The following is a 57,362-nucleotide window of genomic DNA, read 5'->3' on the forward strand; positions in this document are numbered from 1 at the left end:
ACCAATGGAGAATTTCTTTGGGCTAATGAAACAGGAAATGTATTACGGTAAAGTTTATAAATCATTTGAAGAGCTTAAGCAAGCAGTAACTGATTATATTTTTTACTATAACAATGAACGGATAAAAGCAAAATTGACTGGCATGAGCCGGGTGGAATACCGTCTGCATACCAGTCAACTAGCTGCTTAAATATTTTGGTCTAACTTTTAGGGTTCAGCACAAAAAGTTAGTCTTTTTTTATGCTTTTTGCATGGAATCATCCGGTTCTGAGAAAAATAGAGAAATGTATTATTTAATTGGTAAAACAAAGGTAGTGATTTTAACGTGAATTTTGTCAGTTTAACCATTGATTCCATTGTCGGCTTTTTTGCTTTATTTATCCTTACAAAAATTTTAGGCAAATCGCAAATCACCCAAATAACAGCTTTTGATTTTATTGCTGCCTTAGTCCTGGGAGAATTAGTCGGAAATGCCCTGTTTGATAACAAGGCAGGTGTCTTTGCTATTTTGTATGCTGTATTACTTTGGGGATTCCTTATTTACGGTACTGAATATATAACGCAAAAAATAACCAAATCACGTGAGCTCCTGGAGGGAAAGCCTTCAATTGTGATTCGGAATGGAAAATTGCAAAAAGATGCAATGAAAGAAGCTAAGCTTGATTTAAACCAATTACAGCATTTATTACGCTCAAAAGATACCTTTTCGATCAGGGACGTTGAATTTGCCGTCTTTGAAACAGATGGTACCATTTCTGTTCTCAAGAAATCACTATTGCAACAGGCTACTCGTTCGGACGTGAATGCAAAACCTGAAAGAGTCGTTTTACCTTATAGTGTCATTTTGGATGGAGAGGTTGTGGCGGATAATTTAAAAGAGGTACAGCTTACAGAACAACAGTTAAAGGAGGAACTTTCCAAGCAGGAAATTCAGGATTATAAAGAAGTTTTTTATGCAGAATGGAAAGAAGGAGAAGGCTTGTATGTGGAGCCGTATTAGTTCTCCTTCTTCCACTAAGCATTTCTAGACCTTTTTGTCGATTATTTTTCCTTTTCCCGTAAACTCAAACAGTTCTTGAGCAGTTATTTTTTGACTATGATTAGGTTTTGAATGATGAGAGACGGGATTTTTAGTATAACCAATGAAACGATATTCCTGGTTGGATAAGTTATGATGACGTATCTTTTGAAGCTTTTCCACTAAAAACGGTCCTTGTTCCTTTTTGCTTATTCGTTGATGGTAAGTGTCATATTGGAGAGGTCTCATTGGCAGAATGTACCCCATAACAACACTCCCTTTTTTTATCTTCCATACCCTTTTTAATCAAAAGATATACTTGACTTTCACCATTGTAATCGATTTCTTGAAAAAAGTTTGCTGAAATTTGTCACTCCATTCTTTTTTCCAATTCTTTTATCATTTTTTCCACATCGCTCATCTGTTTTACAAAATCCTGATTCCACTGAGTCATATTTTTTTCAAAGGCTTTGATTTTCTCCTCTGGCTTTTGAAACCAATGCTCATTTCGCCCTAAAAAACGTTCGAATGAATCCAGAAATCGAATGAAATCTTTTTCTTTCATAAGAATTTCCCTTCCATAAACAACATTCTATACCTCATAAAATAAGACAGTCCCATGTGCTAGGACTGTCTTAACCTCTATATCCATGAGAACGGAGGACGTCTTCTTTCTTTTTCATGATCTTGTGATTCGTCGTCTTCCTTTACATTTACATCTACGTCTACATCTACCTCTGTATTAGATTCACCTTCACTTTCCTCAGGTCGACGAGCTGGACCAAAAAATGGGTCAACCGGACGCCTTCTGGATGGCTCAAATACAACATTATCTGCCTTAATAACTAAGTCTTTAACATGGATTTCCTTTTTACGATCAGACATATGGACTTCCACTCCTTTACAAATAGTCATTTCACGATACAGTCTATGCGTTTGTACTCCCTTGCGTTTGGTTATATGTCCTATATTGGTAAATTTGTTTAAGAAATCAGTGTACAAATAATAGGTTCCAGGGAGGTTTTTAGGAGCTTTTAAAAGCCCATTAGCCTGACATCTTCAATCTCAGAAAGACTTAATTCAACCCGGTAAGGCTTTTGGATGGTTCTCATTTTAACCACTTCATCTGCAAAATCCAGAATAAGGCCACGATAGCGTTTATCCGGGGTGATAACTTCACATTTCATCTTTGGCATTTGTGATGGTAGTTCTGTTAAGTAGTTGATTTTCTCTTCAATTGTCATTTCACGAAATCCTTTTTTGTCATCTTGGTCTGAAAAGAACTCTTCCCCATCTTGTTTTCCTTCTGTTTGCTGAACGCTTGCATTTTGCTCTTTCTTTTTCTTATAAACAGAATATTTCTGCATACTTGCCTGTACATGGACATCCCTAGGCTGCGTAATATATAGTAAAGGACTTTGAACCGACTTTTCTTTGTTGGTCATAATTTCTCCCCTTCTTTTTTAATGGATTTCTACCCTCTACTATATGTGAAAACAGCCATGTATGTGCTACTACCCAGTCCGGGATTTAGGAAATAAGCAGATCCATAAAAATGGTAGCCATACCAAAATAGATTAAAATGGAAATAATATCATTAATACTCGTAATAAAAGGACCACTTGCAACAGCAGGATCTACATGCAGTTTATGCATTAAGATTGGAATAAAGGAGCCTGCAATCGTAGCTACTACTAATGACCCTAATATTGATAAGCCAACTAACATGCCTAAGTAGAATTCACCTTGCCATAAATAAATAACAATTGTAATGACTACACCACACGAAATACCTGTAATCAATCCGGTTAAAGCCTCGCGCATTAAGATTCTGACTTGACCATCATTTTTCGACTCCCCTGTTGCAATCCCACGAACTGCAACCGCTAAAGCCTGTGTACCAGTATTTCCTGCCATACCGGCTATGAGTGGAATAAAGACAGCCAGAAGCGGAACCTGTTCAAGAGCCTTTTCAAACCGGCCAATTAAACTTGCCGTTAGCATACCAAGAAATAATAAAATAATCAGCCATGGAAGTCTTTTTTTGGCAGCTATCCATGCACTCGTATCGGGCTTTTCCATACCTGAAACGGCTGCAAGTTTAGAATAATCTTCACTTGCCTCTTCATCTATAACATCCATAATGTCATCAACGGTAATAATTCCTAATAGATGCTGCTGAAAATCTACAACTGGAAGAGCCAGTAAATCATAGTCCCGCATCATTTTTGCTGCACCCTCTTGATCCTCGCCGACTGAAACGGAAACAATTCGATCACTCATTACATCTGCTACTGTCCAATCCTCTTCTGAAATAATTAAATCGCGTAATGAGATAACCCCTACCAGTTTTTTATCTTCATTCACCACATAAACATAGTAAATAGTTTCGGCATCTGGAGCTTCCTTCCTTAAATGCAGCATGGATTCGCGTATCGACATTGTAGCCTCTATGGCTATAAATTCTGTTGTCATAATACTTCCTGCTGTTTTTTCCTCGTAATGGAGAAGCCCCTTAATATCTTCTGCGTCTTCTTTTTCCATAATGGTTAAAAAACTCGCTACTTCGTTTTGATCTAATGTATTCAAAACATCAACAGCATCGTCCGTTGACATTTCACCTAAAACCTGTGAAGCATAGCGCGCATCCATTTCCGTTAAAATAGGATCCAGTTCATCTAAATCAATGTTTTCCAGGATTTCCGCCATCTCTTCCGGTGACAAATATGTATAAATTAACATTCTTTCATTTTTATTCTGAGCCAGAAATATTTGCGTTTGATCATACGGGTGAAGCTCTAAAAACTCCGCACGAAAGGTATCCATTTGTTCATTTATCAACGCTTTCTGTACATCTTTCCACCATGCTGGGAGAGTTTGTTCATCTAAATTTTCCATTGTTGAAAGCCCCCCTTAATCACGCTGCTTTTCCCGAATTTTCTTTACTTGAACCGTTATATCGTAAATCGATATGTAGGGTTTGTCAACTAAAGAAACGTCTATATTTATAATTGACGAATCATGAATTTTCATGAACAATATATAATAGAATAAGAATGTGAATTTTAGCGAATCATGTCCAATTTTATGCTTTTTATATAAATAGAAAGGGAATATAAATGGAAAAGGATAACAAACGGTTTAATATAGATTACATTTTAATATTTATTATTCTTGCACTCGGAGCCATCAGCGTCATTTCTTTATATACTGTCCAGGATATACTGTTAACGGACTCATCGAACGTCTTTTATAAAGACCAGATTATGTGGTATGTTTTAGGGTTTATTGTGATTGGCATTATGATGTTCTTTGATTACGATAATTATAGAAAAATAGCCTGGATTTTATATGGTATTGGTCTCTTTTCATTGGCAGGCGTTTATTTTCTTCCATTTGCGCTTGAATTAAATAATGCCCGAGGCTGGTACAATGTTGGATTTGGAACAGTACAGCCTGCAGAGTTTATGAAGATTATATTACTGATTACTGTTGCACATGTTATCACATCTCACCATGAAAAGCGACTAACCTCCGGCTTCAGGGATGATGTTTGGCTGCTTGTGAAGGTTGCACTTGTTACCCTTCCACCTGTGCTATTAGTGTTTGCTATGCCCGATGTAGGATCCGCTGTGGTATTAACCTGCATTGTTGCATTCATGATTTTAGTATCTGGTATACGATGGCGAATATTGCTCATTATTGCCGCAATGGGTGGATTGATTATAGGAGCCTTTATTGGTCTTTATTTTCTCTTCCCTGACTTCGTTCAAGACTATTTAAGTGATACCATTTTCAGACACGTTTTTGAGCGATTGGAGGCCTGGTTCAATCCTCAGCAAAACGTTCAAGGATCTGGATACCAAATTAACAACACCTTACTTGCTATCGGATCTGGACAGCTATTTGGGAAAGGACTAATGAATTTCGATGTAACCAATATCCCGGTTCGGGAATCAGATATGGTTTTTTCTGTCATTGGGGAGCAATTTGGTTTTGTCGGCTCAAGTATTTTGATTGCTCTATTCTTCTTTTTAATATACCGAATTATCCAAACCGCTCTCGCCTGCAAGGATCCATTTGCCAGCTATATCTGTACTGGTGTTGTTGGTATGATTACGTATCAGGTTATCCAGAATATAGGTATGTCTCTAAAAATCCTGCCTATATCAGGACTTCCCCTCCCATTCATAAGTGCAGGAGGAAGCTCTTTAATTGCCTATATGATGGCTATAGGTCTCGTATTAAACATTTACTCACATATTCGGACGTATATGTTTGATGACTAATTTTGCCTACGCTTATTTAGGACTAAAGGGATAAATAGATAACATCAAGAGTGGAAAGATAAAACCGTCTTCCACTCTTTTTATATTCCAGGAGGTACAAAACGATGAAAATTGATGTAATTGGTGATATTCATGGGTGTTATGAAGAACTAATAGAACTTTTTTCTAAGCTTGAGTACCAGTGGAATAATGGTATCCCAGTACATCCGTATAATCGAATTCCTGTTTTCTTAGGTGACCTAATGGACAGAGGCCCAAATTCACTGGGCGTTATTGAATTGGTATACCAGCTTGTCATTGTTAACCACAAAGGGAAATATATACCCGGAAACCATTGCAACAAGCTGTATCGTTTTTTTTCTTGGAAACCCTGTTAAGAAGCAGCATGGACTTGAGACAACTGTAGCAGAATATGAAGTGCTTCCCCCGCAAGAACAAGAAGCTATCAGATCGAAATTCATGGAGTTATATGAAAAGGCTCCTTTATACTTGATGCTTCCTAAAGTGAACGCAGTCGTTGCTCATGCAGGGATAAAAGAAGAAATGATTGGTCAGCATGGTAAGAAAGTAAAGACATTTGTCTTATACGGAGATATTACAGGAAAAACCGATGCACAGGGTAGACCTGAAAGACGTGACTGGTCTAAAAATTATAAAGGAGAAAAGTGGATTGTTTACGGCCATACACCTGTTCTTCAACCACGCTTTCAGCAAAAAACGGTAAATATTGATACAGGTTGCGTTTTTGGAGGGAAATTGACGGCTTTCCGTTTACCCGAAGAAGAAACCGTTTCAGTTCCTTCCCAACAACCATTTCTTGAAGAAAAGTTTCGTACATTTCCTGATTAATTTTCACAAGTTAAAATTCGTCTCATATCATCGGGGAAAACCGAGCTGAAATGTAACCACTTTTGTCTGAAAGGATGATAAAAGGACAGCTTGTGACAATGGAGGGCTTGACGTTTTATTCGATCCATAGGTCCACCATATAAATCGTCTCCTAATAATGGAGAGCCAAGCCAGGTAAAATGAACACGAATTTGATGGGTTCTTCCCGTTTGAAGCAAAATTTTAACACTTGAAAACCCATCGTATTCCTGATTAACTTCATAAAACGTAACGGCTTTTTGTCCATCCTCCCGTACTTCACGTTCAATAATAGAGCCTGGTTTTCGTCCAATAGGTGCATCAATTTCTCCCTTCTTCTCCTTCAAATAACCATCAACAAAGGCTGTATACGCTCTTTTCACTAAACCTTTCTGCTGGAAGGAAGACAACTGAGAATGACTGTAGCGGTGCTTGGCAACAAGCATTAAACCAGATGTATTACGATCAAGACGGGTGACAATATGAGCCGTGTAATTCTCGTCCTGCTTTAGATAGTAAGCTAAAAGACCATTGGCAATGGATGCCTGATTTGAATGTGGAGAAGGCATTACAGGTATATTTGTCTGTTTCTCTAAAACAAGCACATCGCCATCTTCATAAACGATATGTAACGGAACCTCTTTAGGCTGAAGCCGGCTCTCCTTTTGTTCTTCAGGAAATATGATTTCCAAAAGGTCTCCTTTGTGAAGAATATATCTGACAGTGGCAGAGTTCCCATTTATTCTTATGCCATCAGAAAATTTTACAGTCTTTATCATACGGCGTGAAAATGCCCGTACCGATACTAAGTAATCGCGTACGAGCATACCATCATGTTTATCTTCAATCGTCCATTTCATATTTCTTTCACCTGCTTCATTTCCGTTCATCAGCAACAAATGAATCATGTACTCTCTTCCAAAATGGAAACGGCCGAAACCGCGCAAATTTTACTTTCTCTTTTGCTACACGGCATTCAATAGCCTTTACATCTTTGTAAGAGTAAGTATGATGATCAATGGTAATTAAAAAGCTGCGATCATTTAGAGGCTTCAGCATGCATGTATGATGCTTTGGCAAAATAAGTGGTGAACCCACTGTACGGAAAACCCGATTATTTATGGAGGCCATTTCAGTGATTTGGATAGCTTCTAATGAAGGGTGAATAATGGCTCCACCCAGCGCTTTATTATAGGCTGTGCTTCCTGAAGGTGTCGAAATACACAATCCATCACCACGGAAGGTTTCAAAATGCTCTCCCTTTATTTCCACGTCAAGAACTACTGAACCTTCCGAAGTTTTTACAGAACCTTCATTTAAGGCTAAATAATGATCCTCACTCTCCCCATTCTTGGGATGGATTTTTATATCTAAAATTGGATATTCCACCACCTGAAAAGGTGTACGTGCAATTTCAATAATCAGCTTTTCTAATTCTTTAGGCAACCAATCCGCATAAAACCCCAGATGTCCAGTGTGGATTCCAATAAAAGCTGTTTCTTTCAAACGATGTATGTAGGAATGAAAGGCTTCTAACAGCGTCCCATCTCCTCCTACTGAGATAACCAAATCTGGTTCTTTTTCGTTGTATTCCAAATTAAATTCAAGTAAATAATTTTTTATTTTTAATTTAATTTCCTTGGAGGTTTGATCACCTTTACATTGTATGGCAAATTTCATTTCTCATTGTCACCCCTTTTTACAGTCCCGCTTTTTTACGTTTCGCGGCTATCCCGATCCTGTTTTTTGCGAAAAATTTTTTGTGCCTCCTGTACCTCATGACGAATAGCGGACATTTCTTCATCGAGACGAAAAGCTGCCTCTGCAGCACGCTTAAGTCGGCTTTGTACTTCCACCGGAATTTGACCGGAATACTTGTAGTTAAGAGAGTGCTCATTTGTTGCCCAAAAATTCATAGCTAAAGTACGGATTTGTATTTCAGCTAAAAGCATTTTCTCTCCTTTTATTGTTTCCACCGGGTAATGAATAATCATATGATAAGAACGGTAGCCGCTGTCCTTTTTATCCGATATATAATCCTTTTCCTCTAAAATCTTAAAGTCCTTACGATTTTTTAACATATCAACAACAGTATAAATGTCATCTACGAATTGACAAACAACACGTAATCCGGCAATATCCTGGATTTTACTTTCCATATGATCAATAGAAAGACCTTTTCTTTGCGCCTTTTCTAAAATACTCGAAATCGGCTTTACTCTTCCAGTCACAAATTCAATTGGTGAATGACTCGACTCATTTTCATACTGTTTCCGCATACCCCGAAGTTTAACCTTAAGTTCGTCTACTGCCTGTACATATGGCGCGAGCAGTACTTCCCAATTCACATCACATCCCACCTTCATCTTGCAATCAGTCGATCATGGCTTTTCATCGAACTTATTGTATCATAATCCATTCATTCTATCAGTCTTCAGTAAAGCACCCGGTTTATCTGCTTTACAAGATTCCTCTATATGTCCATAATAATGCATATACTTTAATACGGAGGCTGGATTTTATGCATGAGGAACTTGAAATCGAATTTAAAAATATGCTGACAAAAAAAGAGTATGATAGCCTTATGGACGCCTTTCAATTGGATGAACAAATGGCTGTTAAACAGGTGAACCATTATTTTGAGACGGACGGCTTTCAGCTAAAAGACCAGGGAGCTGCATTACGTATTCGCGAAAAAAAACAAAAATGTGTTTTCACCCTTAAAGAGCCTCATGAAGATGGATTATTAGAAACACATGCCACAGTATCAAAAGCGGTTTTACAAAACTGTCAGAATGGACATATCCATCTTCCTGAGGCTATCAAGCAAAAGCTGTTAAATCTTCATATCCCTATAGAACAATTAAAGTACCGTGGTGAACTGGTAACCTTCAGGCTTGAAATGGAATGGTACAACTGCCTTTTAGTATTAGATCATAGTTTGTACGGCCAAACGGAGGATTTTGAATTGGAGCTTGAAGCACCAGAGCATGTACACGGAAAAAAAGTCTTTCATCAGCTATTAACGAATTACAACATTTCAAAGCGACCAACCAAAAATAAAATTCAACGTTTCTTTGAAGAAATATAAATGACTATAAGTTCCCACCTCTGATTAAACCAGACTTTCCAAAGGAAGGTTATACAGATATTGAAAAAAGATTCGGGCCCTGATTTATCCATATTTAAATCAGATGAGTTGCCAGAATCAAAATAACGTTGCTACAATAGATAAAAAGCATATTAAATTGTTATAGAACAGCATATTTAGAATGAATAAAGTAAAATCGTAAAATGAATTAGTTCCTATCCCTATAAATAAAAATAGCAGGAAGAAGGGTAAGTGTAATCATGCGTGATATACAAGGTAGTGTTTATGAAGCAATTGGTGGATACGAAACCATTGAAAAACTCGTTGAAGCTTTTTATACCAGAGTAGGAAAACATCCCAAACTCACCCCCATATTTCCAGATGATTTAACGGAAACAGCCAGAAAACAAAAAATGTTTCTTACCCAATTTTTTGGTGGACCTCCGTTATTTTCTCAGGAACGAGGGCATCCTAGATTAAGAGCACGTCATTTACCATTCGAAATCACACCTTCGCGCAGAAACGCTTGGATTGAATGTATGACAGAGGCTTTAGAAGAAGCTCAAATTGAGGAACCTTTCTACTCCGTTATTTTAGAAAGACTTTCTATGACTGCAACCCACATGATAAACACACCTGAGACTGAGAAAGGAGAATCCAAGTGATTCGTAAAAATACTGGGCCAACAACCAGCAGCACAACCCGAAACAATCACTCCCAGTATGGCTTTTCTAATTTACTAAATAAACCGATTGAAATATATACATTTATTGATCCACTGTGCCCTGAATGCTGGTCACTGGAGCCCTTTCTAAAAAAACTTAATCTGGAATATGGACGCTTTTTTAAACTTAAACCAATCATAAGCGGAAAGCTTACAACAATGAACCTTAGTAAAATGAAGAAGCCTAAAGACTTAGCAAAAGCATGGGATCGAACAGCAAGCCGCACTGGAATGAGCTGTGACGGGGATTTATGGTTAGAAAACCCTGTCTCCCTTCCTTGGCTGCCCTCCATTGCGATAAAAGCAGCAGAGCTTCAAGGTGGGAAATCCGGAGCGTCATTTTTACGTAAGCTTCAGGAGCATTTGTTTGTCAGCAAGGAAAATATTTCTAATGAAAACATTTTGCTGCAATGCGCTAAAGAAGTTAATCTGGACATCGAAGAATTTCAAAAGGATTTATTTGGAGATACAGCCAAAAAAGCTCTACAGTGTGATTTGAAGCTTACAAGAGAAATGGACGTTGATGAAATTCCGGCTATTGTTTTGTTTAATCAGTCTGACGAACAGGAAGGTATTAAGATTTCAGGTCTCTACCCATATGAGGTGTATGTAAAGGTTTTATGTGAAATGCTGGGATCTGCACCACAACCAGCCATTAAACCACCTCTTTTGGATTTCTTAAAATATTATCATTTTGTAGCTTCAAAAGAAATATCTGTTGTTTTTGATTGGAACAGTGAACAAACACAAAGAGAAATGAAAAAACTTTTAATCAAACGCCAAGTAGAAAAAATGCCGGCTAAATATGATACATTTTGGCGTTATATTGGTGATGAAAAGGAATTTTAACATTATAAATTTTATAGGTTTCGGATTGTTAAATAAAAAAGGAAGGATGATTATGGAATCATCCTTCCTTTTTTATTTCATCAAGACAAAGGGGGTTGGGAGAAAGTTCACTACAAACAAAAGGGGTTTTGTTTTATTTGTGATATCTTTCACGTATATATCATATCAAGTATGTACAAAGTACGCAACAGATAGGTGAACTATTTCACATAAATGTCACATTTTCAAAATTTAAGGGTATTTATGCATTTGTACTAGCATATATTTTAATAAAAACAAAAGAGGTGATCAGCATGAAAGTACAACTAATTATTTTATCTATTCTCTTCCTTTTTATCTTTGGGTTAAATATCCTTGGTTTGATGAATCTTATTCCTCGTTTTATTACTTTGCCTCTATTGTTTATTTCTACCTATATGCTTATTTATTCATTGGTTTTTAGGAGGGCATTTAGAGGAATAAGAAGAAAACCTCTTGTAAAAGTTTAATGATTAGATTCTGTTAAACATAGGTATTAATTTCCGCTCCAGCCAACTTGGTAAAAAATCAACAATAAGCTTTAACACAGCCAATGATTAAAAGGTCCTTTTCGAGTATGATTATTCTCGTAAAAGGACCTTTTAAACGAATGGGTTACTTCAACAATTCTTCAAATTCATTAAGCTTTTCTTCAAAAACATCTAATGCAGATAAAATCGGAGTCTTAGAAGTCATGTCAACCCCTGCCTGTTTAAGCACTTCAATAGGATAATCACTGCTTCCTGCCTTTAAATAATCCAAATAGCGACTAACTGCTTCATCTCCCCCATTCAATATCTGTGAGGCCAGTGTGGTTGCCGCTGAATACCCGGTGGCATATTGATATACGTAATAATTGTAATAGAAATGTGGAATACGAGCCCACTCTAAGCCAATTTTATCATCTATAACAATATTGTCACCGAAATATTTCTTATTAAGATCATAGTAGAGCTGCGTCAATTTACCTGCTGTGAGAGCTTCTCCGTTTTGCGCACGAACATGAATATCATGCTCAAATTCCGCAAACATCGTCTGACGGAAAACTGTGCCACGGAAACCTTCTAAGAAATGATTTAATAAATAGAGTTTTTGTTTTTTATCATTAGATTCCTTTAGCAAGTAATCATTGAGCAATGCTTCATTACAAGTTGAAGCTACTTCCGCAACAAAGATAGAGTAATTTCCATATCGGAATGGCTGATGCTTATGCGTATAATAGCTGTGTAATGAATGTCCTAATTCGTGGGCAAGGGTAAACAAATTATTAATGTTATCCTGCCAATTTAATAAAATGTACGGATTCGTTCCGTATACACCTGATGAATAAGCACCACTTCTTTTTCCTTTGTTTTCTTCAACATCAATCCAGCGACTCTCAAATCCTGTTTTAAGTATATCCTGATACTCCTTACCTAATGGGGCCAATCCGTTAAGCACATATTCCTGTGCCTCGTCATATTTTACTTCCATATCAACATCATCAATAAGCGGTACATATAAATCATACATATGTAACTCATCGACATTCAGGACTCGTTTACGTAAATTTACATAACGATGCAGCAAGGATAATTTTTCATTTACAGCTTCCACTAAATTATCATAAACACTTTCAGGGATTTTGTTTGAGTCAAGTGCAGACTGTCTTGCGGAATCATAATGACGAACCTTAGCATTAAAATTATCTCGCTTTACAGCGCCGCTTAACGTTGAAGCAAATGTATTTTTATACTTTCCAAACGTATCATACATCGCATCAAAAGCATTTTTTCGAACATTACGATCTCTGGACTCCATGAACTGTATAAATCGCCCATGTGTCAGGTCAATTTCATTTCCATCTGCATCTTCTACAGCAGGAAAGTCGATATCTGCATTATTTAGCATGCCAAAGGTTTGCTCAGGATTGCTTGTAACCTCTGATACTTCTGCTAAAAGCTCCTCCTCTTTTTCACTAAGAATGTGAGGACGCTGTCTTAAAACATCATCAAGATAATGCTTATAAAGGTTTAATTCCTCATTTTCTGCTAGAAACGTTTTGACCTGATTGTCATCTAAAGTGAGCAGCTCTGGAACAATAAAACTCATTGCACTTGATGCTTGAGTAATTAAAGTTTCCGCTCGTGTATTTAATTCCTGATAGAAGGAATTGGTTGTATCCTGATCATAACGCATGTGTGCATACGTAAATAGCTTCCCTAAACGATTGGATATTTCATCCTGTAGCTTTAACATATCTAATAACTGATCTGCAGATTCTGTAATTTTCCCTTGGAATTCCGTTATTTTTGGATAATGCTTTTGGAGTTCCTTAAATTCTTTTTCCCATGCTTCATCCGTTTCAAAAATATCTTCAAGTTTCCATGTTCGTTCTGCAGGAATTTCTTCCCGCTTTGGTAATTCCTTAGCGTTTTTAGCCACGATTGTTTTCCTCCTTCTCGTACATCTCCATACAACTAATTCTTGATGCTAAAATTATAATCCTTCCTGACCACTTCTTTATTGTACAAGAACTTAGGTATTTTTTTCTAATTTTATTAATTTATCTAACACATTTTGATCGGCATTTATAGCTTTCTCTATTGTTTCAGGAAATACAACATCTCTCTTTTTTCGATAGGTATTCCTTTTTATTTGTGAAATGACATTTAGTTTTTCTAATACCCCTAAATACTCCCTTATAGGTACATCCTCTTCAAGAAAAATCGAAGCAAGTGGTTTTCGTTTTTGTATGGAGTGTAAGGATTGTTTCACCTGATTATACGTAAAAGTCTTCCCATTAGACAAAGGATTAATAATCTCTAAGAAAACTTTACTTTGCCAAATATACGTTGGGGTTTCAATCAAAAAATGATGAGGAAGAGGCAGATGAATCTCAGCAGGTAAATACTGCGGATGTAATCCCCTTTTGTACAGCCACAGAATAAATGATTGGTCTTTTGAACTCGGATATTGTGCACGCAGATTGCGAAATATTCTCTTCTCTTTTAACCAATATTCATATAACTGGTGGTCTAGAACCTTAGAATCGGAAAAGATTTGTTCAAAGGTTAGATCTTTTAACAAAGATGATTGTAAAAGACCGTACACTCTTGATTTTATCGAATAGGGATTTGAGAAACTCGATAAGAGATTGGTTATCGGATTATAAAAAAGGATTTTAGGCTCAAGGGCAGGTGTTAGCTTTTGAATAAATAACGCTTCAAAGTGGGTTGTTTTGATTTGATGAATCCCTCTTTTTTTGAGATGATTTTCACCAAGAATCCATAATGGGATAATACCAGCATTGACATATCCCATGGATCTTTCTCGTATTATTTGAGGAGGAATAACCGCACACTGAAATTCGATGGCGAAATATCGATTTTTCCATTTTGCTAAAAGATCTGGTCGCTGGTGGATTTTCGGCAAATAATATTCCATTTCTACTTCTATGTCTTGAGAAATAAGCCACTGGTATAAGGCAATTTTACCTTTTGTATGATACTCCCCTTCTCCTTTATTTTTAAAGGAGCATTGACTCTTTTGAAAGTGAGCATAATGAGGACTCACTTTGTCTCCGGCACGAATAAAAACCTGTTCTTTACAGTGAGGACAGTAAAAAGTATCCTTTCTAAGCTCCTTTAATTCCGTCTTCGTTTTATTTAAAAGTATGACAGGTGTACCACTCTTCCTTAACGCCTTTAACATTGTAAACACCTTCATTCTTTCCACTCTGCTCTTTTTACATCATATCCTTATTTAAAAGGGCTGTAAAAACAGCATTTTTTCATTTCAATTAAATAATGAAGGCTAAATAATTAAAAAATATGCAGAAAACAAAGAAACATGCAAATCTCTGTTCGAGAAATGCATGTTTGAAGAAACTATAATAATGGTGATAATAGACGACAGGTTGATTCGTATAACTTCATAAAAATAGAACGCTTCGCAAATCTATACCGTTCGAGCTGTGTAGAATGTTTAATATCAGCTTTAAAATCCCTCACAAGCTGCTCAGTACTTTCCGTTTTATAGAGAAAGGCATTTACTTCAAAGTTTAAGTGAAAACTTCTCATATCCATGTTGGACGTTCCTATGGACGCCAGTTCCTGATCGACTATCATCACCTTACTATGCAGAAATCCTTCGTTATAACGATAAATCTTCACTCCCGCTTCTAATAGCTCAGGATAATAGGATTGAGAAGCATAAAAGACAATTTTTTTGTCCGGTCGATTGGGAACAAGCAGTTTAACGTCAATCCCACTTAAAGCAGCAGTCTTTATAGCCGATAAAATATCTGTATCCGGAATAAAATAAGGAGAGGCAATCCATATTGATTTTCTTGCCGAAGTCATGAGAGAGAAAAAGAGCATTTTTATCGTCTCCCACTCTATATCCGGCCCTCCGGCAATCAGTTGTACTCCACCTTTATTTTCAATAATATATTCAGGTGATAAATAAACAGGTTTTAAAAGAGCCTTACCAGTCATGTAATACCAGTCCTGAAGAAAAATCGTTTGTAAACTCCGAACTGCTTCACCTCGAACATATAAATGCGTATCACGCCAATTTCCATAATATTCATTTCTTCCTATGTATTCATCCCCGATATTAAGCCCACCTACAAACCCTATCCTGCCATCAATCACAACAATTTTACGGTGATTACGAAAATTAATCTTATTATTTAAAAATGGTAATTTAACAGGAGAAAACGGAATCATTTCTACACCTGCACGTTTTAATTCTTCTTTAAATCCCTTCGAAAGCTCCCAGCTTCCCACTGCGTCATATAAAAAACGCACTTCAACACCTGTTTCCGCTTTTTCCATTAAAATCTGTTTAAAATCATTTCCCAGCTGGTCATCACGAACAATATAAAATTCCAAATGGATATGATGCTCAGCCTTTTTTAACTCTTCCAACATGGCAGGAAAAGCCTTGGAACCATTTGTTAAAACCTTTGTATCTGTATGGAAAGAAATAGGGGAATGTCCAAGTCTTTGAGCTAATCGAAAGGATTGGCGTTGATACTCCCCCATATAATCAAGCTCTTTTTCGTTTAAAAATCGACTCCCTTCAACTTGTCTGAAGGCCCTTAAGTCTAATTCGGCTTTTTGCTTAAACATTTTACGCTTTCTAAAATTTTGGCCAAAAAACAGGTAAAAGAAGAAACCAATACCAGGAAAGGCCGCCAAAACAAGAAGCCAATTTAATGTTTGACTGGGATTACGGTTCTCAATAAAAATTAAAAATGATATAAAAGCGACGGAAACCGTAATAAAAATGGAATAAGCTGTAACAATCCAACTTCCCCAAAATTCGTTTATAACATAGAGTAGACCAACTACCATTATAATAAAAATGAAAAGTTGAATACGTTTAAACATTTAACAACCTTCCTTAACTTTTGGAAATAAAACTAAGAATAATGCTTATGATTCCAATATATTGACATACTTATAATCTAATGTAAATTTTAAAGAAATACAAGCAGGAACTATGGATAAGAAACAGTCAGAATAGGCAAAAAAAGAGACATTCCATCCATTTGGAATGCCCTTAACTCTCTATAAATTAGGAAAATGCTGCTTAATTTGTGCCAAAGCACTTTCCTGATATATTTGGTTCCCATATTCACTTAATCGATGGACAGTCATATTGCTTTCTTCACTGAATTCAAGCATGTGACTAATAACGTCTTCCTGTTCATCATCGTCTAACCAATCATCTCTAAATTGGATGAATAAGTAATATGCCTGATCGTAGTGATAGAGTTCGTCGTGAAATGCAAACGTATCACGGATGGAATGACCTAAGTGTATGACATTTTCAATATCGATGAATTTTAGAACAATGGAGAACTCTTCATCCTCGTCATCTTCATTGTCTTCAATTTGCTCTTCCTCATCAGTCTTCCCACTATTTAAAAAGTGCCCTTTATCTAACAAGGATTCCATTTTATCATCAATCGGTAAATCTAAAAGTTTTCCTTCATCTGTAGGAAGCTCCAGTTTATGGCCATCTTTGGACAATTGGGCTTTTGTTACAATAATTTCAAGTCCCTTATCCATCGCTTGTACTTGTATCCATAATGGTCCATCTACTATAAACTCTTCCTGTTCATTTACTTCATCCATCATTTCCCAGAAGAGCTGTTCACTTTTTTCCCGATTATACCAAACATCTTCCCGATCAAAACCGCGATCTTCAATATCCATATATGAGATATAAAACTTAACTGTATTCTCATTAATACGTTCGATTTCCATTTTAAACTCTCCCTTCTGGTTTTCATTTATCACTTGAAGGGAAATGTTACCCCTTAATAAACTACTTTTTATATTTTATGATAAAACCAAATAAATTGAAAATTAAATTGCTTATTATTAAAAAAACAAACAGATGTCTATCTTTTATCTTGACTTTCCTTTTTTGTTCATCTATATTTGAAAAGGTTAGAATCATTCTCCAAATTGATTTGGATTAGTTTATAATTGTAACTTATTTTACTCTATTTGTCACCTGTTTGGGGAGGTATTATTCGTGGAATTTTTCGATCCTGAAATGATTATGTCGATTTTAGCCATTATTGGTATTGATTTAGTACTTGGTGGCGATAATGCCATTGTAATCGCTCTTGCCAGTCGAAATCTCCCCAGAAGTCAACGCAATAAAGCCATCATTTGGGGAACAGGATTAGCTATATGTATTCGTGTATTATTAACTGCTGTAGCGCTATATTTATTACAAATTCCATTCCTTAAATTAGTAGGTGGTCTTCTTCTCATTTATATCGCTATTCATTTATTGACTGATGATGAAGATGAACCTGATATTAAAGGTAGCGACAACTTATTATCAGCTATTAAAACCATTGTTTTTGCTGATGTAGTTATGGGATTTGACAATGTCATTGCGCTTGCTGGTGCATCAGGTGGTAATATTATTCTTGTTATCATTGGTTTATTAATCTCTGTACCTATTATTATTTGGGGGAGTAAAATTATACTTCTTTTTATGGAGAAATTTCCAATTTTAGTATATATCGGAGCTAGTATCCTTGCCTACACAGCTGGTGAAATGATACTTGGTGAAGAACGATTACAGTCACTCTTTGAACAATATTATGCACTTCAATATATTCTTCCAATTGCAACAATACTTTTTGTTGTCATAGTTGGCCAATATATCAATCAGCGAAAAATCAAAACAGTTAACTAAAAAACATGCTTTAATATGAAAAAAGGTCTGATTCTATTCATATACTTAAGTGTATATGAATGTAAGGAATCGGACCTTTTTTCTATAAAACTAAACCATAGGATTAATTAACAAGTCGTTGTGCTTCTTTTAACTGGAAAGTACGCACCTTTCTTGGTAAGAAACGGCGAATTTCATCTTCGTTATACCCAACTTGAAGTCTCTTTTCATCAAGAATAATTGGACGACGAAGAAGTCCTGGATTTTTTTGTATTAAGTCAATTAAATCTTTTAGTGGAAGTTGATCTAAATCTGAATTTAATTCCTGAAATACCTTGGAACGTGTAGAAATGATTTCATCAGTACCATTTTCAGTCATTCTCAATATCTCTTTAACTTCATCAGCCGTTAAAGAATCAGAGAAAATGTTACGTTCCTTAAATGGGATGTCATGTTCCTCCAGCCATGTTCTTGCTTTCCGACAAGATGTACAGCTTGGTGATGTGAATAAGGTTACCATATGTTTCACTCCTTTAAAAGGATAACTTTTAGAAACAATATAAAATTTCTCAGATTATAATCAATATAATCTGGAACTTTACAAATTAAGTATACTACAAAATGAGAAATAAGGATAGGGTTTATTGGAATTGTTTAAATATTGTTCACGATTTCGTCACTGTCATAAAGTATTATTCCCTATTATTTGTTTAACTAAACCATTTTTTAGGGGATAATTAAAAAAATCCTTGTTATCAATCAGAACAAGGATTTTTTCAATAAGTAAAGGTTTTATTCATCCAGTTCATCAAAAATATTGTCGTTCCTGTCTTCATTGAATGTTAACACTTTATCTACTGGCTCATAGGATTTGCCATATAGCTCTTTATCCTTATAGGTGTGAATATTTTTATACATTTTTTTCATTTTCTCAAAAATTTCTTCTTCCGTTTCATAATCAGGAGACCAATAAAGGATTTCCATTTCGTTTAATTCATTTGTAGCTAATGAACGTCTGGTATAGCCGATCGATCTTGCATGCTTAAATCCTTCTTTTTGATAAAAATGAAGACGTTTTTCGGTATCGGTATCTTCATAATCAATAGGCTCTACTTCCAGTATAATGGGTTTACCTTTAGCTTTTAGCTTATCCATCAATTGATGTCCAATTCCCTGTCCTCTCGATTGGTTGGAAACATATACATAGTCAATAAAAATAAAAGTATCAAATTCAGCAAACATCATCACATGATGTTTGGCTTCATCTTTGTGATAGACGTCTCCTTTTTCTTCAAGAAGCATTTCCATATGCTCCTTTGATTTCATTTCCTCTACCGGGAAATACTTACTAAGCTTTTCATACCAATTCATAAATCTACTCCTTCTCCAATTGTCCTTTTTATTATAACGAATCCTTATGCAAAAGTGAAATTTTGTAGAAGGGTGATTTTTTATTTTCAGACTTTTCAAACCGTCTATCCTGACATACAATAAATATAAGAGAATCTTGAAGGGTGAGATGGTATGGGTTCCTTTCTTTTAGAATTATCTTTATTAGGAATTTTAATCATTGGATTAACAGCCTTCTCGGCAGTCATTGTACAATTTTTGGGTGAAAAGATTTTTGGCAGAAAAACGAAAAGTCTATATTCTTCAAAGTCTCGGTCGATTCAATCTAATTGGAAACAAGTTGGAGGTAATCACAGGTATCGACAATGATAGCTACCACGCAAAAGAAACACTTCCTGTTTGGAAGTGTTTCTTTTCGTTAATCTAGCGGTGTATAATCCACATTTTTTGTATATTTATTGGATGGGTTCCAAATGAGAAATTCATTGACTCCACCCTCATTTAGCGCTCGAATTTGCGCTTCAACTTCAGCTTTACCATATTCCGTAACCGGTTCACCTGAATATAACCATGGAGCTTCAAAATCCTGAATCCAAGGTCTTGAAACAGGAGCATTCTTAAGCTCTCCCAGACGCTCATTTTCAACCTTTACATATTCTTTAACCAATTTATACGGTTCTTTATCAGGGAATGGAATATCAAAGTAACTAGTCCAATGACTTGGATAAATCATGGAAGAAATCACATCTACATTACTCGAAATTTTAGAGAAATTTTGTCCAATTCCAGGTGCTTCTGGAATGGTTGCGGAATAACCGAAAATGTCAACCGATAAATCGACATTATAATAAGCCAATTCCTCTTTCGCGTGGGCAACAAAATCAGTAACTGCCTTTACCCTTTTCTGAACATTATTCATGTCAAGGTCCGCATAGTCTCCCTCACTGTACTGAAGGCTCTTATCACGTTTTTCAAAACCTTCCGGAAATCTTACATAGTCAAATTGAATATCTTTAAAACCTGCTTCAGCGGCCAGCTTTGCAATTTCAATATTGTAATCCCATACTTCCTTCATAAACGGGTTAACAAAGGCCTCGTCACGACCATTTTTCCAAATAGACCCGTTTTCTTTAAAGGATAAGTCCGGTCTCTTTTCCGCAAGCTCTGTATCTTTAAAGACAACAATACGGGCAATCGGATAAATTCCATCTTTCTCCAACGTTTCAAGTTTTGCTCTTAAATCATCAATGTAGTTTTCTCCAATATCGGCATAAGGTGAATCATCGCCAGGGTCAAAGGTTAAGTTCCCATGATCTTCTTTAATGTCAACTACCATAGAATTAAGCTCTGTGTCTTTTACAAGCTTACGAAGCTCTTCAAAACGGCTTCCACCTGCTGATGGACCTGTTACATAGATCCCCCGAACTGCTTCTGGATACTCAAATTGGAGCCCTGAATCATATAGGAAACGTGCAATTGGATTTTCAGGCAAATTCCGCTGCTCTAATTGTACCTGAAATGGACTGTGTGATTTCACAGTTAAAGATTTCGTTTCTTCTTCCCCGTTTACAATAAACTGTGGCAAAAAGGATAGAATTAATGCCATAAAAAGAGTAAAAACCATCTTTCCTGGTCGCATATGATGTTCGGTTCCGGCTCCAACTTCCTCACTGACATAAGCCAAATCCATGTCACTGACGTTCTTGTCATTGCATAATTTTAACTTATACAGTCGGTTGTTTGCCTTCACTCGTCTTGGTTTATTCAATTTGATCAAACTCCCATTTTGTATTGTATATCTCTATTATATTAGAAGTTTGTATGATTTTGTTGACTTTCTTTAATTTTCTCTGAGAAAAATATTTTATTCGACTATTGACTGTAAAAAAGATTCCCTTCACAAAAAAATCCTTGCTACTTTTAAAAAGTAACAAGGATTCAGTTATTCCTAAACTGTGGTCATTTAAAAGAAAAAGCCATTTTATGATTTGCTTTCCAATTCTCTTTTATACTTTTGAAATTCTGTTGGAGTACATCTTACCCAGTGTCCTGGTTTTATTTCTCTAAATTCAGATTCCTCATCTTGATTATGAACAGAAGGGTCATACTCCACTCTTGTACGCCCTCGTTCATAATCAGGGTCTGGTAGAGGAATGGCTGATAATAATGATTTTGTATATGGATGAAGCGGGTTTTCGTATAATTCATCACTATCTGCAAGTTCAACCATATTTCCAAAATACATAACGCCAATTCGGTCACTTATATATTTTACCATGGAGAGGTCATGTGCTATAAACAAATACGTTAAATCGTGTTCTTGCTGCAGCTGTTTCATAAGGTTAACTACCTGAGCCTGAATCGATACATCAAGAGCGGAAATAGGTTCATCCGCAATAATAAATTCGGGTTTTACAGCAAGAGCACGGGCAATTCCGATTCTTTGCCGTTGTCCCCCACTAAATTCATGAGGAAAACGACTAGCATGCTCTTTATTTAAGCCAACGGTTTCTAATAATTCCTCAACTCTTTCTTTACGTTCTTTATCATTTTTCGCAAGTCCATGCACATCAATACCCTCAGCAATAATGTCCTGCACATTCATTCTGGAGTTTAAAGATGCATATGGATCCTGGAAAATCATCTGCATTTTACGATTAAATTTCTTTAGTTCTTGTGTTGATTTTTTCCCATGCACATCTTCACCATTAAATTTTACTTGGCCACCTGTTGCATCGTATAAACGGATTATCGTTCTTCCTGTTGTAGACTTTCCACAACCAGATTCTCCTACCAATCCAAAGGTTTCACCTTTATAAATATCAAATGAAATTCCATCAACAGCTTTTACAACACCTTTACGTCCCACGCGAAAATGCTGCTTTAAATCTTTTACTTCAAGTAATTTTTCATTTGATGCCATTATTTTTCACCATCCTTCGCCACACCTGGTGCTGTACCAGTATTTGCAATTCCCTGCATCCGCCGTTTCACCGATTCAGGTGGTTCAATTTTTGGTGCATCTTCATGAAGTAACCAAGTCGCAGCGTAATGGGTATCTGACACCTTAAACAATGGCGGCTCCAACTCTTCATCAATTTTTAATGCATATTCATTACGGGGAGCAAAGGCATCGCCTTTAGGTGGATCTGTCATGTCAGGTGGTGAACCCGGTATTGCAATCAAATCATACCCATCATTATCTAATGTAGGCATAGATCCTAATAGTCCCCATGTGTAAGGATGTTTTGGATTATAGAAAATCTCATCAGCTGTACCAATTTCTACAATTTTTCCAGCATACATAACGGCCACACGATCAGCAACATTAGCCACAACACCTAAATCATGGGTGATGAATATAATGGAACTTTCTGTTTTTCGTTGAATATCCTTCATAAGCTCCAGGATTTGAGCTTGTATAGTAACATCAAGTGCTGTTGTAGGTTCATCAGCAATGAGTAATTTTGGATCACATGCTAAAGCAATCGCAATAACGACACGCTGACGCATACCTCCAGAGAATTGGTGAGGATACTGAGTTATTCTCGTACTGGCATCTGGAATCCCAACTAATTCCAATAACTCTATCGCTCTTTCCTTCGCTTTAGCCCGGCTCATTTTCTGGTGCTTAATAAGGGGCTCCATAATTTGCGTTCCAACCTTCATCGTCGGATTTAATGAAGTCATCGGATCTTGGAAAATCATGGATATATCTTGACCACGAAGCTTTTGCATCTCTTTTTCTGATTTTTGAACGATATCTTCTCCTTCAAGAAGAATTTGTCCGTCTTTAATAAATCCCTGTGGTTTAGGCAGAAGCTGCATGAGTGCTTTCGTAGTAACCGATTTACCTGAACCGGATTCGCCAACAATAGCAAGGGTTTCTCCTTTATTTACATCAAAACTAACCCCGCGAACAGCTTGTACTTCACCACTGAAGGTATTAAAGGAAACTTTTAAGTCTTTCACATCAAGTAACTTATCCATAATTAAACACCTACCTTTCTATTTATGCATTTTAGGATCGAATGCGTCTCTAAATCCGTCACCTAAGATATTAAAGGCAATCATAATAACAGAAATGAGTATCGCTGGGAATATTAATAAATAAGGATATAATCTTAAGGATTCAAACCCTGTATTAATTAATGTACCTAATGAAGCCTCTGGCGGAACTAAACCAAGTCCTATAAAGCTTAAAAAGGCTTCAAAGAAAATAGCATTCGGAATCGTAAACATCGTATTAATAATAATAATCCCGCTTATATTCGGCATTAAGTGTTTCATAATAATTCTTCTGTCAGGTGTACCGAGTGTTCGGGCAGCTAATACAAATTCCTGGTTTTTCAGCTTCAGCACCTCACCCCGGACAATACGGGCCATACCTGTCCAACCAGTAATGGTCAGGGCGATGGTAATCGATATTATACCCGGCTGCAATACAACGGTCATTAATAGAATGACAACGAGGTTTGGAATACCTGCTAATATTTCAATAATCCGTTGCATGACATCGTCGATACGACCGCCAAAGTACCCTGAAATACCGCCATAGCCTACACCAATAAGCAGGTCAAGTCCCGCAGCTAAAAAGGCGATAATTAATGAAACACGAGTACCCTTCCAAATTCGAGTCCATTGGTCACGGCCTAATTCATCCGTACCTAACCAAAAATAGGTATCCTCCATTTCTTTCGCTTCATAAGGGTGATAGATGGCTTTTACCTCTGCGGAGTTATTGGTTCCATCCCCTTCGCTTATCACTTCAATATCAATAAATTCTTCATCATTGTTAAAGCGTTGAATCGCTTTGTTTGTAGCACCTTCCACATCGTTACCTTCAAATGACCTTTCAAAAGTTCCATCAAGACCTAACCAGCTTATGTTTTCGAGTCCTGGTGCTCGCGCTGGCATTTTTGAACGTATTAAGTCCTGATCATTATAGCCATATTGGTTCATACCTGGACCAAATATACTCATAATGATAATCACAATTAAAAGAATAAGAGAAAGCATTGCAGGAATGTTTTTAAATAATGTTCTTCTTGCATCCTGCCAGAAAGTTCGACTTTCCCGTGCGATTTTTTCACTGGTATCCTCATTCTTTTCTAAGGGTTCAAATAATTCCTTGGGTAAATTATTTTCATTATATTGATTGTTTTGGTCTTGTGCCATTATTTCTCCCCTCCTGACAGTCGAATTCTTGGGTCGATAATTCCATATAGGAGGTCAATAATTAAGATAATCACAACAAATAATACAGAATAAAATAATGTTGTTCCCATAATTGTCGGATAATCATTTACCATAACTGAGTTTACAAATTGTTCACCAATACCTGGAATAGCGAAGATTTGTTCAATAACTAATGTTCCAGTGATTAAACTAACAGCCATTGGTCCAATAACTGTAATTAATGGAATTAAAGCATTTCGTAAACCATGTTTAAATACAATGCCTGCTTGTGTAACTCCTTTTGCTCTAGCTGTCGTTATATAATCTGACCCCAGTACTTCAAGCATCTCGGTACGTGTAAAACGGGCAGAAATGGCCATTGGAAAGATCATTAGTGCTATAACTGGAAGGACATGATATTCTAATCCACCCTTCCATAAAGCTACTGGGAACCAGCCTAACTGAACTGCAAATACATATTGCAATAAACCGGCAAAAACGAAGGAAGGAATAGATGTTCCTAGCACGGCGATAATGGTTGAAGTGAAGTCAAGAACTCCATTATGGAAAATAGCGGCAATTAACCCTAGTAATACTCCTAAAATCACTCCTACTATTAATGACTCAGCCCCTAATATAGCAGATGGCCCAACACGGTTGGCCAAAATATCTGTTACGGGTGTGGAGTCAAAATGGAAGGAAAGTCCCAAATCCCCTTGTACAAGTCCGGCTAAGTAATTCACATACTGTATAGGGACCGGATCATTCAGACCATATTTTTCTAAGACAATTTCCTGCTGTTCTTCTGATAATTTATTTTCAGCACTAAGCGGACTGCCTGGCAAAATCTTCATCAGAAAGAACGTAATGGATGCAATGATAAATAAAGTTATAACCATGTAAACAACCCGCTTAAGTATAAACCGTCCCATTTGCAACACCTCCTGATATAATGTCGATTCTTTTCGAAAATTGACTGAAAGTTCATTATTAACAAAAAATTCTCCAATAATGGAAAAGAGAGTATATGCCAACTTAATGGTCCATATACTCTCTTCCCATATCATAAGCCAGCCTATTCGATTAAGATTAAAGGATTAATCTTATTCAGTAGCTACAGCTTCAGCCCATTTGTACTCATAAGTAGGTCCAAAGGAATTAACATAAATGTCTTTCAATTTAGGGCTAACCAGTTGAGCTCTTGCACGCTGATAAATTGGTGCAATCGCTGCATCTTCAAATAAAATTTGTTCAGCTTTTAAGAAAGCATCCATACGCTCTACTGGCTGTTGTGCTAATTCAGTTCCAGTTGACTGTACAAGATTATCATATTCTTCATTGGAGTAACCCATCTTGTTATTTCCACCGTCAGTTAACCAAAGACTTAACCATGTATAAGGATCCATGTAGTCTGGTCCCCAACCAGCATTTTGGATATCATAGTCCATATTTGTATCAAGATCTAGACGTTGTTCGAATGGAACTTGTTTTAGAGTAAGGTCTAAACCTGGCAAGTTTTCCTCAAGTTGGGAAACAATATATTCATCCATTTTCTTAGCAGTTTCAGTATCTCCACCCAGGTATTCAAGTTCAATACTATCTGTACCTAGTTCTTCTAACCCTTTATCCCAGTATTCCTTAGCCTGTTCAGTGTCGTATTGTACAAGATCTCCATTGATGCTGCGGAAGTCTTCTCCTGTTTCAGGATGTTGATAGAAGTCTTTTGGTACTAAACCATTTGCTACGATTGAACCATTATTAAGGATTGTATCTACAATTCCTTGCTTATTGAATGCTCTTGAGATTGCACGACGAATATTTGGGTTTGCAAGTGCTTCATTTCGAGTTTGGTTCATCTTCAAGTAGAAAACAGTCATTTCTGGTGTTACTCTATAATCTTCATGAGTAGAATATTGGTCAACTAAATCCGCGGTAAGACTTGCACGATCAATTGTACCAGCTTCATATAAGTCTACTCCTACCTGAGGGTCTTTTACAACCTCATAAGTCATTTTTTCAAGTTTAACAGTTTCAGCATCCCAGTAATCCGGGTTCTTATTTAATTCCCAGGAACTAGCAGTGCTTTCCCAATTATCTAAAGTAAATGGACCGTTAAATAGTAATGTATCAGTGCTAGTTGCGTATTCGTCACCTTGTTCTTTAACAAAGTCTTCATTTAATGGTAAGAATGTACCGAAAGTTGCTAATGATTCAAAATAAGGGGTTGGATTTTCAAGTTCCACAACAAGTGTATAGTCCCCATCAGCAGTTACACCTAAATCTTCAACTGGTGCGTCACCTGAGTTAACTGCTGTCGCATTTTTAATTACGTCACCCATCATATATGGTCCATATTCAGATCCAGTGTCAGGATTGACTGCACGTTGCCATGCATATACGAAGTCATGAGCAGTAACTGGGTCACCGTTTGACCATTTAGCATCTTCTCGTAATGTGAAGGTCCAGGTTAAGCCATCTTCACTAACCTCGTGATCAGTCGCAATACCTTCTACAATTTCTCCGTCTTTCAAACGATATAAACCTTCCATAGTTGCACCTAAGAATTGGAATCCAAATTCATCAGTAGCCATAGAAGAGTCCATGGATGGAATTGTGTCACGATTAATTAGGTTAAATACTTGTTCAACATCTTGTGACTCGGAAGAACCTTCTTCTGAGTTTTGGCTATCGTCACCAGTGTCTTCTGAAGTGTCACCTTCATCTCCACCAGAACAAGCAGCCAAGAATAGACTTAGTACCAGACCAAGTACTAAGAGTAGTGACCATTTTGACTTTTTCATGGTATTAAATGACCTCCCCTTAAGATTTAATTTTCTAAATTTTTAGTAGATAAATCATCTACGTTTAAAATTATACAAGTTTTCTAAACATTTTGCATCAACTTTTTTATTTAAAATTAAAAAATCATTGATATTATTACGTTCCGATAACAAAAATAGGTCTAAATACCCACATTTTATTTCGATACAATTCGATATAAATAACAGAATTTTTTGGTAAATGCATAAAAATTTATGAAACAGAAGTAAATGAACAAATTATTCTTATTTATACAGTCTCTATTCGTCTTTTAGTAAAGAATGAATTTTCTGTATTTTACTGTTTACCCTTTTTATTGGTTTATTTCTAATAAAGGCATGATATAATAATTAGCAGTTTTAACGAAAAAGGTGTTTGTTTATGTACATATTTAAAAATAAATGGAGCTTATTATTACTAAATCTCATCATTACTGCTAGCTCCTATCTTTATTATACACCAGGGAATCAATTGAAAGAATTTATAAATACTTTGTTTTTTGTCAGCTTTCCATACATTATACTGGCTCTTATCCTTTTCCTTACGAGAGAGCGTTTTTTTGATGGTATCACATTCGGCTTTCGCAGATTTTGGGCTGAAATGTCAAAAAAAAAGGACTATCTGGAGGATTGGAAGGATAGACCTCTTCCATCTGAAAGAATCAGCCAAAGATTCCTTAGGTCCATTTCTTTCCAGGCTATTTCTCTGCTTATAATCATGATGGTATTACTCATTATTTATTACCTTTAGAGTCAAAGTTGCATTTTGAACATACATTATATATACTTTAAGAAAATTTAACATCACATTTAAACGATGATGAAGTTGTAGTAGATGATTACCACTGTTTTTAGAGAGCTTGGATGGTGGAAACAAGCATCATGTAATCATGGAAATTGGGGCTTCGGAGTTTGAACACGCTTAACGGGCGTTATCAGTTTAAGGCGATTTCCAAGTTAATCATGGGAAATAACAAGGGTGGTACCGCGGTTCATTCGTCCCTTAAGGGATGTAATAGAATCGCTTTTTTAATGAAATAAAAAATTGAGGTGATAAAATGGATACAATATTTTCCGGCATTCAGCCAAGTGGATCCTTAACCATTGGAAACTATCTTGGAGCTCTACGGAATTTTGTTGATCTTCAAAAGAATTATGACTGTTATTTTTGCATCGTTGACGAACACGCTATAACTGTTCCTCAGGATCGCCTGAAATTAAGAAACAATATTCGTTCTTTAGCGGCATTATATCTCGCAGCAGGAATCAATCCGGAAAAATCAACATTATTTATACAATCAGAGGTGTCTGCCCATGCTGAACTTGGCTGGATGCTGCAATGTGTCGCTTACACAGGGGAACTTGAGAGAATGACTCAATTTAAAGATAAATCAGCTGGGAAAGATGCGGTAACTGCAGGATTATTAACTTATCCACCATTAATGGCAGCGGATATCCTTTTATATAGTACAAATCTTGTTCCTGTTGGTGACGACCAAAAACAGCATATCGAATTAACCCGCGATATAGCGGAGCGATTTAATCGTAAATATAATGACATTTTCACGCTACCTGAAGCACATATTCCAAAAGTTGGAGCCAGAGTCATGTCGCTTCAAAATCCAACGAAAAAAATGAGTAAATCTGATAAAAATCAAAAAGCAACGATTTTTTTGCTTGATGATGAAAACAAAATCGAAAAGAAAATTAAAAGTGCCGTAACAGATTCTCAAGGTACGATTGAGTTTGATAAAGAAAACCGCCCAGGTATCTCAAATCTACTCACCATTTATTCCAGTTTTAGCGGAGAAACAATTGATGCTATCGTAGAAAAATACGTTGGACGAGGCTATGGAGACTTTAAACAGGATTTAGCAGAAGTGGTCATCAACGCCCTTTCTCCTCTACAGAAACGTTATTATGATTTAATTGAGTCTGACAGACTTGATGAGGTATTGGATCTTGGAGCAGACAAAGCTGAAGTGAAAGCCAATAAGATGCTGAAAAAAGCAAAAAAAGCTATGGGACTAGGCAGAGTTCACAAAAAATAAATCCTATAAAAAACCGGCGGTAAGCCGGTTTTTTATAGGATTTATAATATGTTGTGTAACGGGAAGTTCTCTATTATTCCCTTTTACAAGCAGTTTAATTACAAAGGAATCGTCTCATCTATACTTTCTTTTTCAGTAGGTATCTCTCCTGAAGCATTCCTTGTCCTGCAGGAAGCTTCCCTGTAATGTAAAAACGCTTTCCTATTTTAACAATTCGACTTTCACTAATAGTAGGCTTGATTAGATGATGAATTCATGGTACCTGTTTCGAGTTCCCAAAGCTTTTCGAAAAAAGGCTGTCCCTTGGTCATTTTGCGGCAAATTTCCTCATGGGTTTTCGTCCAGCCATTTTTCAATCCTTCATAGAGCTCTTCCCAGGCTTCATTAAAGTCCATCTGTTGTATACTTTCATATTGACCGGGTGCCCATTCTGTAAGCCAATAACGTAACTCTGCAACATGAGAAGTTTGTCTCATTTGATCCAGCATCATCATAAGTAATTGTTTTAATTGTCTTTCCTTCCTTGTTAGTCCAATCATTTCATAAGGGGGAAGTGAAAGCGTATGGTATTCTTTAACGTATTGTTCAGGTGAAAAAGAAAAGGATGCAGGCTCCAGTTTTTCAATCATGTCATACACTAATCGTTCTTGCCTAGGAATGAGTCGACTTTTGCGTATAGGCAGTGAGTATCCCATTGTATCAATGGTTACAATTGATTTTCCATCTGTTGCAACAAATGCATATTCAAGAGGGATACGTTCTTGATTCTTTCGTAAATATGCCCGTTGATAAACCGAATCTAATAAATCTTTTGGCAAATCCTGCAGGTCATTTTCAATGTAATCATACAATGTTTCTGTTACATAGACTAATGGAACTTGGTCTAAGAGTTCAATTCCATCTTCTTTTCTCCACTCATGAAAGTGGCAAACATTATATCTGTTTTCTTCCCCTTCAAACCAATTTACCCAAACATCATGTAAATACATCATCCAAGACCCTCGCTTTACTATTTCATCCTTTCTATTGTTCATTATGGCCATGTTTGGCATTTTTATTCTTTATAAACCAATGTTTACCTCAATCGGAAGGGTAAAAAAAACATGTAAAACTTATAATCAAAATGCCCACCGGTAATAAATAAGTCTCAGGCTTGTCCACTATAAAAAGAAGGTAATCGATAAAACTTAAGCCTACCGGTATTATATTCAAATAAATAATTAGCGATACACCACCAGCAATTGTTAGTCCAAAACCAATAAAGAACCAAAAGATCCATAGCATTTTTCTTCCTCCAGGCATGTCCATGTATTATATATATATGAATGAATAAAAATCATATACCTGGGAAAATCTAAGAATTTCCCTTTACTAAATGTAAAATAAAAGGTAAATTTATATTTAACAGTCTTTTTGCGTTTAAGTTTCCAGTTTTTTATTTTAAAGGTGAGGTCAATTATGGAAGATAATCGAATCATAAGAAGAACATTAAAAAAGAAAAAACGGAGAAAATGGGTTCTTTTTTCATTGCTATTCATTTTATTAAGCTTTGTTTCATATACAACCTATGAATACTTCGCAGGTAAAAATGCTGCCATGGAACAAGTTGATGATAAGAGTAACGAGATGAACGAGAAATATAAGGAAGATTTTAAAGGTGTCGATGATGGACTCAAAAAAACCAATGTGCTTCTATTAGGTAGTGACTCTCGCGGAGAAGAAGATCCGAGGACGGACACAATTATGATTGGTCAGTACGATCCTGAAAAAGAGACAGCTAAATTGGTTTCCATTATGCGGGATAGTTACGTTAATATACCTGGATACGGATATAACAAAATTAATGCGGCATTTCATTTCGGTGGACCAGAGCTATTAAGACAAACCATAAAAGAGAATTTTGGTATAGACCTGGAGTATTATGCCATTGTAGACTTTGAAGGATTTACTGAGATTGTTGATACCATTGCACCAGATGGAGTAGAAATCAATGTTGAAAAGCATATGTCTCGTCATATTGGGGTTACACTTGAGCCAGGTCGTCAAACTCTTAATGGTAAAGAGCTTTTAGGATATGCAAGATATCGTTACAGTGACAGTGACTTTGAACGTGTGGAAAGACAGCAAAAAGTAATGAAAAAATTAAAAGAAAAGCTGGTTTCATTTTCAGGTGTTTTAAAACTCCCTCGCATGGTAGGTACCTTACAACCTTATATTAATACAAACATGGAAACTTCTAATATTATTTCGTTAGGGAAGGATTTTCTTTTAAATCCTGTTGATGATATTGAAACCCTTCGTATACCTGTTCGTGATAAAGCGTGGGATGCTCATCATGAACATGCAGGCTCAGTATTAGAATTTAATGAAACAGAAATGAGACAAATCATTCAGGAATTTTTAAATGAAGAATAAGCATAAAAATCGGCCATGGGCCCGATTTTTAGCTTGTAGAGAAACCCCTGTTTTTCTACAAGCTTTTTTTAATGATTCTTTAATTTGTGCTAAGCCGCTGCACCCGAAATACACTACGCTTTCCTCGGTTGAGCGCTGAGCCTCCCACGACGAACAGGACGTTCTAGTAAAAAGGAATCGATTAGGTATTCACACGAAATTTTCATAAAATACCCCCTGACCATCTACTTAGACAATCAAGGGGGGATTTTCTATTCATTATACTTTTTAAAGATTAAAGATACATTATGACCACCAAATCCTAATGAATTAGTCATAACAACATCTACATTTTGCTCAATCGCTTTATTTGGTACATAGTATAAATCGCAATCTGGATCTTCATTTTCATAGTTAATAGTTGGTGGTATGATACCATCCGTTAGGGTCTTCACTGAAATAACCGATTCCACTGCACCGGCTGAACCTAATAGGTGACCTGTCATCGATTTTGTAGAACTAACAGCTAAATCATAGGCATGATCACCAAAAATGGTTTTAACTGCATGCGTTTCAAACTTATCATTTAATTCTGTACTGGTTCCGTGAGCATTAATATAACCGACATCTGTCTTGTCAACATCGGCATTATCCAATGCCTGTTTCATCGCTCTTGCTGCTCCTTCTCCTTCTGGGGCTGGTGCTGTAATATGATAAGCATCTCCAGTTGATCCATAACCTACAATTTCTGCATAAATTTTAGCACCACGCTTTTGAGCAGACTCCAATGTTTCCAGGACAAGGATTGCCGCTCCCTCACCCATAACAAATCCATTCCGGTTTAAGTCAAATGGACGACTAGCGGTATTTGGATCCTCAGTTGTGCTTAAAGCTTTAGCACTCGAAAAGCCGGCAAAAGCCATATTTGTAATAGGAGCCTCAGCCCCTCCTGTTATCATATAGTCCGCATCCCCACGCTGAATGACCTTGTAAGCATCCCCGATGGAGTTTGCACCTGAAGCACAAGCTGTAACCGTACAAGAATTAATACCCTTTGCACCTAGTATAATCGAAACCTGTCCGGCTGCCATATCCGGAATCATCATAGGTACAAAAAACGGACTAACTCTCCGATACCCTCGGTCCATAAACTTACGGAATTGTTCCTCATATGTAGCCATACCGCCAATTCCTGATCCAATCCATACTCCGGTACGATCAGCAATGTCTTCATTGATATCCAAATCTGCATCCTTTACGGCCATCATCGATGATGCAACAGCATACTGAGTAAAGAGATCCATTCGTTTTGCATCTCGTTTATCCATATAGTTTGTAGGATCGAAATCTTTTACTTCACCTGCAATTTTGGCCGGAAAATCATCAGGATTAACTTTTGTGACAAAATCAATTCCTGATTGTCCACTCCTGATATTATTCCACATCGTATCAACATCATTTCCAACAGGAGTTACGGCTCCCATTCCCGTAACCACTACACGACGATTATTCATGAATTCACCTTCCTCCTTTTCATCTTACTAATTGTAAGGCAAACGTAATAAAATAATAAATGATTATTCCGAAGTTGTGAAATACCTACGCTTTTCTTTGTCCAGCTACGGCTCCCAGGTCATGGCGGACATAAACCAAATCCATTTCGCGGCCTACGTTCAACCACTCCATGTATTCGGCTTATACCGCCAGACCTGACCAGTCGCCTTCGCTTTTCTTTGTCCAGCTGCGGCTCCTAGGTCCAGGCTGTCATAAGCAAAATCCTCTACGTGACAAAAAGCACGTCACTCCGTGTATTCTGCTTATGCAGCAGGACCTGACCAGTCGCCTTCGCTTTTCTTACCACCTTAAAGCTACTGCTCCCCAGGTTAGGCCTCCTCCGAAACCTACGAGGACGACAAGGTCATTTTCTTTGATTTTACCGCTTTTTACATCCTCTGACAAAGCAATTGGAATGGAGGCTGCTGAAGTATTGCCGTATTTGTGTACAGATTTAGACATTTTTTCTTCTTCTATGCCTAATCGTTCTCTTGCAGCTTCCATGATTCGAATATTGGCCTGATGCGGGATTAAATAATCTACATCTTCCTTATTAAGGCCAATTTTTTCAACCACACTTACAGCAGATTCACCCATTTGACGAACGGCGAATTTAAACACTTCACGTCCATTCATTACTATATATTCATCTTGATATAGGTGATCTCCCCCACTTCCATCAGATCCTAATTCAAAAGATAGTATTCCTTTTCCATCTTCTACTGGACCAACAACCGCAGCACCTGCACCGTCTCCAAATAATACACAGGTATTACGATCCTCCCAATTGGTAATTTTAGAAAGCTTTTCAACTCCGATAACAAGTACATTTTGATAAACACCTGAATTAATAAACTGTTGAGCTGTTGCTAATCCATACATAAATCCTGAACAAGCTGCACTGATATCCATAGCAGCAGCCTTCTTTGCACCAAATCGTTCCTGCAGACGACACGCAACAGAAGGAAATGGCTGATCAGGAGTAACAGTAGCAACTAAAATCAAATCGAGCTCTTCCCCACTAACACCAGCATCCTCCAGTGCGTTAGCTGCTGCTCGATAAGCCATATCCGAAGTATCCATATCATCAGCAGCAATTCGTCTTTCTTCAATACCAGTACGGGTGCGAATCCACTCATCACTTGTATCCACGATTTTCTCTAAGTCATGATTGGTAACTACTTTTTCCGGTACGAAATGACCAATTCCTATCAAACCTGCATTCATATATTCATCCCCTTAAAAGGTTTATATTTCAGCATCGACTCTTTGGTCTTATGCCGTCATTACATAATCTATCAGATGGCAAAAAAAGGCCACTCCACGTGTAACCACGATGGAAAACTCCTACGAAATATTCCCACCATAAACAAGCCTTTTTTAAAATCACCTTTGTCATTGTTATCAATTATTATGACCTGGTGTTAATTTTAATGTAAAAAAATTTATTTTTCAAGGTTTATAAATCATAGAACTTGATAAAAAGCCTCCCGAAACAGGGATATCTACTTAATCCTGATTGGGTAGATTCCCCGTTTCTTTGTATTGTTCGATAGCCTTTTCTACATCTTGTCTTACGGACTTGGGAACTTCTTCACTATAGCTCCCCATAGTAATTACATCATCACGAAAATCAAAATTCATTATTCCTGAGGGTAACTCCCCCTCATCAAACCTTTTTGCTACCAGAGAATAGATTCGATCGACATGCTGGACTGTACTTGTAAGAACCGTTGACTCTCCCATATCAATCAGATCAGAAATATAACCAATTGCATAAATGTCTGATTCCTTTGCCTTATCAACAATTGGTATGATAAATCCATCCCCGGTTGGATAGATGACATCTATATCTTCCTCCTTTAAGACATCAAATTGCATTAATGCCTGTTCTGTATTGTCCCAATGGTTCACCATTCTTATTTCTACATTCACGTCTGGATTTTGGTATTTGGCACCTTCATAAAATCCATCAATTTCAGGCTGCCATTCGTAGGCTCCCAGTACACCGACACTATTCGTTTCTGTCATAGCACCTGCAATCATACCGGCAAAGAAGCCCATTGCATGAGCATTAATTTTTAAACTTGTAATGTTTTCACTATATGTATCTCCATTAAAATAAACAAACTGTATATCGGGATAATCCTGATCAATTTTAGAAAAATACTCTCCATAGCTGCTGCTGTGTCCAAAGATTAAGTTCACGCCTTTATTAGCAAAAGTTTCCACAGCCTCGTTCACCGCTGTCTGTGAATGAACACCCTCTTTAAAATAAACATTGGTATCCATCTCCTCCTGAATGTTTAAAAGTCCAAGATAGCCTTTCTTTCCCCATGTCTGATCATGAATGGATCCTTCAACGAGCATACCGACATTCTGAATATTTCCTGTCTCTAATACATTTGAACAGCCTGACAATAAAAGAAATAAAATAATATAAAGAGCTCGTATTCTTTTCACGCTACTGCACTCCAATTCTATCTCTGTTTCTACTCTAATATACGATTACACGTATTTTAGTTTACACATAATTTGGGTTAATTCAAACGATAATAATTCTCTTTCCAGTTCATTATATGATTTTGTACAACATCAATAGCCTCATCTGCCGGTGTTTGTGAAATACGTTTATCATCTAAATAAAATCGATTCTGTTCTTTATGATAAGTGATGGATAATACATTTGTTTTTTTCTTTTCCTGAGTTAAACAAAAGACACTATCCACCAGATCATCAATAAATAAAACTGATTCCTTTTGTGACGCATCTTTAAAATCCTTTTCCCTCATCCACGGCCCAATGACAGGGGGAATAAATAAGAAGACTTCATTGCGAATATGTGATAGTGACATGTCTCTAATATCTTCTTCCATTATGAAGTAATATTCTCCTTTTATATTTTCTGTATTTAACATTTTTTTAACATCCTGAGGAGATTTATAACAGGAAATAACAATAGTACGGGAATGTTGATTTCTAATATTCCGAACATCCTCCTGCCAATTAAATAAAGCGTTTCTTCCTATTAAAGTATATAAAAATTCTTCTTGTGGATTCGTGATATGGCCCACACCATTAACCTCAATTCCTTCACTTAAAAATTTCTCAACAAAGTGAAAACCCATCCAATGGAAACAATCAAATACGACTACATTCATCTTTATTCCCCCATTATCCATCGGTTGTAAAGTAAACTTTTTTGCAGGGATAATTCTTTATTTTTGAAAGTCACTTTGGTAAACTAATTACAGTATAAAGACAAACGAGGTGAAAACCATGCGATTTCTTTGGACATTTATTTGGAGTTTATTATTAAGTTCAGCGGTTGTATATGTAATTTCTAATATGGCTACTGTTGATTTTAGTTTTAATGCAGCCTTATTTTTAGCAGTTGTGTTTACGATTATTGTTTCTGTATTAGGAGAAGGCATTTTAAAGGAAGACGATGTCCATTAATTCGAATATTTTTTCCTGCATTCATCAGATAAAGGGGTCAGATTCTAGCAAGGTGTAGATGAGAGGAAATCCTTTTGAAGAAGGATTTCATTATTCTTTCTTGCTAATCTGACCCTCCTTATTTGTATCAGTTAATGAAATGGTAAGTCAGATTAAAACCATGGTAATACACTTAATGCGGTTAGTGCAGCCAAAGGAAGAACCAATCTTCTAAAACGTGGACGATATCCATAGTAGCCATACTCATATGGTGGGTTGGAGCCATAATAGCCCCATTGTCTTTGACCTGCCATTTGCGCATCCTGATACATAGACAGATTATCTGATTCAATAGGTACAGCCAAAATAACATTTTCTACGTCAACGTTTATGATGATACCATCAAATTGACGACCATCCGTGGTTTCCGCTAATACATATTTATTCATATGTGACTTACACAACGAATACAAATCCTGATGATGTGGTTGGCTTTTATGCATCACACCTATTCCCTCCTTTATACACCAACAGTCTATTCGTTGGACATTTGTCATGTTCCATCCTGACTGACAAAATGAGTGAAAAATTTTGGGAAGAATTGTAGAGGAATGTGCATATAAATCCGTCTATCACTTAGATAACAGACAAGTTAGTTAAGGAGGCACATACATGAATGAGCTTTGGGTCCTTTTACAGTACTTATTTTTAGGGTTATTTCAGGGGTTTACCGAACCTATTCCGATTTCTTCAAGCGGACATTTACTATTGCTTCGTTACTTGATGGATCTTGAAAATTTGAAAATAACTTTTGAAGGTTTTTTAAACTTTGGTTCATTACTTGCTGTTTTATTGATTTATCGAAAAGATATTGTGAGATTAACCGCAAACAGCTTACGATACATATTTAAGCGTAATAAAGAGGACGCAAGTGATTTTCGGTTTGTTTTATTTCTTGTCATCGCAACCATTCCGGCCGGATTATTAGGTGTTCTATTTGAAGACTGGATTAGTGCTACTTTCAGTGGAAATATACGGATGGTCGGCATTACCCTATTTATAACAGGTATAGCCTTATGGATTATTCGTAATTTACGTGGTCATAAAGGAGAAGCCGACATTACTGTGAAAGATGCGATTATCATTGGACTAGCACAGGCCGTATCCCTTTTACCTGGTATTAGCCGATCTGGTGCTACGATTGTAGGTGCAATGCTCTTAGGTTTGAAGCAGGATACAGCTCTTCGTTTTTCCTTTTTACTCTATATTCCTGTCAGTTTAGGGACAATGATTTTTTCTGTTTCCGATATGTTAGAGGATACAGGCGATGTACTTTGGATTCCTTCACTTATTGCTTTAATTGGGGCATTAATAGCTTCTTATTTTGCGTTGAAATGGTTTATGAATATCATGAAAAGCGGTAACTTGAAATACTTTGCCTGGTATTGTGTTGCTCTTTCCATTATTATTCTTTTTATTTTAACATGATACATCCATCAGGTATTCCAAAAGGTCTGTTCTTATGTTAATTTGAATGACAATCTTTATACACTTTGGAAAATGAACGGATATAAAAAATGGCTATTCCCTTAGGGGGGGAACAGCCATTTTTTTAATCAGGAATACCTAATGCTATTTTCGCATAACGAGACATATAATCCTTGGACCAAGGCGGGCTCCAAACAATATTGACCACTGCTTCGTTTATCTCAGGAATGTCGGAAAGTACACGCTGTACATCCTGCTCTATATGGCCAGCAAGTGGACATCCCATCGCCGTTAATGTCATGGTAACTTTACATACCCCATCATCATCCATATCAACACCATAAACTAATCCTAAATTGACAATATCAATACCTAGTTCAGGGTCAATTACATTTTCAAGGGCACCCATAATATTTTCCTCTAATTCTTTATCCATCTGTAAGTCCCCCCTTTTTTAAATCATAAAAGGTTGTTATTTCTAGTATAAAACAAAAGTGTGTAAAGACAAAATGATATATACCACATCTTTATAAATATTTTTCAAACCATTCCACTGTAGCAAGAATAGCCTTTCTACTTACTTTATGCCCTCTGTTTTTTTCTGGAATAAAATGCAACTTCTCTCTATTCTGATAGTTGGGCAAAGCTTCATGATAAAAGGCTTCCGTGTGCCTAAAAGGAACAGTAGGGTCCTGGTCTCCATGCCAAAATAATAAAGGTCGATCGTTTAGTTGATCGATATGTTTCGATAAATCAATTGGTTCTAAAGATTGAATTTGATTATGTAATTCCTCATTACTAAAAGGAAGCTTTATTCCTGTTTTCTGTACTTGATGAATTGTAAACTCAGCCATTTCCATCGTCTTTGGTGATCCCATTAATACGACTGCAGCTTTAATCCATGGGTATTGGGTTAATGCTGAGCTTGTTGTAATTCCTCCCATACTGGTTCCGGCTACACCAAAACGCTGATCCAATAAAAGCTCTCTTTGATCCAAATTCTCTTTCAAAACTTGCAAATCCTCAAGATTTTGCTTCACAATATTCCAAAATTCCAGTTCCATTTCAAGTTCTGACTTATGAGCAGATCGTTCACCATGCTCCGTACAGTCAGGTAGTAATACCCGATATCCCTTCTTTGCCATTAAATAAGCAAAAGGCAAATTATTTTCCTTTGCACTCGTAAAACCATGAATATAAGTGACTACAGGTAAAGGGGAACTTTGTGCTACATCATCTACAACATGCAATACGGGGATATCCTCAATTTTCTCTTCTTGAATAATGACCATAACTCTTCCCTCTTTCTTTAAAATTCAATATCCTTAATGTAACAGAGTGATATAGAGAAGAAAAGCAAAAGACAGCCGGAAAAATCCTTTACACATACTAACAATCCATATAAACTAGATATCATCGAGGTGAGAACATATGAGTAAACATTTAATTGCATTAGATCTTGATGGGACACTACTCTCCGATGACAAGGTAATCCGCAGCAAAACTAAAGGAACCTTACACCAGGCAATGGAAAGAGGTCACATTGTCGTCATTGCTACCGGACGGCCACATCGCGCAAGCATACAATACTATAATGAACTTGGATTAAATACTCCGATGGTAAATATGAACGGTGCGCTCGTTCATCACCCTAAAGACAAAAATTGGGATGTTGTTCACTCCCCTATGTCAATCCGAACTGCAAAATCTATAATTCAAACATCTTATGATTTTAATGTACAAAATGTCATGGCAGAAATTCGTGACCACGTTTATTTAGACAAACACGACGATGAAATCATGCAAATTTTCCATGCAGATTTTGAAAATTATCCTGTTACAGTGGGAAATTTAAAAAATACATTAAATGAAGATCCTACCTCCATTTTAATTTCACCAAAAGAGCATCATATTACACAACTGAGAAAACATTTAGATGATAATCATGCATCTGTTATTGATCATCGTAATTGGGGAGCTCCATGGCATATTATTGAAATTGTTCGTTCAGGCTTAAGTAAAGCTGTTGGACTAAAAAAAATTGCCCATTACTATAATATACCGAAAGAACGAATCATTGCATTTGGCGATGAGGATAATGACTTTGAAATGATTGACTATGCAGGCATTGGAGTAGCTATGGGAAATGGAATTGATGAACTAAAAACCATTGCCAACTACACTACAAAATCGAACGAACAAGAAGGAATAGCGTTATTTCTTGAGGAATTTTTAAAAACTGTAAAATAACACCGGAATTTCTTTTCTTTATGCTGTAAAGATCTGTTCAGTCGCCTTCGCTTTTCCATTGTCCAGCTACGCCTCCTAGGTCATTGCGGACATAAGCCTAACCCATTACATGGCGAAAATCATGCCATTCCATGGCTTCGGCTTATACCGCATGACCTAACCAGTCGCCTTCGCTTTTCCATTGTCCAGCTATGGTCTCCCAGGTCATTGCGGACATAAGCCTAACCCATTACATGGCGAAAATCATGCCATTCCATGGCTTTGGCTTATACCGCATGACCTAACCAGTCGCCTTCCCTTTTCCATTAATATACTGTCATAATGTCTTTATGACAACACACAATAAGCTTGAACACTTCTTTAGGTGTTCAGGCTTTTTTAGTGCAACCTGAGGGGGATTATGCCTTGAGCAAACGAAGCAAATCGAAGCGTTTTGTTTCACAGGGTGTAAAGGCAGTTCAAAAGCATGATGAGCGTTTTCCTTATCGGGAACGTTTTACGGATGTCGAACGCAAGCGTGATGAAGCAGACAATCATACTTTAGGGGGTGTTTGACGATGGCAAACCAACTAGTGGAACAAGCCAGAAATGCCGTCAATCGCTTAACCAATATGGGTGGTCAAATGAATCAGCAGCAAAAGCAAAAAGAAGCTGAAGTTGCCCGTAACGTTATACAATCAGCCTATAACGAATCCGATTCTCAGGAAAAACAACAATTGCAGCAGTTGGAACAACAAATTGACCAGCATTTAAAATAAGTGATTTCTTCCGTCCGGCATGAATGATTCATGCCGGACATTTTTACATCATATAGCACATAATGTTTGGTTTTTACTGTGTTAAATCGCTTTAACGAACCATATTTTATAAAAATATTGTAAAAAAAACGTAAATTTTGTTGTTTCCTTTCCAATGATTCTATATAATTATGTTTGAAGTTGAAAAGTTGTAAAATTAAAAAAGGGGGAGTCCTAGACTATGAAGAAAGTCTTAGGTTTTGGTTTCATCTTAGCTTTAATTCTTGTACTGGCAGCATGTGGTGATTCTGGTGAAAGTAGTGGAGATGGTGATGAGTCTCTAAATCCAGACAAACTGGTAATGGGATTTGTTCCTTCTCAGGACTCGGGAGAAATTGCTGAGACGGCTCAGCCTTTAGCAGACAAACTTGGGGAAGTTATTGGCAAGGAAGTTGAAGCAAAAACAATGACAAGCTATAGTGCACTTGTTGAAGCATTAGGAAACAACGAAGCACATATTGGTTTCCTTCCTGCCTTTGGGTATGTCTTAGCATCAAATGAATATGATGTGGATGTCCTATTAAAATCTGAACGTAACGGCAGCGCTACATATGTGGCTCAATATTTAGTGAGATCTGACTCTCCTGTTGAAAGCTTAGATGATTTAGAAGAGCATGCAAGTGAAATGACCTGGGCTTACGGAGATGCTTCATCTACTTCCGGATACCTATTCCCAGCTTCACAGTTGATGAATAAGTTTAATATTGAAGATACAACCGCTCTTCAAGAAGACTTCTTTGGGGGAGTTCTACCATCTGGCGGACATGACAATAGTGCAGTAGCTGTTTTAGATGGCGATGCGGATATTGCAACAACGTTTGATGATGTACGGGATACAATGTTAGAAGATTATCCAAATATTAAGGATGATTTAAAAGTTATTGGAACTACAGAGGAAATTCCAAATGATACCGTAACGGTTCCATCTGCTTTAGATGATGAACTTACCCAGGATATTAAAGAAGCATTTCTAAGCTTTAATGAAGATGAGGAAATGATTAAGATTATGAATGAAGTTTACAATTGGGATGCCATTATAGAAGCAGAGGATTCTGAATATGACATCGTTCGTGAAACATACAATAATTTAGGCGGAGATGTTCCACTAGATTAACAGGAATGCTAACGACTATATAGAATGTTCCATAAATAGGGAGAAGAAACCAGCTTCTCCCTATTTTTTAAAGGAAGAAAGGGAGAATCACATGATTACATTCAACGACGTTTCACTTGTCTATCCCAATGGGACACAAGGTCTAAAAAATATAAACGTAGAGATTAACGAAGGAGAATTTGTCGTTATAGTTGGACTTTCAGGAGCTGGTAAATCTACTTTTATCCGCAGTGTTAACCGGATGGTAACACCAACTGATGGCGAATTATTGGTGAATGGTGAAAATATTATTCCTAAAAAAGGAAAAGAATTAAGAAAACTGCGGACAAGCGTAGGAATGATATTTCAGAATTATAATCTTGTTAACCGCTCCAGTGTAATAAAAAATACAATTAGTGGACGACTTGGGCATACTGGCACAATTCGAAGTGTTTTCAACCTTTATCCAAAAGCGGATAAAAAATTAGCTTTTGAAAACCTTAAAAGAGTTCATATGGAAGAAAAAATATATAATCGTGCCGATGAACTGAGTGGAGGTCAGCAACAAAGAGTGAGTATTGCCCGCGTACTGACACAAGAACCTTCTATTATTCTGGCGGATGAACCTGTAGCAAGCCTTGATCCACCCACTTCTCATCAGGTTATGACCTATTTACGACGAGTCAATAAAGAGGATAATATTACAACTATTGTCAACCTGCATTTTATTGACATGGCAATGGAATATGCGGACCGAATCATTGGCATGCGGGATGGTGAAATTGTATTTGATGGCCTGGTAAATGAAGTTGAGGAAAAAACATTTGAACAAATCTACAATCGTCCAATCCGTGAAGAGGATTTGAGAGGAAGTGAAAATGATGCCTCAGCTTCAGGAGAATAAGACAGATAAAGTAATGACCAAAAATAGCGTATATTCCGTTTATCCGAAGAAAGTTAAGTTTCAGATTACGATTATTTTTGCGATTGTCTTTTCCATATATTTCTATAGTTTACGAGAAACCGAAGCAGATTTTTTAGAGTTCTTTAGTGAATTAAACCTTATCTTTGAAAAACTTTTACGAATGTTTCCACCTGAATGGAGCTATATTCAAGCAGCTATCGATCCACTCATTGAAACCATTCAAATTGCAGTAGTGGCAACAACCTTTTCTGTACTCATTTGTATTCCAATGAGTTTATTATCTGCGAATACGATTGTAAAAAATAAGTACCTTTATCAAACATTCCGTAACATCATGAATATTTTACGTACAATGCCTGATATCCTCCTGGCAACGATTTTTGTTAGTTTTTTCGGTATAGGAATTGTACCTGGTATTCTGGCCTTAACGATTTTTTCATTAGGATTATTAGCAAAATTATTAAGTGAAACGATTGAAACGATTGATCCAAGACAGATGGAAGCTATTCGATCAACAGGAGGCAATATCATACAGGTAATATGGTATGGAGTGGTACCACAAGTGCTTCCAAATTTCATATCCTACGGTTTATATGTATTTGAACTTAACGTACGTGCCTCCCTCGTTCTTGGTTTTGTTGGTGCAGGAGGTATCGGTTCGATTATTGATACACAATTAAATTTTATGCAATATCAAAAAGTAATGGCTGTACTCATTTTGTTACTAGTGGCTGTTATTGTGATTGAAACCATTAGTAACGCGCTAAGAAGGAGAGTTGTATGATGAATAATGAATTTAAACTGCCACCTAAGCCTAAAAGCAATCGTAAAAGAGTTCGAAACCTCATCATCGCTCTCATTCTTGTAGTTATCTATTATTGGGCTTTTTCGGGTGTGTTAAGTCGTATTGATTGGTCATTTGTTAATAAACTATCCGATAATCTAACCCGAATTGTTCCGCGACTGGCAAATCCAGATTGGGCTGAAATAGGGAAAGTCACAGAATTAATTTTCGAAACCGTGTTTATAGCCTATGCAGGAACGTTAATCGCTGCTGTATTAGCCGTCCCTTTTGGCTTCTGGGCAGCTGGAAACATGGTTAAGTCACCTATATGGAATACTTTTGGAAAATGGTTTTTAATTCTTGACCGTACATTCCCGGAATTAATTCTGGCTATATTCTTTGTTATTTCAGTTGGACCCGGGGCATTTGCAGGAGTCCTTACCATTGGACTTACTTCATTTGGAATGCTTGGTAAGCTTTACGCTGAAGTAATAGAGAGTATTGACATGGATGTTGTCGAAGCCATGGAGGCAAATGGGGCTAATAAAGTCCAAATTCTCTTTTATGCCATTTTCCCACAGGTTCTACCTGAATTTTTATCCTTTGCTCTTTACCGATTCGAAGTCGATATCAGAGCTTCTACCGTTCTCGGACTGGTAGGAGCTGGAGGAATTGGTACATTAATCGTCCTGACTGCAGCTAACCGGGACTGGGAGCAATTGGGACTTATAATCATTTCCATTATTGTCGTCGTTATGATTATCGACTATATCAGTACTAAGATCCGTAAACGATTAGTTTAATGGAGTAGAAGGAAAACATTTTACACAAAAATTAGTTTTCATGATTTATCAGTATTTGAGGTTGGGATATCAATTTTAAAGAAGAATCTTTCGGATTTTTCTTCGATAAAAAACTTGTGTCCCAGCCTCTTTATTTTTTATCAATCTTCCTTACAGGTTCCAACTAAAGGTCCATATCAATGAAAAGAATATCGTAGCATTTCCCTCTTTACATTTCTGAACATTCAATCTATGATATGATTAACATTCTTTCAACGAAGGGGACTTTATGGTGATTATTTTAAAAAATCAAGAGTTTCAGGATCGTACCGAAGCGCAAACAGATATTGAAGATCGTGGCTATACCTTTGGTGATGGCGTATATGAGGTCATTCGAATATATAACGGAACGTATTTCATGCTCCCTGAACATTTAAATCGACTCCAGTTTAGCCTGGATGAAACAGCTATATCCTATCATGTTAAAAATGAAGGTTTAGAAGAGCTCCTTCATCAGTTATTAATAAAAAATGAAATAGAAAATGGAGCCATTTATCTTCAAATAACGAGAGGGATTGCCCCACGTAAGCATCCCTATCCACAGAAAACCCAACCCCAGCTTTATGCGTATCCAATCCCGGTTTCAAGCCCGGTTGAAGCACAAAAAAATGGTGCTAGTTTAACATTGATTGAGGATAAACGCTGGCTGAGGTGTGATATTAAAAGCTTAAATTTACTTTGGAATGTGATGGCAAAGCAGCAGGCACAGGAGAATGGACATTTTGAAGCCCTCCTTTACCGTGATGAAAATCATATTACAGAAGGTTCATCATCAAACTTTTTTGCTATACAAGATGGAAAGGTTATTACACACCCAGCCAACCATTTCATTTTAAACGGTATTACCAGGTTAGCAGTGAAACAGGTGTGCGAGAAACTTGATGTTCCATTTGAAGAAAGAATTTTAAGCATTCGTGATCTAGATCATATTGAAGAAGCTTTCGTTGCGTCTACAACTGCAGAAGTTGTTCCAATAACAGCGATTGATCAGCGAAAAGTGGGAACTGGGGAGACAGGTCATGTAACCAGACGCATTCAAACAGGGTTTAAGGAACTTTAGGAAAGTAGGCTGACTATTAGTGGTCAGCCCTTTTTATATGGCAGGTAAAAAGGATAGATAATATTGGATTGTCCAGAAAATCACCGATAGTAAAAGAATGATTCCACTGCTTATCCATATGATCTTCCACTTTGCATGATGTTTATATTTTATATAAAGGAAGATCACTGGAAATCCAATAAATACAAAAAAACTGCAAATAGAAAACAAAAATAAACTAATGCTTACTAAGAAATGACTTGTCATTAACGTAAAGGATCCGATAAAGGTAAATATTGGAATAACTGCAAATAAAGGTGTCATCACCAAAAAGAAATACATTCTAAGCGAATAATCCTGCATGAATTGCTCTAATTCTAATGAGGATAACCAATTGGTGAAAGATTGAATCTGGGCCTTTCCCCATTCAACAAAACTTGTTCTAATCTTTTTCATATCGATTTGAAAGGCTTCCATTTTTCCACCCCTTTTGATTTCTATTCATCTTTATATTCCTTTTTCAGCTTATTATAAAACATCTTACCCTGAACATATTCTCCCCCTATTATTATCATACCTTCACCTTTTGTATGAAAGGTTTATAACTGGTTCCTTTTGTCTATCCTATTATTACAATAAAAAATTTCGCGAACTATGTCTTCTTTTCTTTTTCTATCTTTTGTTTCATGCTAATATAAAGGAAGAAAACTAGGGAGGGATAAAATAATGGGCATATTAGTAGAAAGTACTCCAAATCCAAACGCAATGAAATTTACTGCAAAAGAAAATATTTTTTCTGGTGATGGCAGCATCTCCGTCATGCCAGGACAAACCAGTGAATATGAAATACTTAATGAACTCATGAAACTGGACGGAGTAGACAATGTATTTGGATACAAAAACTTTATTACAGTGAATAAAACGTTCGATGCAGAATGGGATCAGCTCACTCCTAAGGTTGAAGAAGTATTGGAAAAGTATGGTTACTAAAAACGACTGATGAAATTACTCTCAATACATGTAATACCTCAGAATGATCAATAAAATAGTCTGATCACACAGATTGAATAAAAGCGGAAGCACTCAAAAGAAGTGCTTCCGCTTTTTTAAAAACGCTGTGTTAGAGCTTATTGTTGTTTTTCTACCAAGTTGATTGGAGCCGAAGTGCGCGAGACTCCTCCGGGAAGAGCGGTATGCGGGAGACCCCGAGGCATTTGCCAAGGTACCGCCCGCGGAAAAAGGGCGCGGAAAGAGGGCGCACTGGAGCACCAATCAACCCACAACAGAGCCTTTAAAAATAATATGGACCTAAAAACATAACATATAATAAGAATTGCAGCCCAATAAAATAGCTGTATTTTCCAATAAGTCCCCAGTCTTTTTTAATAAGTTTTATACTAATAAAGGACAAAATCGCAAATCCAACAATATAAACCATGCTATTTCCCGGAAAGTTAATATAGATTGGTGCCAGATTATAAGCATTATCAGGGAATAGGTGATGCCTGAAAAGCAATGCCCCTATGATATAGACGATTATACCTCCATATAATATTTTAGGGTGATTATCCAATTCCTCCCCTTTTCCTTTCCAGCGATAGTAAAGAGCCGTACCTCCCAAATAGATAATTGGTATTATAATAAGTAATAAAGCCAAATACAGAATAAACGCTGCTGTAGATAAATTACCAATCGTCATCCCAAAAGCGATTAGATATTCATTGGCCGACCGATCTTTTGCTTTTTCAATCATATCTGGCTGATTCGATGCCATAAGCAGTTTGTATTGAGTTCCATCTATTCTATCCTTCCAGCCAACAGCATCCTCCCCAATAAAAAACGGATTTGAGGTTAATGCATATGTATTACTTCGTCTTTCAACTGTGATGGAGTTATCATTTTCCAGTCTCATGAGATAAACATTCATCGCTTGCTCGTCATTTGAATCGGTAAATGTAAAACCAGCACTTCTAAATAATACTTCTATGGCCCCGTTCTCTGCAGGCCGTAAACGAAATTGCGAAATCTCTTCTAATGGGGCTTGTGTAACAGGATCATAAGGCTCAATCTCTTTTAGGTTAATGTCCGGATTTTCTGCGTTGAGGGTACTGTGAAAGAAATAAAACTCTTTATTCTGGTTGCTTTCTGTTTCAGCAGAGACGGCTAAATGAAGCTGTTCCTCTTCAGAAGTAAATACAATATCGTTCATTTTATTACTAATTCCAACATTAATATTAGTTTGAGTCAGTCGTTTGTATTCATTATTCATTTTCTCAAAAATCGTAAGTGTACCCTCATTTCCATTTATTGCGTATACAAGTACATATGGACCTGATGATTGTATGTGCTCAATCGGATGAGAAACCGGTGCTATTTGCTGGGGTTCTTTAGCATTTGTTTCTAAATTGTAAACCTTTTGATCGCTTGAATATAAAATATTTCCTTCTTGTCCTCTTTCGAAAATATCTGCCTCGTCAATAATTTCGCCAGTCCTGCCGTTAATTATCTCACCTTCATTAAAATAAAATACGGTATCACCATTCACGTAAAAATCCTCTATCCGGTCCCCTTCAGTTGGAATGACTTCTTCATCAACTTTTGTAAAATCAGAATCATAGCTTATACGATTAATCGCTCCATCCCGTAAAAAGTAAAGGTTCGTACCGTCCTTTGTTTCTTCAACCTGTGGCTCATGAAAGCCGTCAATCGTTGTAATTTCAAGACCTCTACTCCAGTCATCAGCCGGCGGGGCTGTAAAACGGTATAGATTGGTAAAAAATAATACAACAAATCCAATGATAACGATTAGTAAAGGTATGATCCAGAATAGCTTCTGTCTAAAGGCTTTCATTATGTCTCTCCTACTTTCTAAACAAAATTTTCAAAACATTCCTACCCATTTTATCACAAAAGGAGTTCTGCTGTACCAGTTAAAAGGAAATTTTTACTAAAATTTTGAAGTAATCGTCCGAACTATAAATAGTACTGAATCTGCCTCTGGGAAACGATTGAATTCAGCTTAATGTGATGATTTACCTTTTCAAAACCAAATACCAAACGATATCATCTCTCACACTTAACACACAAAAATGGAGATCCCACTCAACAGAAATGGATCTCCATTAATGTTAGACTCTTTCGATTGTAATGTCCTTTTATCCCTCACTATTATCGGCAATAGTAATCGGTATTTCCTTAACAAATGGATTTTTGTCTACAGAAGATCGGGTAAATGGAGCCGGTAGTAACGTTACCGTTGCCACATATTTACCCGGCTCTATCTTCCCCTCTTTTCCTTTAAAATCCCAGGTTTCCGCCCAGGTTTGGGATTCCCCTGGTGGCAGGTCATAATCTACAATCGCTTGTGTAAACATTCTACCCTCTGAATAACGATAAACAACTTCCTCTGTCTCCTCATCTTTGACCAGAATCTCATATTGCTGTCCCGATGGAAACGATAGTGTAATTTGCTCCTCAGTTGGATTGGTTAGTTTCATATGGAAAGTGATTTGACTCTTCCTTTTATCGGATGTTACTTCATAATTTAACTTTTTTAACAACGCTTTTTCGTCACCTTCCTTTTCCTGTTTTTCTTCAATAGCTGGTAAAGATTCATCTCCTTGTGTTTTACCAGTCTCATTCAACGGCTTAGAGGTTCCGCAACCAATTAGAAAAGCAAAAAACAAGATAACTACCAAGAATAAAAGATTTCTTTTCACCTGGAAAACCTGCCTTTAAGAACGTAATCTTTAACCATTTAGACGAACGCTATCCGGAAATTGTTACAACAACTTATACGACCTTTTCATCTTCCTTCCTGAAAAAGCCAAATATGCCGGTTGTTTGAACAATATTCGTAAAGGCATTTGGATCCACATCATGTATAATATTCTCCAGGTCATATAATTCATAGCGTGTGATTACCATTATTAGCATATTTTTATCTTCTTTTGTAAATGCACCCTTGGCTGGAATCGTTGTAATTCCTCGAACCATTTTAGCATGAATAGCTTTCTCAAGCTCATCGGCTTTTGTAGTTATAATCATGGCTGTAAGCTTCTCATGTCGTGTATGAATCGCATCAATAAATCTTGTGGTCACATATAATGTAACCAATGTATAAAGAGCTTTTTCCGGATCATAAAGATAGCCTGCCATTAGAATAATGAAGCCGTTCATAGTTAAAAAATATACACCAATAGGGCGATCGTTCATCTTTGATAGAACCATCGCGATTATATCCATACCACCTGTAGAAGCACCCCATTTAAGGGTAATACCAATACCAATAGCAGCTATGATTCCACCAAATACGGCATTCAGTAATATATCATCGGCTAAATGCCTCAAAGGGATGACTTCCAGAAAAATCGTCGTACATGCAACTGAAATGGCACTATATATTGTAAAACCCTTTCCAACTTTAAACCATCCTAATATGGTAACTGGAATATTTAGAACAAATAATAAGATACCTGTTGAAAGATCAATTCCGATAAAGTCCTTAAAGATACTTGATAATAACTGTGCAAAACCGGTAAAACCACTTGCATAAACATTTGCCTCAATTAAAAATAAGTTCAGGGAAAGAGCATTTAAGAAGGCTCCGATAATAACAATAATAAAACGTTTAGCTTCTAATAAAAACAACTTATTCACCCCTCTTCAAACATTTCTGGCTATCGACCATTCTAAGGGCAAAACAAATTCTTATAAAGTCAACCCTATAAAGAATTATTCAATTACACACATTGACGAATAGTCGTTTCCAATATACACTAAGATAAAAATAATAGCATAAAATATTGTAGGTGAAAATATGAACGTGAAAATTATTACAGATTCGGCTTGCGATTTACCGAATTCCTATTATAGTGAATATGATATAGAATTTCTACCTTTACTTGTCCATTTAAATGACCAGGACTATGAGGATGTCACAGGTATCGAATCAAAAAAAGTTTATGATGCTATGAAAGATGGCGCTATTCCAAAAACATCACAAGTTTCTCCTGATACATTTCTACAAGTTTTTTCTACATATGTTGAACAAAATCAGCCGATTGTGTATGTTGGATTCTCATCAGAATTATCCGGAACACTTCAAAGTGCTAAAATCGCTCAACAGCAGATTCTTGAAGAAAACCCGGATGCCAAAGTTTATGTAGAAGACACAAAATGTGCTTCTCTCGGGCAAGGGTTGGTTGTATTAAGAGCTGCTCAGCTGGCGAAAGATGGGGCAGATGCTGAACAAATTGTTGAAACTGTCCAATATCACGCTCATCACATGGAGCATATCTTTACAGTTGATGACTTAGAATACTTACAGCGTGGAGGACGTGTAAGTAAAGCAGCAGCATTTTTCGGCGGTCTTTTAAATATTAAACCTCTCCTCCATGTTGAAGATGGGAACCTCGTCCCATTGGAAAAAATACGTGGAGCTAAAAAGGTTAAAGTGTTAAAGCGTATGTTTGAAGTTATGGAGGAACGGGGTAAAGAATTGAACCAGCAAACTATTGCAATCAGTCATGGTGACGATTTGGAAACAGCTAAAAAGCTTGCATCCATTATTAAAGAAACTTATAAACCGAAAAACATCCTTATTGGTGATATTGGTTCAGCTATTGGTGCACATGCAGGACCTGGGACTATAGCATTATTTTTCTTAAATGATTTATACCAATAATTTACCCTACATCATGATTCTTAACACTTATTTAAAAGATGTTAGAAACTTCCTCCCTTACAGAAGAAATTACCACGCATGAATTCCTTCATACCAGATATTGCGGACTATATATATGATAAAATATAGAATGGAAAGAGGAATTATTTATAAGTCAACAAAGGGAGGAATTATACATGCGTCTTAAAGATTTAATCATTGCCTATCAAAACGAAAAGAAAGAATGGCCTGAATCACCAAACAGTTTATTAGACTTCTGCCAATACAAATACAATAAAGGCGAAATGCCAGCAGCCGACTATCGCAGCCTATTCTTCAAACTACATAAAGAAGGAGCAACCTCTGCGCATTAGTAGAAAAGCGAAGGCGACTGCTTATGTCTGCTAGGACCTAGGACCCGTAGCTGGACAGTAGAAAAGCGAAAGGGCCTTGATCAGCCCCGATCGTATAAGCAAATTCCATGAAGTGGTATGCTTTTTTTCCACGTAATGGGATTTGCTTATATCGACTAGGGGCTAGGCCCTGTAGCTGGACAGAGAAAAGCGAAAGGGCCTTGATCAGCCCCGATCGTATAAGGCAGAACTAGGAACCACAGCTAGATAAAAATGACGGAAAAATCCATTCCAAAGTCTATTAGACTTATGGAATGGATTTTTTTATAGAGCCATTTATACAATCATTTCTCTTAATCAAATAAACCGGTCTATTTTCCTGTTCATTCTGTCTGTATTATAAGGAATCACGTCATTCAAAGAGTTTTCCTTTTACAGGTAATAGAATAATTTTAGTTCCTGTCGCTTTCATTGTCTATTCATACGCTATCTGCAGGAATTCGGTCTACTGTTTTGATATTCGTGTTGCTCCCAAGTTCAATCCTTTCACTTTTTATATTTATTCAGTCCATCGCAATGAATTCTGCCGCCTGGTAGATTATTTAAGTCTAACCGAAACGAAATCACGTCTGTTCAACCAATAATTACGTCCCGTCTCTCATAAAATTCCTTCATCTCTACCTCTCCCCTTTTTCTTGCAAAAAAAGGCTTAAATCTCATAATAAAAGATTTAAGCCTTTTTGATTCCTCATTCACACTGTTAAAAATTAACCAAACAGTGAAACACCATATGGTAAGCGTCCAAAGCCAAGAACCAGGGCAATCACAAATGCAATTACGAATTGAATCCATAAGCCATTGGTTGACTGGGCATCCTGCTTTTTCACACTAATCATTTCCATCGCTATGATTACCCATAAACCAGCGATGACCTTAATAATTAATTCACCACTAAACGAACCGTAGTTAAATAATAGTTGGGCACCTGAAAAAAGGATAAGTAAATAATCAAGGCGTAAAATCATTTGCAAGATTTTTGCCGGTTTTTCTTTTCCAGACTTATTGGAAAAGGCTAATACAATGGCGAACAGAATAAGGGCTAGTACCCAGGAAGTAACATGTAAGTGTGTCACGATTTCTCCTCCTTACAAAGTCTTTCATCATCTATCATATCATCTTTTTCTTCCTTCTGCTAATTAATTCAGATAATTCATTATAATATCCAGAATAAACTGTTATAATGGATATATTCAAAATTTTTTACATATTTTTTTCGTTAGGAGGTATTTTCTTGTCAATAACCACTACTAGTGTCATTCAGCAAACCGAAAAATATGGTGCACCGAACTATTCGCCACTACCTATTGTTACTGCTAAAGCAGAAGGGATCTGGGTTGAAGATCCTGAGGGCAATCGTTATCTGGACATGTTAAGTGCTTATTCTGCTGTAAACCAAGGACACAGACATCCCAAAATTATTCAAGCGTTAAAGGACCAGGCTGATCGAGTTACGCTCACATCAAGAGCATTTCATAATGACCAGCTTGGACCATGGCTAGAAAAGGTTTGTAAACTAACCAATAAAGATATGGCACTTCCAATGAACACAGGGGCTGAAGCTGTAGAGACTGCTATAAAGGCTGTCCGTCGCTGGGGGTATGAAGTAAAAGGAATTGAAGATAATAAAGCAGAAATTATTGCATGTGAAGGAAATTTTCATGGACGTACGATGACTGCAGTTTCACTATCTTCTGAAGCTGAGTATCAACGGGGCTTTGGCCCTGTACTTCCTGGCATTAAAGTGGTGCCATATGGAGATATAGATGCTCTTAAAGAGGCTATTACTGAAAATACTGCCGGATTTTTAGTAGAGCCTATACAGGGTGAAGCAGGAATTGTTGTGCCACCAGAAGGATATCTAAGAGAGGCGTATGAATTATGTAAAGATCAAAATGTCCTCTTTGTAGCAGATGAAATTCAAGCAGGTCTTGGACGTACTGGAAAAATGTTTGCCTGTGACTGGGAGGATGTAGAACCAGATGTGTATGTACTGGGGAAAGCTCTTGGTGGAGGTGTTTTCCCAATTTCAAGCGTAGTAGCCAATAAGGATATTCTTGGAGTCTTTAATCCAGGATCACATGGCTCAACTTTTGGAGGAAACCCACTAGCTTGTGCTGTATCAACCGCTTCACTGGAAATTATCGAAGAAGAAAAACTGGCTGAACGTTCTGAGGAATTAGGACAGCATTTAAAACAGGAATTAGAAAGTATAGACAACCCAGTGATTAAAGAAATTCGCGGAAAAGGTTTATTTATTGGTGTAGAACTGCATGAACCAGCTCGTAAATACTGTGAACAATTAAAAGAAAAAGGACTCCTTTGTAAAGAAACACATGGCAATGTCATTCGCTTTGCTCCACCGCTTATAATAGAAAAAGAGGATTTAAACTGGGCTATTGAAAAAATCAAGGAAGTTTTATAATTTACAGAAGCCTATCAAATGATAAACGTGGAGAATGAGCCTTCATCAGACTCATTCTCCACGTTTTTCCTTTTTCCAAGAAATAATCAAATACCGTCAAAAAAGTTTTTAATATGGCTCTGTTAAACATAGGTGTTGATATCCTCTGCAGTGCGCTCGCTTTCCGCGTGCTTCCTCACATACACCTGTGGGTCTTTCGCATAATGCTCTTCCCGCTGCATTCTCGCACACTTCAGCTCCAATCAACTTGGTAGAAAATCAACAATAAGCTTTAACACAACCTTAATATTAGTGCTTTAGCTGATATTTCTTTAAATCAATGGTACCCTTTTCACTTATCTCAATCCCCTCCGCTTGTAAATTTACCATTTGCTCATAGCGGGCCTCTTCGCTTTTTATTGCAATTTGCCCTTTTATATTAATCACTCGATGCCAGGGCAAATTATATTTACTGCTCATGGTATGAAGAATACGGACCACCTGACGTGCAGCTTTAGGATTTCCAGCTGCCCTAGCAATTTGACCATATGTCATAACCTTTCCCTCGGGTATATTCCGAATGACGTTGATCACTTTTTCCGTAAAAGGTGTCATGATGTAACCTCCTCTACTCTTTTCAGCGGCTGTTTTTTCTTATAAGTTAAGGAACGCCACACCCATTCTAAAGGGCCAAAATAAAAGCGTATTAACCACCATTTACTAAAAAAGACTTGAAAACTATATAGAATAACCACAATACCTATACTCCAGACCGGACTCACTTTTCCATATAAACCAAATCCTGGACCATAAAATAGAAGAAAGCATATAATAGATTGACTTATATAGTTCGTCAAAGACATTTTTCCTACGTAGGTTAAAAAATGTAAACGTCTCCCCCACTTTTCATGCTGAAACAGCAAAGTTATACCCACAAGATAAAAGATGCTTGAAGCAGCCCCTCCAACATGGTCCTGTATAAAGCTTAACCACTCTGGATTGCCGATAAAGTAAGGTCCCATTTTAAATAGTATAAAGACAGCTAGTGAAAGATAAAAAATCCTTTTTAAAACAGACTGATAGGTATCGATGTCATGAAGCCATCTCTTCTTCATTAGAAACATCCCAAATAAAAACATCGGTAATAAAACGATAACTGAAAAAACAACTCCCATTCCACTATTGGAATAAACCCAATCATGGTAGTTTTGTACAAGAATATCTGGTAATGAATGACTTGAATAGTGACTGAAAGCAATAGAAATTCCATCCTTATTTATCCAGCCTAAGTATCTCCTCGACACATATAAAAACCAAGTATACAAAATACCAGGCACAATAAGCAGAGCTAAAAACCATTTTAATAACGTTTGGGGTTCTTGACGGAAATAGAAAAAGAGTAAAAAACCAATCGCCCCATAGCTTAATAGAATATCCCCATGCCAAATCATAAAAGCATGAATAACCCCAAACCCTAATAGGATGAAAAGCCTTCTTACTAATACTCCATCATTTTGCAATCGATCACTCATCATTTGCATACCAAAACCAAACAATAAAGAAAATAATGTATAAAAACTGGCCTGAAAAAAGATATCGATCATCGTTTGAATCGCATGATCCATCGAGGTGTTCCAATACTGCTCCTCTCCACCATAAAGAAAAAATGGTGCATGAAAAGCTGGAACATTTACCATTAGGATTCCAAATAAGGCAAAACCTCTCGCTGCATCAATCCAGGGTATGCGTTTTGAGCGTTCTGTAGGGGTTGAATGAGGCATAAGTATCTTCCTTTCTGCATAATTGAAATCTATTTATTAAACGAACAGATACCAGCTTCTATACATACACTACCACAAAAGGAGGCGATGGAGATGCCTGCATTTGTTGGAGCAGTAAAAGTAAATAGCATCGGTACCTCGAGTATTTTTCATATAGGTGATGTCTATGCCATGTCTCCCGTAAGCTCTGCTAAAACATTTGCTGGTGGAGGTTCCTTTAATACAGGAGACGGATTAAACATCTCGTTAGACCAATCTTACACGTATGTAACGGACTCTGATATGCTCGATCAAAACATAATAGGCAATGCTTAAGGAGTGTAATGAAAATGAACTTTACCATTTATCAAAATATATCCATTCGCTACCTGAGAGTGGGTTCCGTGACCAATTCATCGGTCCTGCAAATTGGAAGTTCAGGAACGATTCAAGGCTTATCGAATTTATACAATACAGGTGGATACACACAACCTGCGGAGGAAGCAGAGCCAATTGGTGAAAACCCAAAGTTTCAACCCTTCGTACCATTATCTCCACCATCCTAATCACAAAAATTCACAAAATGCATACGATAATCTAGATATTCGCCCATTTCAGGAGGGAAGGGCTTATGCAATATTATGACTGGCAGCAATATTTAGCTACATTGGATAAAAAAATGAAACAGATGGAAAAACAAGTACAACAATTGGAAGACCAAGTTCAGACCATTCAGGATAAGCCTTCCACAAATATTGAAAGAATTGAATATAAATTTGATCAACTGAAAATCGAAACGTTAGAAGGCACGTTAAATATTGGTCTTTCTCCAGAAGGTCTATCATCGACTGAAGACTTGGCTATACCAGAGCCACAGCAACAAACGAAAAAAACCAATACCGAACAACCACTTGTCAGGGACATTATGCAGCAGCTACAGCCCTTTATCAATCAAGAATTACCATCTAAAGTTAACCAATTCGCTGAACGATCGGAAAATTCCTTTCCACCAGGTTTTGAAAAAATGATTATACAGGACGTTTACAGGCAACTCCCAGACCGAATCCACTATTA

At 36.8% G+C, this 57,362-nt stretch carries 64 protein-coding genes, 1 pseudogene and 1 other annotated feature (1 of these 66 running past the window's edge); of the genes and pseudogenes, 29 read left to right on the forward strand and 36 right to left on the reverse strand.

Annotated features, from left to right (window positions below; translation table 11 throughout):
• A partial coding sequence (locus BMX63_RS15980) for an IS3 family transposase (protein ID WP_143060178.1) occupies nt 1-190 on the forward strand: 190 nt, incomplete at its 5' end.
• Nucleotides 191-325: 135 nt separating this feature from the next.
• Nucleotides 326-1,000 carry a DUF421 domain-containing protein gene (locus tag BMX63_RS15985; protein WP_093137380.1) on the forward strand — a complete coding sequence of 225 codons (675 nt, stop codon included), beginning with the start codon at nt 326-328 and terminating at the stop codon, nt 998-1,000.
• A 24-nt stretch (nt 1,001-1,024) separates the two neighbouring features.
• Here BMX63_RS15985 and BMX63_RS15990 read toward each other — a convergent pair whose 3' ends face one another.
• From BMX63_RS15990 to mgtE, 5 genes are all read right to left on the reverse strand, one after another.
• Complete coding sequence (locus BMX63_RS15990) at nt 1,025-1,285, reverse strand: hypothetical protein (RefSeq protein ID WP_093137382.1); 261 nt, start codon at nt 1,283-1,285, stop codon at nt 1,025-1,027.
• Between the two features lie 103 nt (nt 1,286-1,388).
• Nucleotides 1,389-1,583, reverse strand: coding sequence for a hypothetical protein (locus BMX63_RS15995; RefSeq protein ID WP_093137383.1), 195 nt, complete (start codon nt 1,581-1,583; stop codon nt 1,389-1,391).
• Between the two features lie 77 nt (nt 1,584-1,660).
• The gene (locus BMX63_RS16000) at nt 1,661-1,903 is read right to left on the reverse strand and encodes a hypothetical protein (protein WP_093137385.1); all 243 of its coding nucleotides are present in this window, start codon (nt 1,901-1,903) and stop codon (nt 1,661-1,663) included.
• Between the two features lie 149 nt (nt 1,904-2,052).
• Nucleotides 2,053-2,463: a CotO family spore coat protein gene (locus tag BMX63_RS16005; protein WP_093137386.1), complete on the reverse strand. Its 411-nt coding sequence runs from the start codon at nt 2,461-2,463 to the stop codon at nt 2,053-2,055.
• Nucleotides 2,464-2,548: 85 nt separating this feature from the next.
• A complete protein-coding gene (mgtE, locus tag BMX63_RS16010; protein WP_093137388.1) occupies nt 2,549-3,916 on the reverse strand; it encodes a magnesium transporter in 1,368 nt (455 codons plus the stop codon).
• A 221-nt stretch (nt 3,917-4,137) separates the two neighbouring features.
• Here mgtE and BMX63_RS16015 point away from each other — a divergent pair, with 221 nt between their 5' ends.
• A complete protein-coding gene (locus tag BMX63_RS16015) occupies nt 4,138-5,307 on the forward strand; it encodes an FtsW/RodA/SpoVE family cell cycle protein (protein WP_093137389.1) in 1,170 nt (389 codons plus the stop codon).
• A 104-nt stretch (nt 5,308-5,411) separates the two neighbouring features.
• Nucleotides 5,412-6,156 (forward strand): annotated as a pseudogene (gene prpE / locus BMX63_RS16020) (bis(5'-nucleosyl)-tetraphosphatase PrpE).
• Here prpE and BMX63_RS16025 read toward each other — a convergent pair.
• Genes BMX63_RS16025 through yjbM form a run of 3 tightly spaced genes read right to left on the reverse strand, consistent with a single transcriptional unit; the run spans nt 6,153 to nt 8,522 of the window.
• Nucleotides 6,153-7,064, reverse strand: coding sequence for an RluA family pseudouridine synthase (locus BMX63_RS16025; protein WP_245732861.1), 912 nt, complete (start codon nt 7,062-7,064; stop codon nt 6,153-6,155). The pseudogene prpE and the gene BMX63_RS16025 overlap by 4 nt on opposite strands.
• Nucleotides 7,051-7,854, reverse strand: a complete 804-nt coding sequence (locus BMX63_RS16030) for an NAD kinase (RefSeq protein WP_093137391.1) — start codon at nt 7,852-7,854, stop codon at nt 7,051-7,053. Before BMX63_RS16030 ends, BMX63_RS16025 begins: the two co-directional genes overlap by 14 nt.
• A 35-nt stretch (nt 7,855-7,889) precedes the next feature.
• Complete coding sequence (yjbM, locus tag BMX63_RS16035) at nt 7,890-8,522, reverse strand: GTP diphosphokinase (RefSeq protein WP_093137393.1); 633 nt, start codon at nt 8,520-8,522, stop codon at nt 7,890-7,892.
• A gap of 173 nt (nt 8,523-8,695) precedes the next feature.
• On the opposite strand from yjbM, the gene BMX63_RS16040 reads away from it, so the two are divergent.
• The 3 genes from BMX63_RS16040 (at nt 8,696) to BMX63_RS16050 (ending at nt 10,838) form a co-directional block, all read left to right on the forward strand.
• Nucleotides 8,696-9,265 carry a CYTH domain-containing protein gene (locus tag BMX63_RS16040; protein WP_177167363.1) on the forward strand — a complete coding sequence of 190 codons (570 nt, stop codon included), beginning with the start codon at nt 8,696-8,698 and terminating at the stop codon, nt 9,263-9,265.
• 260 nt (nt 9,266-9,525) lie between these two features.
• Nucleotides 9,526-9,930, forward strand: coding sequence for a globin domain-containing protein (locus BMX63_RS16045; RefSeq protein ID WP_093137396.1), 405 nt, complete (start codon nt 9,526-9,528; stop codon nt 9,928-9,930).
• Entirely contained in the window at nt 9,930-10,838 is a 909-nt protein-coding gene (locus BMX63_RS16050; RefSeq protein WP_093137509.1) for a ClpXP adapter SpxH family protein, read from the forward strand. The genes BMX63_RS16045 and BMX63_RS16050 overlap by 1 nt, the downstream gene beginning before the upstream one ends.
• 633 nt (nt 10,839-11,471) lie before the next feature.
• Here the strand turns inward: BMX63_RS16050 and pepF are convergent.
• The 4 genes from pepF to mecA form a co-directional block, all read right to left on the reverse strand.
• Nucleotides 11,472-13,280, reverse strand: a complete 1,809-nt coding sequence (pepF, locus tag BMX63_RS16060) for an oligoendopeptidase F (protein ID WP_093137400.1) — start codon at nt 13,278-13,280, stop codon at nt 11,472-11,474.
• Between the two features lie 93 nt (nt 13,281-13,373).
• Nucleotides 13,374-14,564, reverse strand: a complete 1,191-nt coding sequence (locus tag BMX63_RS16065; RefSeq protein WP_093137401.1) for a competence protein CoiA — start codon at nt 14,562-14,564, stop codon at nt 13,374-13,376.
• Between the two features lie 161 nt (nt 14,565-14,725).
• Nucleotides 14,726-16,234, reverse strand: a complete 1,509-nt coding sequence (gene cls, locus BMX63_RS16070; RefSeq protein ID WP_093137403.1) for a cardiolipin synthase — start codon at nt 16,232-16,234, stop codon at nt 14,726-14,728.
• Between the two features lie 180 nt (nt 16,235-16,414).
• Nucleotides 16,415-17,116, reverse strand: coding sequence for an adaptor protein MecA (mecA, locus tag BMX63_RS16075; protein WP_093137405.1), 702 nt, complete (start codon nt 17,114-17,116; stop codon nt 16,415-16,417).
• Between the two features lie 295 nt (nt 17,117-17,411).
• Here mecA and BMX63_RS16080 point away from each other — a divergent pair, with 295 nt between their 5' ends.
• Nucleotides 17,412-18,068 carry a TerC family protein gene (locus BMX63_RS16080; RefSeq protein ID WP_093137511.1) on the forward strand — a complete coding sequence of 219 codons (657 nt, stop codon included), beginning with the start codon at nt 17,412-17,414 and terminating at the stop codon, nt 18,066-18,068.
• Between the two features lie 103 nt (nt 18,069-18,171).
• On the opposite strand, the gene spxA is transcribed toward BMX63_RS16080, so the two are convergent.
• Both spxA and BMX63_RS16090 read right to left on the reverse strand, forming a co-directional pair.
• Nucleotides 18,172-18,567 carry a transcriptional regulator SpxA gene (gene spxA / locus BMX63_RS16085; protein WP_093137407.1) on the reverse strand — a complete coding sequence of 132 codons (396 nt, stop codon included), beginning with the start codon at nt 18,565-18,567 and terminating at the stop codon, nt 18,172-18,174.
• Nucleotides 18,568-18,839: 272 nt separating this feature from the next.
• Nucleotides 18,840-19,418 (reverse strand): GNAT family N-acetyltransferase, encoded by a 579-nt coding sequence (locus BMX63_RS16090; protein ID WP_093137409.1) that lies wholly within the window; start codon nt 19,416-19,418, stop codon nt 18,840-18,842.
• 153 nt (nt 19,419-19,571) lie between these two features.
• On the opposite strand from BMX63_RS16090, the gene BMX63_RS16095 reads away from it, so the two are divergent.
• Complete coding sequence (locus BMX63_RS16095) at nt 19,572-19,766, forward strand: hypothetical protein (protein WP_093137411.1); 195 nt, start codon at nt 19,572-19,574, stop codon at nt 19,764-19,766.
• Nucleotides 19,767-19,815: 49 nt separating this feature from the next.
• On the opposite strand, the gene BMX63_RS16100 is transcribed toward BMX63_RS16095, so the two are convergent.
• The 6 genes from BMX63_RS16100 to BMX63_RS16125 form a co-directional block, all read right to left on the reverse strand.
• Nucleotides 19,816-21,036 carry a putative glycoside hydrolase gene (locus tag BMX63_RS16100; RefSeq protein ID WP_425441505.1) on the reverse strand — a complete coding sequence of 407 codons (1,221 nt, stop codon included), beginning with the start codon at nt 21,034-21,036 and terminating at the stop codon, nt 19,816-19,818.
• 342 nt (nt 21,037-21,378) lie between these two features.
• Entirely contained in the window at nt 21,379-22,320 is a 942-nt protein-coding gene (locus BMX63_RS16105) for an ABC transporter ATP-binding protein (protein ID WP_093137413.1), read from the reverse strand.
• Nucleotides 22,320-23,387: an ABC transporter ATP-binding protein gene (locus BMX63_RS16110; RefSeq protein ID WP_093137415.1), complete on the reverse strand. Its 1,068-nt coding sequence runs from the start codon at nt 23,385-23,387 to the stop codon at nt 22,320-22,322. The genes BMX63_RS16105 and BMX63_RS16110 overlap by 1 nt, the downstream gene beginning before the upstream one ends.
• Nucleotides 23,388-23,405: 18 nt before the next feature.
• Entirely contained in the window at nt 23,406-24,575 is a 1,170-nt protein-coding gene (gene opp3C, locus BMX63_RS16115) for an oligopeptide ABC transporter permease (RefSeq protein WP_093137417.1), read from the reverse strand.
• Nucleotides 24,575-25,507 carry an oligopeptide ABC transporter permease gene (opp3b, locus tag BMX63_RS16120; protein WP_093137419.1) on the reverse strand — a complete coding sequence of 311 codons (933 nt, stop codon included), beginning with the start codon at nt 25,505-25,507 and terminating at the stop codon, nt 24,575-24,577. The genes opp3C and opp3b overlap by 1 nt, the downstream gene beginning before the upstream one ends.
• A gap of 171 nt (nt 25,508-25,678) precedes the next feature.
• A complete protein-coding gene (locus tag BMX63_RS16125) occupies nt 25,679-27,376 on the reverse strand; it encodes a peptide ABC transporter substrate-binding protein (RefSeq protein ID WP_093137421.1) in 1,698 nt (565 codons plus the stop codon).
• A 400-nt stretch (nt 27,377-27,776) separates the two neighbouring features.
• Between BMX63_RS16125 and BMX63_RS16130 the strand changes: the two genes are divergently transcribed.
• Both BMX63_RS16130 and trpS read left to right on the forward strand, forming a co-directional pair.
• Entirely contained in the window at nt 27,777-28,145 is a 369-nt protein-coding gene (locus BMX63_RS16130) for a DUF3899 domain-containing protein (RefSeq protein WP_093137422.1), read from the forward strand.
• 57 nt (nt 28,146-28,202) lie between these two features.
• Nucleotides 28,203-28,401 (forward strand) — a binding site (T-box leader).
• A 51-nt stretch (nt 28,402-28,452) separates the two neighbouring features.
• Nucleotides 28,453-29,445, forward strand: a complete 993-nt coding sequence (gene trpS / locus BMX63_RS16135; RefSeq protein WP_093137424.1) for a tryptophan--tRNA ligase — start codon at nt 28,453-28,455, stop codon at nt 29,443-29,445.
• 224 nt (nt 29,446-29,669) lie between these two features.
• On the opposite strand, the gene BMX63_RS16140 is transcribed toward trpS, so the two are convergent.
• Complete coding sequence (locus BMX63_RS16140) at nt 29,670-30,437, reverse strand: YjbA family protein (RefSeq protein WP_093137425.1); 768 nt, start codon at nt 30,435-30,437, stop codon at nt 29,670-29,672.
• Nucleotides 30,438-30,525: 88 nt separating this feature from the next.
• A complete protein-coding gene (locus BMX63_RS18895) occupies nt 30,526-30,753 on the reverse strand; it encodes a YuzI family membrane protein (RefSeq protein ID WP_483880070.1) in 228 nt (75 codons plus the stop codon).
• Nucleotides 30,754-30,903: 150 nt separating this feature from the next.
• On the opposite strand from BMX63_RS18895, the gene BMX63_RS16150 reads away from it, so the two are divergent.
• A complete protein-coding gene (locus BMX63_RS16150; RefSeq protein WP_093137428.1) occupies nt 30,904-31,860 on the forward strand; it encodes an LCP family protein in 957 nt (318 codons plus the stop codon).
• A gap of 251 nt (nt 31,861-32,111) precedes the next feature.
• Here BMX63_RS16150 and fabF read toward each other — a convergent pair whose 3' ends face one another.
• The 4 genes from fabF to BMX63_RS16170 form a co-directional block, all read right to left on the reverse strand.
• Nucleotides 32,112-33,353 (reverse strand): beta-ketoacyl-ACP synthase II, encoded by a 1,242-nt coding sequence (fabF, locus tag BMX63_RS16155; protein WP_093137430.1) that lies wholly within the window; start codon nt 33,351-33,353, stop codon nt 32,112-32,114.
• A 340-nt stretch (nt 33,354-33,693) separates the two neighbouring features.
• Nucleotides 33,694-34,620 (reverse strand): beta-ketoacyl-ACP synthase III, encoded by a 927-nt coding sequence (locus BMX63_RS16160; protein ID WP_093137431.1) that lies wholly within the window; start codon nt 34,618-34,620, stop codon nt 33,694-33,696.
• Between the two features lie 282 nt (nt 34,621-34,902).
• On the reverse strand, nt 34,903-35,856 hold the full coding sequence (locus BMX63_RS16165; protein WP_245732863.1) for a BMP family ABC transporter substrate-binding protein: 954 nt from the start codon (nt 35,854-35,856) through the stop codon (nt 34,903-34,905).
• Nucleotides 35,857-35,933: 77 nt separating this feature from the next.
• The gene (locus BMX63_RS16170; protein WP_093137433.1) at nt 35,934-36,554 is read right to left on the reverse strand and encodes a hypothetical protein; all 621 of its coding nucleotides are present in this window, start codon (nt 36,552-36,554) and stop codon (nt 35,934-35,936) included.
• A gap of 118 nt (nt 36,555-36,672) precedes the next feature.
• Between BMX63_RS16170 and BMX63_RS16175 the strand changes: the two genes are divergently transcribed.
• A complete protein-coding gene (locus tag BMX63_RS16175; RefSeq protein ID WP_093137434.1) occupies nt 36,673-36,852 on the forward strand; it encodes a YjzD family protein in 180 nt (59 codons plus the stop codon).
• 152 nt (nt 36,853-37,004) lie between these two features.
• Here the strand turns inward: BMX63_RS16175 and BMX63_RS16180 are convergent, their stop codons facing one another.
• Nucleotides 37,005-37,334 (reverse strand): hypothetical protein, encoded by a 330-nt coding sequence (locus BMX63_RS16180; protein WP_093137516.1) that lies wholly within the window; start codon nt 37,332-37,334, stop codon nt 37,005-37,007.
• A 169-nt stretch (nt 37,335-37,503) separates the two neighbouring features.
• Between BMX63_RS16180 and BMX63_RS16185 the strand changes: the two genes are divergently transcribed.
• Entirely contained in the window at nt 37,504-38,319 is an 816-nt protein-coding gene (locus BMX63_RS16185; RefSeq protein ID WP_093137436.1) for an undecaprenyl-diphosphate phosphatase, read from the forward strand.
• 124 nt (nt 38,320-38,443) lie between these two features.
• Here BMX63_RS16185 and BMX63_RS16190 read toward each other — a convergent pair whose 3' ends face one another.
• Both BMX63_RS16190 and BMX63_RS16195 read right to left on the reverse strand, forming a co-directional pair.
• On the reverse strand, nt 38,444-38,755 hold the full coding sequence (locus BMX63_RS16190) for a metal-sulfur cluster assembly factor (protein ID WP_093137437.1): 312 nt from the start codon (nt 38,753-38,755) through the stop codon (nt 38,444-38,446).
• A 91-nt stretch (nt 38,756-38,846) separates the two neighbouring features.
• Nucleotides 38,847-39,611 (reverse strand): alpha/beta fold hydrolase, encoded by a 765-nt coding sequence (locus BMX63_RS16195; protein ID WP_093137439.1) that lies wholly within the window; start codon nt 39,609-39,611, stop codon nt 38,847-38,849.
• 139 nt (nt 39,612-39,750) lie between these two features.
• Between BMX63_RS16195 and BMX63_RS16200 the strand changes: the two genes are divergently transcribed.
• The 8 genes from BMX63_RS16200 (at nt 39,751) to dat (ending at nt 46,070) form a co-directional block, all read left to right on the forward strand.
• Nucleotides 39,751-40,569 carry an HAD family hydrolase gene (locus BMX63_RS16200; RefSeq protein WP_093137440.1) on the forward strand — a complete coding sequence of 273 codons (819 nt, stop codon included), beginning with the start codon at nt 39,751-39,753 and terminating at the stop codon, nt 40,567-40,569.
• Nucleotides 40,570-40,974: 405 nt separating this feature from the next.
• On the forward strand, nt 40,975-41,124 hold the full coding sequence (locus tag BMX63_RS18210) for a hypothetical protein (protein ID WP_177167364.1): 150 nt from the start codon (nt 40,975-40,977) through the stop codon (nt 41,122-41,124).
• Nucleotides 41,125-41,126: 2 nt separating this feature from the next.
• Nucleotides 41,127-41,327, forward strand: coding sequence for a DUF3813 family protein (locus BMX63_RS16205; RefSeq protein ID WP_093137442.1), 201 nt, complete (start codon nt 41,127-41,129; stop codon nt 41,325-41,327).
• Between the two features lie 220 nt (nt 41,328-41,547).
• Nucleotides 41,548-42,480: a phosphate/phosphite/phosphonate ABC transporter substrate-binding protein gene (locus BMX63_RS16210; protein ID WP_093137444.1), complete on the forward strand. Its 933-nt coding sequence runs from the start codon at nt 41,548-41,550 to the stop codon at nt 42,478-42,480.
• Nucleotides 42,481-42,571: 91 nt separating this feature from the next.
• Nucleotides 42,572-43,363, forward strand: coding sequence for a phosphonate ABC transporter ATP-binding protein (phnC, locus tag BMX63_RS16215; RefSeq protein WP_093137445.1), 792 nt, complete (start codon nt 42,572-42,574; stop codon nt 43,361-43,363).
• The gene (phnE, locus tag BMX63_RS16220) at nt 43,341-44,168 is read left to right on the forward strand and encodes a phosphonate ABC transporter, permease protein PhnE (protein WP_245732864.1); all 828 of its coding nucleotides are present in this window, start codon (nt 43,341-43,343) and stop codon (nt 44,166-44,168) included. The genes phnC and phnE (BMX63_RS16220) overlap by 23 nt, the downstream gene beginning before the upstream one ends.
• Complete coding sequence (gene phnE / locus BMX63_RS16225) at nt 44,168-44,971, forward strand: phosphonate ABC transporter, permease protein PhnE (RefSeq protein WP_093137447.1); 804 nt, start codon at nt 44,168-44,170, stop codon at nt 44,969-44,971. The genes phnE (BMX63_RS16220) and phnE (BMX63_RS16225) overlap by 1 nt, the downstream gene beginning before the upstream one ends.
• A gap of 268 nt (nt 44,972-45,239) precedes the next feature.
• Nucleotides 45,240-46,070, forward strand: a complete 831-nt coding sequence (gene dat / locus BMX63_RS16230; RefSeq protein ID WP_245732865.1) for a D-amino-acid transaminase — start codon at nt 45,240-45,242, stop codon at nt 46,068-46,070.
• 33 nt (nt 46,071-46,103) lie between these two features.
• On the opposite strand, the gene BMX63_RS16235 is transcribed toward dat, so the two are convergent.
• Complete coding sequence (locus BMX63_RS16235) at nt 46,104-46,526, reverse strand: hypothetical protein (RefSeq protein ID WP_093137451.1); 423 nt, start codon at nt 46,524-46,526, stop codon at nt 46,104-46,106.
• A 249-nt stretch (nt 46,527-46,775) separates the two neighbouring features.
• On the opposite strand from BMX63_RS16235, the gene BMX63_RS16240 reads away from it, so the two are divergent.
• Nucleotides 46,776-47,039, forward strand: coding sequence for a NifU N-terminal domain-containing protein (locus BMX63_RS16240; RefSeq protein WP_093137453.1), 264 nt, complete (start codon nt 46,776-46,778; stop codon nt 47,037-47,039).
• 301 nt (nt 47,040-47,340) lie between these two features.
• On the opposite strand, the gene BMX63_RS16245 is transcribed toward BMX63_RS16240, so the two are convergent.
• The 3 genes from BMX63_RS16245 to BMX63_RS16255 form a co-directional block, all read right to left on the reverse strand.
• Nucleotides 47,341-48,900: a hypothetical protein gene (locus BMX63_RS16245; protein WP_093137455.1), complete on the reverse strand. Its 1,560-nt coding sequence runs from the start codon at nt 48,898-48,900 to the stop codon at nt 47,341-47,343.
• A 304-nt stretch (nt 48,901-49,204) separates the two neighbouring features.
• Nucleotides 49,205-49,768 (reverse strand): BsuPI-related putative proteinase inhibitor, encoded by a 564-nt coding sequence (locus BMX63_RS16250; RefSeq protein WP_093137457.1) that lies wholly within the window; start codon nt 49,766-49,768, stop codon nt 49,205-49,207.
• Between the two features lie 73 nt (nt 49,769-49,841).
• On the reverse strand, nt 49,842-50,699 hold the full coding sequence (locus BMX63_RS16255) for a YitT family protein (RefSeq protein ID WP_093137459.1): 858 nt from the start codon (nt 50,697-50,699) through the stop codon (nt 49,842-49,844).
• Between the two features lie 169 nt (nt 50,700-50,868).
• On the opposite strand from BMX63_RS16255, the gene BMX63_RS16260 reads away from it, so the two are divergent.
• Together BMX63_RS16260 and yppF are read left to right on the forward strand one after the other, a co-directional pair.
• A complete protein-coding gene (locus BMX63_RS16260; protein WP_093137461.1) occupies nt 50,869-51,735 on the forward strand; it encodes a DegV family protein in 867 nt (288 codons plus the stop codon).
• A 176-nt stretch (nt 51,736-51,911) separates the two neighbouring features.
• Nucleotides 51,912-52,088, forward strand: a complete 177-nt coding sequence (gene yppF, locus BMX63_RS16265) for a YppF family protein (protein WP_093137463.1) — start codon at nt 51,912-51,914, stop codon at nt 52,086-52,088.
• Between the two features lie 746 nt (nt 52,089-52,834).
• Here yppF and BMX63_RS16270 read toward each other — a convergent pair.
• Complete coding sequence (locus BMX63_RS16270) at nt 52,835-53,200, reverse strand: YisL family protein (protein WP_093137465.1); 366 nt, start codon at nt 53,198-53,200, stop codon at nt 52,835-52,837.
• A gap of 158 nt (nt 53,201-53,358) precedes the next feature.
• Here BMX63_RS16270 and BMX63_RS16275 point away from each other — a divergent pair, with 158 nt between their 5' ends.
• Nucleotides 53,359-54,549 (forward strand): ornithine--oxo-acid transaminase, encoded by a 1,191-nt coding sequence (locus tag BMX63_RS16275; RefSeq protein WP_245732866.1) that lies wholly within the window; start codon nt 53,359-53,361, stop codon nt 54,547-54,549.
• Between the two features lie 288 nt (nt 54,550-54,837).
• Here the strand turns inward: BMX63_RS16275 and BMX63_RS16280 are convergent, their stop codons facing one another.
• Nucleotides 54,838-55,143: an MGMT family protein gene (locus BMX63_RS16280; RefSeq protein WP_093137469.1), complete on the reverse strand. Its 306-nt coding sequence runs from the start codon at nt 55,141-55,143 to the stop codon at nt 54,838-54,840.
• Nucleotides 55,140-56,309 (reverse strand): DUF418 domain-containing protein, encoded by a 1,170-nt coding sequence (locus BMX63_RS16285; RefSeq protein ID WP_093137471.1) that lies wholly within the window; start codon nt 56,307-56,309, stop codon nt 55,140-55,142. The genes BMX63_RS16280 and BMX63_RS16285 overlap by 4 nt, the downstream gene beginning before the upstream one ends.
• Before the next feature lie 93 nt (nt 56,310-56,402).
• On the opposite strand from BMX63_RS16285, the gene BMX63_RS16290 reads away from it, so the two are divergent.
• From BMX63_RS16290 to gerPC, 3 genes are all read left to right on the forward strand, one after another.
• Nucleotides 56,403-56,624, forward strand: a complete 222-nt coding sequence (locus BMX63_RS16290) for a spore germination protein (protein ID WP_093137473.1) — start codon at nt 56,403-56,405, stop codon at nt 56,622-56,624.
• A 14-nt stretch (nt 56,625-56,638) separates the two neighbouring features.
• On the forward strand, nt 56,639-56,854 hold the full coding sequence (locus BMX63_RS16295; protein ID WP_093137475.1) for a spore germination protein GerPB: 216 nt from the start codon (nt 56,639-56,641) through the stop codon (nt 56,852-56,854).
• Nucleotides 56,855-56,919: 65 nt separating this feature from the next.
• Nucleotides 56,920-57,362 carry the 5' portion of a spore germination protein GerPC gene (gene gerPC, locus BMX63_RS16300; protein WP_093137477.1) on the forward strand. The gene runs 142 nt beyond the window's last position, so the window shows 443 of its 585 coding nt (coding positions 1-443); it begins with the start codon at nt 56,920-56,922; the stop codon falls past the right edge of the window.

This window comes from Salinibacillus kushneri (assembly GCF_900111405.1).
In the GTDB taxonomy this organism is placed as follows: domain Bacteria; phylum Bacillota; class Bacilli; order Bacillales; family Alkalibacillaceae; genus Salinibacillus; species Salinibacillus kushneri.

Excerpts from the sequence above, each read along its gene's own strand:
- BMX63_RS16245 (WP_093137455.1), bottom strand. The coding sequence starts at position 48,900 with ATGAAAGCCTTTAGACAGAAGCTATTCTGGATCATACCTTTACTAATC.
- BMX63_RS16290 (WP_093137473.1), top strand. The coding sequence starts at position 56,403 with ATGCCTGCATTTGTTGGAGCAGTAAAAGTAAATAGCATCGGTACCTCG.
- phnE (WP_093137447.1), top strand. The coding sequence starts at position 44,168 with ATGAATAATGAATTTAAACTGCCACCTAAGCCTAAAAGCAATCGTAAA.
- yppF (WP_093137463.1), top strand. The coding sequence starts at position 51,912 with ATGCGTCTTAAAGATTTAATCATTGCCTATCAAAACGAAAAGAAAGAA.
- BMX63_RS16260 (WP_093137461.1), top strand. The coding sequence starts at position 50,869 with ATGAACGTGAAAATTATTACAGATTCGGCTTGCGATTTACCGAATTCC.
- BMX63_RS16045 (WP_093137396.1), top strand. The coding sequence starts at position 9,526 with ATGCGTGATATACAAGGTAGTGTTTATGAAGCAATTGGTGGATACGAA.
- mgtE (WP_093137388.1), bottom strand. The coding sequence starts at position 3,916 with ATGGAAAATTTAGATGAACAAACTCTCCCAGCATGGTGGAAAGATGTA.
- BMX63_RS16040 (WP_177167363.1), top strand. The coding sequence starts at position 8,696 with ATGCATGAGGAACTTGAAATCGAATTTAAAAATATGCTGACAAAAAAA.
- BMX63_RS16175 (WP_093137434.1), top strand. The coding sequence starts at position 36,673 with ATGCGATTTCTTTGGACATTTATTTGGAGTTTATTATTAAGTTCAGCG.
- BMX63_RS16185 (WP_093137436.1), top strand. The coding sequence starts at position 37,504 with ATGAATGAGCTTTGGGTCCTTTTACAGTACTTATTTTTAGGGTTATTT.
- BMX63_RS16150 (WP_093137428.1), top strand. The coding sequence starts at position 30,904 with ATGGAAGATAATCGAATCATAAGAAGAACATTAAAAAAGAAAAAACGG.
- BMX63_RS16080 (WP_093137511.1), top strand. The coding sequence starts at position 17,412 with ATGATTATGTCGATTTTAGCCATTATTGGTATTGATTTAGTACTTGGT.
- BMX63_RS16205 (WP_093137442.1), top strand. The coding sequence starts at position 41,127 with ATGGCAAACCAACTAGTGGAACAAGCCAGAAATGCCGTCAATCGCTTA.
- BMX63_RS16235 (WP_093137451.1), bottom strand. The coding sequence starts at position 46,526 with ATGGAAGCCTTTCAAATCGATATGAAAAAGATTAGAACAAGTTTTGTT.
- BMX63_RS16015 (WP_093137389.1), top strand. The coding sequence starts at position 4,138 with ATGGAAAAGGATAACAAACGGTTTAATATAGATTACATTTTAATATTT.
- mecA (WP_093137405.1), bottom strand. The coding sequence starts at position 17,116 with ATGGAAATCGAACGTATTAATGAGAATACAGTTAAGTTTTATATCTCA.
- BMX63_RS16100 (WP_425441505.1), bottom strand. The coding sequence starts at position 21,036 with ATGCGACCAGGAAAGATGGTTTTTACTCTTTTTATGGCATTAATTCTA.
- BMX63_RS16025 (WP_245732861.1), bottom strand. The coding sequence starts at position 7,064 with ATGAACGGAAATGAAGCAGGTGAAAGAAATATGAAATGGACGATTGAA.
- spxA (WP_093137407.1), bottom strand. The coding sequence starts at position 18,567 with ATGGTAACCTTATTCACATCACCAAGCTGTACATCTTGTCGGAAAGCA.
- dat (WP_245732865.1), top strand. The coding sequence starts at position 45,240 with ATGGTGATTATTTTAAAAAATCAAGAGTTTCAGGATCGTACCGAAGCG.
- BMX63_RS15990 (WP_093137382.1), bottom strand. The coding sequence starts at position 1,285 with ATGGGGTACATTCTGCCAATGAGACCTCTCCAATATGACACTTACCAT.
- opp3b (WP_093137419.1), bottom strand. The coding sequence starts at position 25,507 with ATGGGACGGTTTATACTTAAGCGGGTTGTTTACATGGTTATAACTTTA.
- BMX63_RS16195 (WP_093137439.1), bottom strand. The coding sequence starts at position 39,611 with ATGGTCATTATTCAAGAAGAGAAAATTGAGGATATCCCCGTATTGCAT.
- trpS (WP_093137424.1), top strand. The coding sequence starts at position 28,453 with ATGGATACAATATTTTCCGGCATTCAGCCAAGTGGATCCTTAACCATT.
- BMX63_RS16280 (WP_093137469.1), bottom strand. The coding sequence starts at position 55,143 with ATGACACCTTTTACGGAAAAAGTGATCAACGTCATTCGGAATATACCC.
- BMX63_RS16030 (WP_093137391.1), bottom strand. The coding sequence starts at position 7,854 with ATGAAATTTGCCATACAATGTAAAGGTGATCAAACCTCCAAGGAAATT.
- BMX63_RS16110 (WP_093137415.1), bottom strand. The coding sequence starts at position 23,387 with ATGGATAAGTTACTTGATGTGAAAGACTTAAAAGTTTCCTTTAATACC.
- opp3C (WP_093137417.1), bottom strand. The coding sequence starts at position 24,575 with ATGGCACAAGACCAAAACAATCAATATAATGAAAATAATTTACCCAAG.
- BMX63_RS16210 (WP_093137444.1), top strand. The coding sequence starts at position 41,548 with ATGAAGAAAGTCTTAGGTTTTGGTTTCATCTTAGCTTTAATTCTTGTA.
- BMX63_RS15995 (WP_093137383.1), bottom strand. The coding sequence starts at position 1,583 with ATGAAAGAAAAAGATTTCATTCGATTTCTGGATTCATTCGAACGTTTT.
- BMX63_RS16285 (WP_093137471.1), bottom strand. The coding sequence starts at position 56,309 with ATGCCTCATTCAACCCCTACAGAACGCTCAAAACGCATACCCTGGATT.
- BMX63_RS16140 (WP_093137425.1), bottom strand. The coding sequence starts at position 30,437 with ATGATGTATTTACATGATGTTTGGGTAAATTGGTTTGAAGGGGAAGAA.
- BMX63_RS16180 (WP_093137516.1), bottom strand. The coding sequence starts at position 37,334 with ATGCATAAAAGCCAACCACATCATCAGGATTTGTATTCGTTGTGTAAG.
- BMX63_RS16095 (WP_093137411.1), top strand. The coding sequence starts at position 19,572 with ATGGGTTCCTTTCTTTTAGAATTATCTTTATTAGGAATTTTAATCATT.
- phnE (WP_245732864.1), top strand. The coding sequence starts at position 43,341 with ATGCCTCAGCTTCAGGAGAATAAGACAGATAAAGTAATGACCAAAAAT.
- phnC (WP_093137445.1), top strand. The coding sequence starts at position 42,572 with ATGATTACATTCAACGACGTTTCACTTGTCTATCCCAATGGGACACAA.
- BMX63_RS18895 (WP_483880070.1), bottom strand. The coding sequence starts at position 30,753 with ATGGACATGCCTGGAGGAAGAAAAATGCTATGGATCTTTTGGTTCTTT.
- BMX63_RS16295 (WP_093137475.1), top strand. The coding sequence starts at position 56,639 with ATGAACTTTACCATTTATCAAAATATATCCATTCGCTACCTGAGAGTG.
- BMX63_RS16240 (WP_093137453.1), top strand. The coding sequence starts at position 46,776 with ATGGGCATATTAGTAGAAAGTACTCCAAATCCAAACGCAATGAAATTT.
- BMX63_RS16160 (WP_093137431.1), bottom strand. The coding sequence starts at position 34,620 with ATGAATGCAGGTTTGATAGGAATTGGTCATTTCGTACCGGAAAAAGTA.
- BMX63_RS16000 (WP_093137385.1), bottom strand. The coding sequence starts at position 1,903 with ATGTCTGATCGTAAAAAGGAAATCCATGTTAAAGACTTAGTTATTAAG.
- BMX63_RS16170 (WP_093137433.1), bottom strand. The coding sequence starts at position 36,554 with ATGAATGTAGTCGTATTTGATTGTTTCCATTGGATGGGTTTTCACTTT.
- BMX63_RS16200 (WP_093137440.1), top strand. The coding sequence starts at position 39,751 with ATGAGTAAACATTTAATTGCATTAGATCTTGATGGGACACTACTCTCC.
- BMX63_RS16130 (WP_093137422.1), top strand. The coding sequence starts at position 27,777 with ATGTACATATTTAAAAATAAATGGAGCTTATTATTACTAAATCTCATC.
- cls (WP_093137403.1), bottom strand. The coding sequence starts at position 16,234 with ATGTTTAAACGTATTCAACTTTTCATTTTTATTATAATGGTAGTTGGT.
- BMX63_RS16090 (WP_093137409.1), bottom strand. The coding sequence starts at position 19,418 with ATGAATTGGTATGAAAAGCTTAGTAAGTATTTCCCGGTAGAGGAAATG.
- BMX63_RS16065 (WP_093137401.1), bottom strand. The coding sequence starts at position 14,564 with ATGAAGGTGTTTACAATGTTAAAGGCGTTAAGGAAGAGTGGTACACCT.
- BMX63_RS16125 (WP_093137421.1), bottom strand. The coding sequence starts at position 27,376 with ATGAAAAAGTCAAAATGGTCACTACTCTTAGTACTTGGTCTGGTACTA.
- BMX63_RS16190 (WP_093137437.1), bottom strand. The coding sequence starts at position 38,755 with ATGGATAAAGAATTAGAGGAAAATATTATGGGTGCCCTTGAAAATGTA.
- BMX63_RS16005 (WP_093137386.1), bottom strand. The coding sequence starts at position 2,463 with ATGACCAACAAAGAAAAGTCGGTTCAAAGTCCTTTACTATATATTACG.
- fabF (WP_093137430.1), bottom strand. The coding sequence starts at position 33,353 with ATGAATAATCGTCGTGTAGTGGTTACGGGAATGGGAGCCGTAACTCCT.
- BMX63_RS16105 (WP_093137413.1), bottom strand. The coding sequence starts at position 22,320 with ATGGCATCAAATGAAAAATTACTTGAAGTAAAAGATTTAAAGCAGCAT.